At 65.0% G+C, this 42290-nt stretch carries 39 protein-coding genes; 6 read left to right on the top strand and 33 right to left on the bottom strand.

Going from position 1 to position 42290, the window contains the following annotated elements:
• A partial coding sequence (locus VMJ11_RS22830; RefSeq protein ID WP_325622023.1) for an HAD-IC family P-type ATPase occupies positions 1-993 on the top strand: 993 nt, incomplete at its 5' end.
• Between the two features lie 20 nt (positions 994-1013).
• On the opposite strand, the gene VMJ11_RS22825 is transcribed toward VMJ11_RS22830, so the two are convergent.
• The 17 genes from VMJ11_RS22825 to VMJ11_RS22745 all read right to left on the bottom strand — a co-directional run bounded on the left by VMJ11_RS22825 (position 1014) and on the right by VMJ11_RS22745 (position 19345).
• Positions 1014-2579 (bottom strand): ATP-binding cassette domain-containing protein, encoded by a 1566-nt coding sequence (locus tag VMJ11_RS22825; RefSeq protein WP_325622021.1) that lies wholly within the window; start codon positions 2577-2579, stop codon positions 1014-1016.
• Positions 2576-3502: a branched-chain amino acid ABC transporter permease gene (locus VMJ11_RS22820; RefSeq protein ID WP_325622019.1), complete on the bottom strand. Its 927-nt coding sequence runs from the start codon at positions 3500-3502 to the stop codon at positions 2576-2578. Before VMJ11_RS22820 ends, VMJ11_RS22825 begins: the two co-directional genes overlap by 4 nt.
• A 14-nt stretch (positions 3503-3516) precedes the next feature.
• Positions 3517-4392, bottom strand: coding sequence for a branched-chain amino acid ABC transporter permease (locus tag VMJ11_RS22815; protein ID WP_325622017.1), 876 nt, complete (start codon positions 4390-4392; stop codon positions 3517-3519).
• A gap of 99 nt (positions 4393-4491) precedes the next feature.
• The gene (locus VMJ11_RS22810; RefSeq protein WP_325622027.1) at positions 4492-5757 is read right to left on the bottom strand and encodes an ABC transporter substrate-binding protein; all 1266 of its coding nucleotides are present in this window, start codon (positions 5755-5757) and stop codon (positions 4492-4494) included.
• Positions 5758-6005: 248 nt separating this feature from the next.
• Positions 6006-6452: a lipocalin-like domain-containing protein gene (locus VMJ11_RS22805; protein WP_325622015.1), complete on the bottom strand. Its 447-nt coding sequence runs from the start codon at positions 6450-6452 to the stop codon at positions 6006-6008.
• 58 nt (positions 6453-6510) lie between these two features.
• On the bottom strand, positions 6511-6765 hold the full coding sequence (locus tag VMJ11_RS22800) for a hypothetical protein (protein WP_325622013.1): 255 nt from the start codon (positions 6763-6765) through the stop codon (positions 6511-6513).
• A gap of 124 nt (positions 6766-6889) precedes the next feature.
• Entirely contained in the window at positions 6890-7426 is a 537-nt protein-coding gene (locus VMJ11_RS22795) for a hypothetical protein (RefSeq protein ID WP_325622011.1), read from the bottom strand.
• Positions 7423-10884 carry a hypothetical protein gene (locus VMJ11_RS22790; RefSeq protein WP_325622009.1) on the bottom strand — a complete coding sequence of 1154 codons (3462 nt, stop codon included), beginning with the start codon at positions 10882-10884 and terminating at the stop codon, positions 7423-7425. Before VMJ11_RS22790 ends, VMJ11_RS22795 begins: the two co-directional genes overlap by 4 nt.
• Before the next feature lie 457 nt (positions 10885-11341).
• Entirely contained in the window at positions 11342-11740 is a 399-nt protein-coding gene (locus tag VMJ11_RS22785) for a VOC family protein (protein WP_325622007.1), read from the bottom strand.
• 90 nt (positions 11741-11830) lie between these two features.
• Entirely contained in the window at positions 11831-13396 is a 1566-nt protein-coding gene (locus VMJ11_RS22780; RefSeq protein WP_325622006.1) for a methyl-accepting chemotaxis protein, read from the bottom strand.
• A gap of 241 nt (positions 13397-13637) precedes the next feature.
• The gene (locus VMJ11_RS22775; RefSeq protein WP_325622004.1) at positions 13638-14081 is read right to left on the bottom strand and encodes a CBS domain-containing protein; all 444 of its coding nucleotides are present in this window, start codon (positions 14079-14081) and stop codon (positions 13638-13640) included.
• Between the two features lie 162 nt (positions 14082-14243).
• Complete coding sequence (locus tag VMJ11_RS22770) at positions 14244-15254, bottom strand: DUF2891 domain-containing protein (protein ID WP_325622002.1); 1011 nt, start codon at positions 15252-15254, stop codon at positions 14244-14246.
• A gap of 10 nt (positions 15255-15264) precedes the next feature.
• Complete coding sequence (locus VMJ11_RS22765) at positions 15265-16215, bottom strand: DUF979 domain-containing protein (RefSeq protein WP_325622000.1); 951 nt, start codon at positions 16213-16215, stop codon at positions 15265-15267.
• The gene (locus tag VMJ11_RS22760; RefSeq protein ID WP_325621999.1) at positions 16212-16913 is read right to left on the bottom strand and encodes a DUF969 domain-containing protein; all 702 of its coding nucleotides are present in this window, start codon (positions 16911-16913) and stop codon (positions 16212-16214) included. The genes VMJ11_RS22765 and VMJ11_RS22760 overlap by 4 nt, the downstream gene beginning before the upstream one ends.
• Before the next feature lie 338 nt (positions 16914-17251).
• A complete protein-coding gene (locus tag VMJ11_RS22755; protein WP_325621998.1) occupies positions 17252-17998 on the bottom strand; it encodes a 2OG-Fe(II) oxygenase in 747 nt (248 codons plus the stop codon).
• Positions 17999-18017: 19 nt separating this feature from the next.
• Positions 18018-18569 carry a methylated-DNA--[protein]-cysteine S-methyltransferase gene (locus VMJ11_RS22750; protein ID WP_325621996.1) on the bottom strand — a complete coding sequence of 184 codons (552 nt, stop codon included), beginning with the start codon at positions 18567-18569 and terminating at the stop codon, positions 18018-18020.
• 50 nt (positions 18570-18619) lie between these two features.
• Positions 18620-19345 (bottom strand): 2OG-Fe(II) oxygenase, encoded by a 726-nt coding sequence (locus VMJ11_RS22745; RefSeq protein ID WP_325621995.1) that lies wholly within the window; start codon positions 19343-19345, stop codon positions 18620-18622.
• 289 nt (positions 19346-19634) lie between these two features.
• On the opposite strand from VMJ11_RS22745, the gene VMJ11_RS22740 reads away from it, so the two are divergent.
• On the top strand, positions 19635-20084 hold the full coding sequence (locus VMJ11_RS22740) for an ester cyclase (RefSeq protein ID WP_325621994.1): 450 nt from the start codon (positions 19635-19637) through the stop codon (positions 20082-20084).
• A 108-nt stretch (positions 20085-20192) separates the two neighbouring features.
• Here the strand turns inward: VMJ11_RS22740 and VMJ11_RS22735 are convergent, their stop codons facing one another.
• The 13 genes from VMJ11_RS22735 to VMJ11_RS22675 form a co-directional block, all read right to left on the bottom strand.
• Complete coding sequence (locus VMJ11_RS22735; RefSeq protein ID WP_325621992.1) at positions 20193-20534, bottom strand: Rieske (2Fe-2S) protein; 342 nt, start codon at positions 20532-20534, stop codon at positions 20193-20195.
• Between the two features lie 3 nt (positions 20535-20537).
• Positions 20538-20849 (bottom strand): YciI family protein, encoded by a 312-nt coding sequence (locus VMJ11_RS22730; protein WP_325622025.1) that lies wholly within the window; start codon positions 20847-20849, stop codon positions 20538-20540.
• Between the two features lie 5 nt (positions 20850-20854).
• The gene (locus VMJ11_RS22725; RefSeq protein WP_325621990.1) at positions 20855-21727 is read right to left on the bottom strand and encodes an intradiol ring-cleavage dioxygenase; all 873 of its coding nucleotides are present in this window, start codon (positions 21725-21727) and stop codon (positions 20855-20857) included.
• 45 nt (positions 21728-21772) lie between these two features.
• The gene (locus VMJ11_RS22720) at positions 21773-22840 is read right to left on the bottom strand and encodes a maleylacetate reductase (protein ID WP_325621988.1); all 1068 of its coding nucleotides are present in this window, start codon (positions 22838-22840) and stop codon (positions 21773-21775) included.
• 7 nt (positions 22841-22847) lie between these two features.
• Positions 22848-24314, bottom strand: coding sequence for an aldehyde dehydrogenase family protein (locus VMJ11_RS22715; RefSeq protein ID WP_325621985.1), 1467 nt, complete (start codon positions 24312-24314; stop codon positions 22848-22850).
• Positions 24315-24353: 39 nt separating this feature from the next.
• Entirely contained in the window at positions 24354-25373 is a 1020-nt protein-coding gene (locus VMJ11_RS22710) for a hydroxyquinol 1,2-dioxygenase (protein WP_325621983.1), read from the bottom strand.
• 100 nt (positions 25374-25473) lie between these two features.
• Positions 25474-25968 (bottom strand): hydroxyquinol 1,2-dioxygenase, encoded by a 495-nt coding sequence (locus tag VMJ11_RS22705; protein ID WP_325621981.1) that lies wholly within the window; start codon positions 25966-25968, stop codon positions 25474-25476.
• A gap of 118 nt (positions 25969-26086) precedes the next feature.
• Positions 26087-27016, bottom strand: coding sequence for a LysR family transcriptional regulator (locus VMJ11_RS22700; RefSeq protein WP_325621979.1), 930 nt, complete (start codon positions 27014-27016; stop codon positions 26087-26089).
• A 117-nt stretch (positions 27017-27133) separates the two neighbouring features.
• A complete protein-coding gene (locus VMJ11_RS22695) occupies positions 27134-28408 on the bottom strand; it encodes an MFS transporter (RefSeq protein WP_325621977.1) in 1275 nt (424 codons plus the stop codon).
• A 369-nt stretch (positions 28409-28777) separates the two neighbouring features.
• Entirely contained in the window at positions 28778-30070 is a 1293-nt protein-coding gene (locus VMJ11_RS22690; RefSeq protein WP_325621975.1) for a TRAP transporter large permease subunit, read from the bottom strand.
• A complete protein-coding gene (locus VMJ11_RS22685; RefSeq protein ID WP_325621973.1) occupies positions 30067-30627 on the bottom strand; it encodes a TRAP transporter small permease in 561 nt (186 codons plus the stop codon). Before VMJ11_RS22685 ends, VMJ11_RS22690 begins: the two co-directional genes overlap by 4 nt.
• Positions 30624-31640: a TRAP transporter substrate-binding protein DctP gene (dctP, locus tag VMJ11_RS22680; protein ID WP_325621971.1), complete on the bottom strand. Its 1017-nt coding sequence runs from the start codon at positions 31638-31640 to the stop codon at positions 30624-30626. The genes VMJ11_RS22685 and dctP overlap by 4 nt, the downstream gene beginning before the upstream one ends.
• Before the next feature lie 70 nt (positions 31641-31710).
• On the bottom strand, positions 31711-33291 hold the full coding sequence (locus VMJ11_RS22675) for an alkaline phosphatase family protein (protein ID WP_325621969.1): 1581 nt from the start codon (positions 33289-33291) through the stop codon (positions 31711-31713).
• 99 nt (positions 33292-33390) lie between these two features.
• On the opposite strand from VMJ11_RS22675, the gene VMJ11_RS22670 reads away from it, so the two are divergent.
• On the top strand, positions 33391-34200 hold the full coding sequence (locus VMJ11_RS22670) for an IclR family transcriptional regulator domain-containing protein (RefSeq protein ID WP_325621967.1): 810 nt from the start codon (positions 33391-33393) through the stop codon (positions 34198-34200).
• A gap of 9 nt (positions 34201-34209) precedes the next feature.
• Here the strand turns inward: VMJ11_RS22670 and VMJ11_RS22665 are convergent, their stop codons facing one another.
• Positions 34210-35295 (bottom strand): FUSC family protein, encoded by a 1086-nt coding sequence (locus tag VMJ11_RS22665; protein WP_325621965.1) that lies wholly within the window; start codon positions 35293-35295, stop codon positions 34210-34212.
• A 53-nt stretch (positions 35296-35348) separates the two neighbouring features.
• A complete protein-coding gene (locus VMJ11_RS22660) occupies positions 35349-36665 on the bottom strand; it encodes a HAMP domain-containing sensor histidine kinase (protein ID WP_325621964.1) in 1317 nt (438 codons plus the stop codon).
• A gap of 279 nt (positions 36666-36944) precedes the next feature.
• Here VMJ11_RS22660 and VMJ11_RS22655 point away from each other — a divergent pair, with 279 nt between their 5' ends.
• Positions 36945-37664 (top strand): response regulator transcription factor, encoded by a 720-nt coding sequence (locus VMJ11_RS22655; protein WP_325621961.1) that lies wholly within the window; start codon positions 36945-36947, stop codon positions 37662-37664.
• 256 nt (positions 37665-37920) lie between these two features.
• Here VMJ11_RS22655 and VMJ11_RS22650 read toward each other — a convergent pair whose 3' ends face one another.
• A complete protein-coding gene (locus VMJ11_RS22650; protein WP_325621959.1) occupies positions 37921-38829 on the bottom strand; it encodes an amidohydrolase family protein in 909 nt (302 codons plus the stop codon).
• A gap of 834 nt (positions 38830-39663) precedes the next feature.
• On the opposite strand from VMJ11_RS22650, the gene VMJ11_RS22645 reads away from it, so the two are divergent.
• Together VMJ11_RS22645 and argG are read left to right on the top strand one after the other, a co-directional pair.
• Complete coding sequence (locus tag VMJ11_RS22645) at positions 39664-40347, top strand: GntR family transcriptional regulator (RefSeq protein ID WP_325621957.1); 684 nt, start codon at positions 39664-39666, stop codon at positions 40345-40347.
• Between the two features lie 176 nt (positions 40348-40523).
• A complete protein-coding gene (gene argG / locus VMJ11_RS22640; RefSeq protein WP_325621955.1) occupies positions 40524-41858 on the top strand; it encodes an argininosuccinate synthase in 1335 nt (444 codons plus the stop codon).
• The last annotated feature ends 432 nt before the right edge of the window (positions 41859-42290 follow it).

Raw genomic sequence — 42290 nt, 5'->3', positions numbered from 1 at the left:
GGCACCGAGATCGAGGCGATGAACGACGCGGAGCTGCAGGAATGCGTTCGCAGCGTGGATGTGTTCGCGCGCGCGAGCCCTGAGCACAAGCTGCGCCTCGTGAAGGCGATCCAGGCCAACCGGCAGGTCGTCGCGATGACGGGCGACGGTGTCAACGATGCGCCGGCGCTCAAGAAGGCCGACATCGGCGTGGCGATGGGCATCAAGGGCACGGAGGTAACGAAGGAGGCCGCGGGCATGATCCTCGCCGACGACAACTTCGCCTCGATCTCCGCAGCGGTGAAGGAGGGACGCACGGTCTACAACAACATCGAAAAGGCCATGCTCTTCCTGCTGCCAACGAATGTCGCCCAGGGCACGGTGATCGCGGTGGCGATCCTGTTCGCCTTCACGTTGCCCATCACCGCGCCGCAGGTCCTGTGGGTGAACATGGTCACCTCCGTTGCGCTCGGCCTCGTCATTTCGTTCGAGCCTCACGAAGCGGACGTGATGCAGCGGCCACCGCGCTCAGTCGACAGGCCGATCGTCACCCGCTTCGGGATCTGGCGCATCCTCTTCGTGGGCGCGGCGCTCGTCATCTATACGCTTGCGGCCTTCTTCTGGATGAAATCGCAGGGCGCCTCGGACCCGATGGCGCGCACGGCCGCCGTCAACGCGATCACGATGGGTCAGGTCTTCTATCTGCTCAACAGCCGGTCCCTGATCAACTCATCGCTCTCGGTGCGCGCCCACACGGGCAATCCGTACCTCTGGTATGGCATTGCCGGTGTCATCGTGCTGCAGCTCCTGTTCACCTACGCCGCGCCGTTCCATGTCATCTTCGCCACCGACGCCCTGCCCCTCTCGGCCTGGGTCTGGCTCATAGCCGGCGCGATCGTGTTCTTCCTCGTCGTGGAAATCGAGAAGCTCGTCATCCGGTCGATACCGTCGCTGAAAAGCGCGGTGGCCCCGCAGCAGCGGGGCGTGAGTACAGGGGCATACCACGACGCGTAAGCGCAATTCGCTCAGTAGTGCTACAGGCTTGCGTGGCGCTGCTGAGCCTTGTTCAGTTGACCCTTGACGCCTGTCTCGCCGGCGGTCGTTGTCTGCGCGTCGCATGAGGGCACGGCTTCAAGAAAGCCGCGCCCCATTTCCACTTCGAAGCGCGGCGCGCTGCCTTCCCAGATGATGCGGGCGTGCTCGAGCACATAGACGCGGTCCGCATGCGGCAGCGCGAATCTCACGTTCTGCTCGCCCAGCAGCACGGTGATGGGCGTAGACTTCTGCAGCGCATCCAGCGCCTTCGAAAGCTGCTCGAGGATGACGGGCGCAAGCCCGAGCGTGGGCTCGTCGAGAATCAGCAGCTTCGGCTTGGTCATCAACGCACGCGCGATGGCGAGCATCTGCTGCTCGCCGCCGGAGAGCGTGCGCGCGGTCTGGCGCTGGCGCGACTTGAGTATGGGAAAGAGGTCGAACAACCACGCAAGCTGTGTCGCGCGGAAGGTGTCGGCGAGATGATAGCCGCCCAGTTCGAGATTCTCGCGAACCGTCATGTCGCCGAATAGCTCGCGCGTTTCCGGGCATTGCACGAGACCCGCGCGCGCGATGGCCGCGCCGCTCATGCCTCGCAGATCCCGCCCGTCGAAGCGGATCGTGCCCTTGTAGGGCACGAGGCCCGAGAGCGCGTTGAAAAGCGTCGTTTTGCCCGCGCCATTGAGCCCGACAACCGAGACGAACTCGCCCTCGCGAACCTGCAGACTCACGCCGTCGAGCGCGCACGCCTTGTCATAGAGCACGCGTAAGTCGGCTACCTCGAGAATCGTCGGCTTCGCATTTCCGGCGCCGCCGGTGCGCTGGCGCAGTTCGAGCTTGCCGCCCAGATAGACGCGGCGCACCGTCTCGTTCTGCATCACCTCTTCTGCCGTGCCTTCCGCGACATGTTCGCCCAAGTACATTGCGAGCACGCGATCGGCGAGCGCGGAGAGACTCTTCACGTTGTGATCAACCAGCAGCACCGCGCGGCCCTCCGCGCGAAAGCCGCGAATCAGCTCGGAAAACGCCTCCGATTCCGCTACGGTCAGCCCCGCAAAGGGCTCGTCGACGAGCACCACCTTCGGGTCGCGCGCGATCGCCTTCGCCATTTCCATGCGCCGCAGGTCCGCGAACGGCAGCGTCGCCGGATGACGATGCATGACGGCAGCGAGCCCCACACGTGCCGCGATCTCCTGCGCGCGCTGGTGCACGTGCGGCTCGGCAGCGAGCTTGACGAGCGAATCCGGAAGCAGCGCAAGCTTGATGTGCTCCAGCACCGTTTGTCGATGCAGCGGCCGCGAATGCTGGAACACGATGCCCACGCCCGCACGCGCGATGCGGTGCGGCGCCCAGCCCGCCATCTCCACGCCGTCGACTTTTACCGACCCCGCGTTGGGCCGCTCGATGCCCATGATCAGCTTCATGACCGTCGACTTGCCGGACCCATTCGGTCCGATCAGGCCGAGAATCTCGCCGGGCCGGATATCGAAGCCAATGTCCTTCACGGCGACGAGACCACCAAAACGCTTGGTCAGCCCGCGTACCGACAGAAATGGCGTGTCGTTCATTGGCGCTCCCTCACGCGCAGCAGATTGCCGAGCAGACCGTCCGGAAAGAACAGGATCGCGGCAAGCGCAACGGCGGCGACGACGAACGTATTGAGCTGGCCTAGCGGGCGCAGGAATTCGCCGGCGACGATCAAGAAGATCGAACCGAGCACAGCGCCGAGTATCGTGCGGCGCCCGCCGAGCACGGCCGCGATGATGATTTGCACGCCTACGCTGATATCCACCACCGTGCTGACCGAAGCCGTGCCCTGATAGAACACCAGCATCGCCCCGGCCACGCCCGAGAAGACGGCGCTCACGCAGAAGGCCACGAGCTTGTGCCGCGTGACGTTGAAGCCCAGCGCCTGCGCGCCGATCGCGTCCTGGCCGCTCGCCTGCAGAATCAGGCCGATTGCCGAGCGCGACAGGCCGAACAGGAGGATCGCACAAACGATCAGGAACGCGAGCGCGATCCAGTAGTTGTGGCTCGCATCGACCGACATCACGTCGGGCACCATCATGCCGATCTCGCCGCCCGTCACACCCGCGAAAATCACGATGGCGTTCTGAAGCAGCAGCACGGCCACGAGCGTGACGAGACCGAAATAGGGACCGCGCAACCGCAGCGCCGGCACCGCGAGCAGCAGCCCGCCCAGCAGCGCGACGAGGCCGCCCGCGATCACGCAAACGGGTATGGGCAGGCCCCACCTGGCATCGAGTATCGCCGCCGAATAGGCGCCGAGTCCGATCAGGAACGTCGGCCCGAAGTTGACCTCACCCGCGAAGCCGAACAGCAAGTCCCACGACATGGCAAAGACGCCGAAGTAGTACGCAACCGTAAGCACTCCCAAGATGTAGCCCGACAGCCACCACGGCAACGTCGCCGCCGCTACGGCGAGCACGACGGCAACCCATACCGCACGCGAACGAAGAAGATTGGACATGGCATTTCGCTCCGCTAACGCCGTCCAAGGAAGCCCTGAGGCCGCACGTACACGACAAGCACCAGCAACAGCAGCGCGGGCAACGGCCGCAGGGTGGGCGCGACGAGATAGGCGGTGACGGTCTCCAGATAGCCCACGACATACGCGGCCATCAACGAGCCGGATACGCTGCCAAGGCCGCCCAGCACGACGATCGAGAACGCGCTCGCCGTGAGCTGGCCGGCGTTGTTCGTGCTCACGCCGAGAAACGAGGCGAGCAGCACGCCCGCGATACCCGCCAGCACGCCGTATAGGGTCCACGCGAGCAGATAGATGCGCGAGAGCTCGAAACCGAGCAGCGTAAGGCCGCGCGGGTTCATTGACGCCGCGAGCAGCGCCTTGCCTGCGCGCGTGCGGTTCACGAACAGCCACAGCAGGCCGATCACGGCCCAGCAGACCACGGCGATCATGATTTCGTTGAACGGCACGCGCACGCTGCCAACCGTCGCCACGCCGCTGATCAGCGGACGCATCGTCACCGGGTTGTCGGTGAAGAGCCACGCCATGCCCTGCTGGATCATGATGCCCCACAGCAGCGTGCCCGTGAGCACGAAGATTTCCTTCTCTTCGCGGGGAATGGCGGCGGAACGCTGGATGGGCCGCACCACCATCAGGTAGGTAACGAAGGCGGTCACGAGGCCGGCCACCACGCCGAGCAGCGTGCCGAGGTAGGTGCCGAGACCGGCTTCGCCAGCCAGCATCCAGCCGATCAGCGCGGCGACCAGCATCACGCCGCCGTGCGCGAGATTCAATATGCCGGAGACGCCAAAAATCAGCGTGAAGCCGATGGCGCCCAGCGCGTACAGGGAGCTGATAGCAAAGCCGTCGACGAGTATCTGCAGCAGCAGCATGTCCGGCCTTTCATGTGGGTTGGGGGATCGAGGTATGCGCGCTCCGGCCCTTCGCTACGCGAGGAGCCGGAGCGCGCAAGGCAACCAGGTGCCTGCCGGCTAGTTCGCGCTCGCCTGCTGCAGCTTGACGAAGGCCGGAAACTTCGCCGTGCCGTTTGCAATGGACTTGGGCCAGAGCGCGACCTGCTTGCCGTTTTGCCATTGCAGGTCGATGCCCGTGATATAGCCGGGCCCATATTTCAGCGCATGCGTGAACTGGTCGTTCTTGCCATAGAACGCCCAGCGTCCGATCGTGCCGACGTAGTCGGTCTTTTCGAGCGCGTCGACGAGCTGGTCGGGATCGGTCGAACCCCTGCTGCGTTTGATCGCGTCCGCGAGGATGTAGACGAGGTCGTAGCTCGTGAAGCCGCAATAGGCCGGCGAGACGCCGAACTTCTTCTGGTACGCATCCGTGAAGGGCACGGTCTTCGGCGTGATCGCCACGCCCGGCGCAGCAGCGGAAGCCGTGATCACACCTTCCGTCGCGCCGTTCGTATCCTTCCAGAAGCTCGTGGTCGTGGCCTGCGAGCTCTGACCGGACAAGGGGATCGGCACCTGCTGGTCGTGCCATTGCACCGTGGGCTGCACGCCGACATGGCTGATGCCCGTCGTGATCGTATCGGGATGCTTCGCCTCGATCTGATTGAAGATCGGCGTGAAGTCGGAGGTATCCGGATTGAAGCGGATATGGTCGAGCACCTGAAGGCCGGCCTTGGGCAGGCATTCCAGATAACGCTCGTCGAGCGGCTTGGTCCACGCCGCGTCCTCGCTCATCACGACCGTCGTCTTCATCTTGAACTGGCCGACAAGTATGTCGTGCGAAAAATCGCAGATCGACTGCGCGATGAACGCCGACGTCATCCAGCCATGAAACGTGTACTTGTAGTGGTCGTAGTCGTCGTGAACGTGCTTCGAAATGTCGTTGCTCGCCGCGCCGGGCGTGATGAAGGGCATCTTCAGCCGGGCCGACCACGGCTCCATCGCAAGCGCCACTTCGCTGATGTAGCTGCCGATCACGGCAACCACCTTGTCCTGCGTCGCGGCGCGCTGGAATGCGCGCACGCCGTCCGACGCGGACGAGTGATCGTCATACGCGATGATCTGGATGGGGCGCCCGTCCACGCCGCCGCTCGCGTTGATTTCGTCCGCGGCGAGTTGCGCCGCCTTGCTGATCGAGGCGCCCGCTACCGCCGACTCCTCGCTGATCACACCGATCTTGATCGGCTCCCCTGCCGCATGGGCGCCGGCCGCCAGCCCGAGCCCCGCTGCCGCCATCCCCGTCGCGAAGACGCGACTCAGGTTCCGCCACACTCTGTTCCTGGACATCATGCGTCTCCGATTCAGTATGATCGTTGAGCAGAATTTGCCCGCCACATTGCAGCATTTAAGGGTGCGGCGACAACAGTATCACTAGTTTTCAAACGCTCAATCGGTACAAACGATTACCGGAATCGCGGGGATTTCATGGTGCGCAGCGGCAAAATTCCAGCCGCCGTTTGCACGAGCCATGAAGCACCGCCGGAGTCGCCAGTCCGTGCAATGCGATGTCGTGCCCTGCGCGCCCGTGCGCCCGCCTATTCGACTTTCACCCATACCAGTTCGGAAATGCATGCCTTGCCCGTCACCGGGTTGCGGGCGGGCAGTGTCCTGATGTGCAGCGTCTTGCCGTCGATTCTGAATTGGCGCACCTGGGTCGTCCCCGTCCACGACTGGTTCCACGATGCGTCGACGTAATGGCTCACCTTGTCGCCCTCGATGCTGTAGGTCCCCGCGTATGCGCTGAATCCGTTGTAGAGGTCGATACGCTCGGCGTCGGTTGGAACCAGGTCGGCGGGCGCCTTGCGCCCTTCCTCCAGCAAAATCGCGTACATCCGGAAGTCGGGACCATAGCTGAGATAGCCGCTGGGGTGCGCGCCGAACAATTCGGACTTCTGACCAGTTGCGAGATCTTCGGTCGTGAAGGCTTGCAGCTTCCACGTGCCCAGCAGCGCAGCGCTGCAGTCCGGTTGCTCTTGTGCCATGACGTCCCCCTTTCAGGAAAAAGTGCGGCAGCACGCCACGATGGCGGGGGCAAAGCGTTCACCGGCGATCCTTGTCCCAGTGCCAGCGAGGCGGCTCGCCCTTGACCCAGCACACTGCCCAAAGTGCCAGCGTCAGGAGGGCCACCCGTACCGTGAAAACGAATGGATGCTGATGGGGTTCGAAAATCACCATGACCAGACAGAGCAGCACGACATACACGAGCAGCGCCACCCATCCTTGCCATGTGACGGGAAACCCCCAGCCCCAGCCAAAGCGCTTGGCTGGAAACCAGTATCGTTCAGGCCGTGACATTTCCTGGTCCCCCAAGTCGGATGCATCGTAGACTCCGGCGCCGATGAATAGCCGCAAACGGCAGAGTCATTCGACACAATAGACCCCTTTTGCGACGCTCGCTGCGGCACACATCTCGCGCGGGTTATTCGGTCGACGGCGGCAACGGCTTGGGACACGTCTGCCAGTTCTCCGGCAGCATGCTCGGCAACGCACTGGCAAAGTCGGAACGCACCGTGACGAATTCATCGACGACCACGTTGACGGAAACGGGCACAACGCAACGTGAGAGCATCGTGCCTTCGTCACCGTCGGGCGCGGGGCACGCCTGCGCCGAGGCCGGAGCACCCGCTGCGTGCTTGAATTGCTTCTCGGCGATCACCCGGAGCTGGCCCGGCTCCAGTGATTCGTTATCGGCGGAATAGACCCAGCTGCCCGTCGCGTCCGTGCGATTCACGACGACGCACCGCAATTTATGGGAAACGGTGCCGCGATTCAATACGGCGACGTACAGTTCGAGCGGGTTGGCATCATCGCCCGGCGTTGCAGCGCTCGCTGGGCTTTGCGCGGCTTGCCGAACCTCGGCCGGCCGCTGCAGGTACCAGCCGGACTGCAGATCCGGCGCCGAGGCACAGCCGGCCGCGCATAGCGCTGTGCACGCAATCCAGGCCCGGCGTTTCATGGCGTCGAACCCGCCGGAATGCCGCGGACGTTGCGTTGCGGGTTGATGGCATCGACACTGCGCGTCAACCTCTCGAGTTGCGCCTTGATCGCCTGGAGTTCGGCACCCGTCGAGACGACATTGCCGGCCTGATCGCGTGTATTCAAAGTGGTGCTGACGTTGTCGACATGCGCAATCAGTTGGGCAAGCGACTGCGAGATCGAGGTGACGTCCGTCTTCTGCCATGCCGGAGGCGGCAAACCCTCGATCGACTTCTTCAGGTCCTCCACGCTGGCCGCAAGCACGCCAATATGCGCCGATAGACTGGAATTCGTGCCGTCCGTTTGAGCCTGCAACGTGCTGGCCAACCGGTCGACCGAAGCAGACAGGTCATCGGCCGAACGCTTCAGCTCGTCGACCAGCGTCGGCAAACCCGATCGATCGAAATCGATTGTCACACCCTTGCTCAACAGCTCGCGGTCGGTGGCATCCAGCTGAATGCCCGCTTGCATGAGCTTCTTGTCCTCAGGGGCGATCTTGACGTCCTGCGTCACGATATGCAGCGTGATGCCCACCGCGCCGCCTATGGTGAGCGCGGAGGCGAGGACCGCGTTGTGGCCGATCGACTGCAGCCATTGCGCGAATGAACTGTCACGCGCCTCATCGGCTTTGTCCTCCCCGTCCGGTGCGGCCGGACGATCTTCCGCGCGCCCGGTGAGCGCTTGCTCGTTCCCGCTTGTCACGCGTTGCGCTCGTGGCCATTCTCCGAAGATCGGGAAGGACTCCAGAACAGTATGCTCGCCGAGCATGCGGTAGCTTTCGAACTGCGCCTCGGTGAAGAACTGATCCGCGGTGGATTCCTGCGGAAAAGCACCGCCCGGCAGCTTGCTCGTTGCGGCGTAGCGGCATACGTCCAGTGGTTCGTCGCCGCGCAGGACCGGTTTGATCAGGATGATTTCGCCGTCCGTCTGCCCGCGATCCACCGCGGAATAGCCTATCGTGCCGATGCGGATCCGGCTCGCAGCGGCGCGCGGCGCCACGAGCGGCACAGGAAGCGAAATCGAAATGCCGAAATCGATGCGAATCTTGCGAATCGCGTTTTCCAGGTCGCCGTACGCGTACTGCGGATCGGCCGCGGCGTCGACGACCACGATGCGCCGGCAACGGCGACGCACCATTTCGTAGAGGCCGAGATTTTCGAAGTGACCACCGTCGGAGAGGTAGACAAAAGGATTGTTGTCGCTCGAAGCGGCGAACGCCTCGCGCAGCAGCGGACCGATGCCGATGACGGGCCCACGACGCCCGAGGTTCTCCGAAGTGTCGAAGCGTGGGGAAGGCAGCCACCAGCCGAGCCGGACATTGAAGAGCGCCATCACGAACGCCACGAGCGTGGATGTGTGATAGCCCATGTTGGGCGAAGCGGCGGCGCCCGATATCGTCATCGCGCGGCCGAGCGTGATGTCGGCGTAGCGACTCGTCGGCACGTATCCGATCGTACTGCTGCCGGTATATCCGGGCGACACGATGAAGGATGTGGCCTTGCGCTGCTGCCACGCCAGACGCCGCTTCGAAGGCTTCGCGAGGTTCAGCGCCGTATTGACGACGTGGTAGAGCCGTGACGGCGGAGGCGATTCGGTCATCGGCCAGTTGTCTTTGTCGTCGAAATTGGTGAACCATTGCGGGTTGCGGTGCGGATTGGTGGCCCCCAGATAAGCGCGCACGAGCCGGTTTCCATAGAGGCCGTGCAGCGAAAATGTATTCGCCCCGATCGCGGTGGAAGCAAGGCACGCAAACGCCACGATGCCCACGCAACTGACGAAGAGAAGCACACAGGAACCCTGCGTGAGGTTCTCCAGATAGTCCAATTTCGTATTCCACGCCTGCGCGTTGGCAGCGCCCACTGCGGCATTCACCGCGTAGCTCAATACGATAAGCAGTACTACGATGAACGCCGCGGCCGCTATCTGAAGCACTCGCGTTCCCGCAACCGCGGCGAGCGAGGGCGCGCGCTTCTTGAGTGTCGCCGTCGTCTTGCTCCAGTATCCTGCGAGACTCACGGCAATGCCCATCAGCCCGCCGCCGATCCCGAGGTGGCGCAGCGTGCCGTGGCCCGATTCGTCGGCATTGGCTGCGCCGCCCCCTGCGAGCAACCAGGGGACAGCGTAGATCATGATCGAGAACATGCCGATCCAGACGAGCACGGCGAAGAGCGAATATGCGCTCGCGCGCGCCCACCATTCACGGTAAGCCTCCATGCCCGGTGGTTTGTCGTTGCCGGTACGATTGCGCCGCTCCTCGACGATGCCCCGGTTCAGGTGCCCTGTCACGCCCGCCTGCAGTGTCGTCGCGACCCACAGGCCAAGCATCACGACCGGAAACGACCAGGCTACGTAGTCGAGGACAACAGGCGGCTTCGGGTTGGCATGCGTTGCAAGGTGAGCGAAATAGATGACGAGCGCCAGGTAGCACGGCGCGAAGGCCACCCCGCTGCCCACTATGGCAAGCAGCACCCATGGCCGCGGCAGATGCCAGTACGGCGCGATCCCGCGCCAGCGCCGCCAGCAGTAGCTGAGCGCAATCGCGGCGATCTGCACGACGGCGCCCGCGAGCGCAAACCACAGCAAGCTGGCGACATTCAATGTCAGACCACTCGCGTGAATGGCCACCCGGCTTAACAGCACGGCGGCGAGCGCGAGCGGGGCGAAGCTGGCACCGAGGAACCAGTCTGGTATTTCCGATGCCGACCTGGCGGGCTCGCTGGTCATATCGGCGATCATGTAGCCGTGGCTGAGCGCGATGAGCGCCGCCGCGGCGATCAGGAGCGAGATCGTGCACGTATTCGTGCATGGTTGCAGCGCCCCGAGCAGCAGCAATCGCGGCACCATCACCGCCGCCACCAGCAGCGGCACGAATACGAGCCAGTTGAGCAACAGGTTGCGCGCGAAGGTCATGAGCAGCGTGAACAGGTCGGCCGAAACGCCCCACACCGGGCTCAGATAGTTGCTATACGCGCGCAGGTTGCGAATCGCAGCGGGCTCGGGCTCATGGGGCGCATTGGGCGGCCCGTTCGTGGGCGGCGGAGGATGGCCGAGAGCAATGAGCACGGTGTCGAGCGAGGTGCGCTGGATCCAGCTCGTGAGCCAGCTGCCGATATATCCGCCTCCCGACACCGTCGAGAGATAGTGGAACTTGCGCAGCATGCCGCGCTTCGCGAGCCCCTGCAGCACGCCGAGGCAGAACGTGGCGCTGCGAATGCCGCCGCCGGAGAAGCACAATGCCATGCGGCTTTCCTCGCCGTGTAGCTCGTGGATATGACGCCGCAACGCACGCTCGCGAGCCTCGATACTCGCCGCGCGATCGATCCACTCGGCGCCGGCCTCCGGATGCAGAAGCCGGAATTCTTCTTCGAGCATCGCGCATTCTTCTTTGCGGATCTTGTCGGTCAGCGCGTCATACGGCCCGTGATCGTCTGTGTCCAATGGTGCCTCCCTTGCTCACGCCCGGAACGACCCTTCACTCGCATGAACCTGTCTCGACGATGAAGACCAGCGGCAAGAACGCGTTGGACTCGCCCGCCCGGGTCGGGAGCTGCGCGATGAAGACGGACTCGATAGCGCTGAGTGCCGCAGCGGCAGTTCGACATTGCGCCCTGGAACTAGCTAATACCAGCCACTGCACGTTGTATGTGGGCGCGACCACATCGATGTGCGAATATTTATTGCGCATTGGGATTGACGGGCTCACGGCACTCGTGAGAACGGCCGGCCCGGAATTCGACGTGGACGAAGCGCGCTTCGCCTCCTCCGTCGAGAGAGAGGCCGCCGCGCAAGCGTGGGAAAGGCGCGCCGCTCGCCATGCGCGAGCACGGCGAGCGGCAACGCATCGACTACAGGGAGGACGGCGCGCAATGGCGCGCCGTGCGCTCGAAGCGAAGCTTCAGGCCGACGCCGAATGGCACACGGCCTCGACCCGATTGCCGGCTGGGTCGACGAGGAACGCGGCGTAATAGCTCGCGTGATAATGCGGCCGCAGGCCGGGATCGCCGTCCGAGCGCCCGCCAGCCGCAAGTCCGGCTGCATGGAACGCATCGACCTGCGCGTGCGAGGCCGCCTTGAAGCACCAGTGCCGCTTGTTCGATTCGATGGCGCTCGCATCGAGATAGACGGCGAGAAACGACGACTGCGTATCGGCAGCGCTGCAGCGCTCGCCATAGCCGAGCGCGTTGGGGCGGTCATAGACCTTGACCGCGCCCAGCGTGCTCATGATCGCATCGTAGAAAGGCCGCGCTGCGTCGATATCGGGAACGCCGATCGACACATGATCGAGAAGCTGCATCGTGTCTCCACTCGGGAATCGGGAAATCACGACTATAACCGGCAAACGGCAGCGAGCCGTTTGCGCCTTGCAGCATGCGCGTTGGCTGTGTTAGCCGGCCCGCCCGGTGCGGAACACCGAAACTGCGGCGCTCAGCCGGTGCGCTTCATTTTCGAGCGAGGAAGCCGCGGCCGAAGCCTGCTCCACCAGCGCGGCGTTCTGCTGCGTGACGAGGTCCATCTGGCCAACGGCGACGTTGACCTGATCGATGCCCGTGCTCTGCTCCGAAGCCGCCGAAGCGATCTCGTTCATGATCGCGCTCACGCGCGCGATGGCCTGGACGATCTCGCCCATGGTCGAACCCGAGCGCTCGACGAGGCTCGCGCCGGTTTCGACGCGCGAGGTCGACGACTCGATCAGCTCCTTGATCTCCTTCGCCGCCGCGGCGCTGCGCTGCGCGAGCGAGCGCACTTCGCTCGCGACCACGGCGAAGCCGCGCCCTTCCTCGCCCGCACGCGCCGCTTCCACTGCGGCGTTGAGCGCGAGGATGTTGGTCTGGAACGCGATGGCCTCGATCACGCCCACGATCTCGCCCACGCGGCGCGAATCGCCCACGATGTCCTGCATGGTGCCCACCACTTCGCGCGAGAGCGCGCCGCCCTGCGCCGCGAGGCCCGATGCGCCCTCGGCGAGCGTGCTGGCCTGGAGGGCGTTCTCGGCGGTCTGCTTGACGGTGGAGGTGAGTTCTTCGATGCTCGCGGCCGTTTCTTCGAGCGACGCAGCCTGCTGCTCGGTGCGTTGCGACAAATCCGTGTTGCCCGCGGCGATCTCGCTCACGCCCTTGTCGATCGACTCCGCGCCTTCGCGCACGGTGCTGACCATCTTGATGAGCGCGTCCTGCATCTGGCGCAGCGCCGCCTGCAGGCGGCCCATTTCGTTGTTGCTCGTCGCCGCGACCCTGCCGCTCAGGTCGCCGGCGGCGATGCGCTGGAACTGCGCGATGGCCGCATCGACGGGATGCACGATCGCCCGCATGAGCGCAACGCGGCCAATCCACGCGCACAAGAGCGACAGCGCCATGCCCACGGCCACCACGATGCTCACGACCTTGAAGCGGTCTTGCGCATCCTGGTAGCGCTGCGCGCCGAGATCGATCTGGCGCTTCTCGAGCACGAGCATCGCTTTTTCGTAGTTGTTGTAGAGCGCGGGCATCTTGTGGCCCTGCAGTTCCTGGAACGCCGCCTTGTCACCGGCCTTGAGCGCCGCGAGCGCCGGGTCGACGCCATCCTGCAGGAAGCTGTTGCGCTTGCCCTGCATGTCGGCGATGAGGTCCTGCTGCTCGCCTTCGCCGCCCGCGATCGACAGATAGTGATCCAGACGATCGTTCGAGGTCTTCAGATACTGGTCGAAGCGCTTGAGCACCGCGTTTGCGGCGTCCTGGTCGCCGAGCTCGGCAAGCGACGCATAGGTGGCGAGCGCGAGGCGCAGACGCAGCAGCTGGCCGGCGCTGCCTTCGAGGTCCGCGACGGCCGGCGTATCGACGGTGTACATGGTGCGCAGCGAGGCGTTGCCCGCCTGCATCGACAGGAGCCCGGTGGCAGCCCCGATAATCAGGACGATCCCGAAGAAGGCGATCATCAGGGTCAGGCTCGCGCGTATTGACAGCTTGTGAAACATTCCTGGTCTCTCTCCGTGGGACGCATGGCTCTGGAGGCGGTAGGCGTCCCGGTCTAGTTCCATCGTTGGTTCGGGTGCGTCTGCCTCGGTGCGACCGAGGCAATCAGGCTGATTAAGCGCCCAGTTCATAACAACGGCAGGAGAGGACGCGAACTTTATGGTTCGCGCAAAAGAAGTACGAGCGTTAGCAGCTGGCCGAATGCGCGTTGCATACGCGTGAGCCCGGCAGCGAAGTGGGCGCTTACACGCGGCCTTCCTGCTGTGTGCCGGCGGCGGCCTCGTCCGCTGGCGCGAGATAGCGCAGCACGTCGCGCCAGCTCACGATGCCGACCGGACGGAACTCGGCGTCGACGATCGGGATGCACGAAATGTTGTTGGAGAGAAAGAGGGCCACGGCCTCGGAAAGGCTCGAGTCGGGCCGCAGCGTGAGCGGCTTGCGGCTCATGATCTGGTGCGCGCGCTTGTTCAGCGTGCCCAGATCGCGCGCGGATTCGACCACGCTGTCGATGAACGGACTGATCGCGCGCAGCAGGTCGCGGTCCGAAACGACGCCTTGCAGCTTGCCCTCTTCCACCACGAGCAGATGGTGAAAGCCCGCCTTCTCGAAGATCTCGCGAACCGTCGCGAGCGTGTCGTCGAAACCGATGGTGACGACGCGGCTCGTCATGAATTTCTCGACTTGCATGGCCTTTCAGGAGTTGGGTTGATTCGAAGCCCCGCGCCGGCGTAGGCACACCGAATCGCGGCCGCGGCGCGGGCGCAAGTCCGTTATATCGACCGCTGGCGCGCAAATCTTCAGTCCGGATAGGAGGCCAGGGGCGCATGCAATGGCACGCGCCCCCACGTTTCAAGCTTCGAGTGCGAGCGTCGCGAAGCTCGCGAGCCAGTGCTCGCCCATATAGTCGCCTGCCACATGTTCGAGCGCGCCGGCCAGATGCGTTTGCGCGGCGTCGTTGAGCACCGCCACGCGCGCGTCTCCTGCCGGCAGTGCGCGCGCGAGCGTGCGCTGGCACCAGGCGCGGCTCAGATTGAGCCCGTCGAGGTGGGCGATCTTGCCGTCGCTGCGGTCGGTCACGGTGGCCGGCACAAACAGCGTGGCGGGCTCGCGCGCCGCGAGGTTGGGCAAGAAGCGCGTGAACCACGGCTCGAAATCCTGCGCCGGCAGCACGCGGCTCATCAGCAAGGCCACGCACAGCGCGGGCGAAAGGAACTCGTCGCCGCCTGGCTCCCACGCCTGGCAGCCTGCATCGTTCGCGTGCCAGCGCGTGGCGGTCTCCTCGATCAGCGTGACCAACGCCGGACGCGAGGTCGCTTTCGCGAAATCGTACGCAAGCGTGAGCGCGAAAGCCGTATTGAAGTGAGTGCCCACTCGCAGCGGATAGGTCGCCTTCGGCAGGAATTCCTCGAAGCGCTCGACGAACAATTCGGTCAGCGGCGCAAGCGCTGCCTTCCAGCGCGCGGCGTGCGGCAACTTCAGCGCGTCCACCTGTGCCGCCAGCGCGAGCAGCCACGCCCAGCCATAGGGCCGCTCGAAGCCGCGGTTGTGCGGCAGATCGAGGTAGGCCAGCTCGCCGGCCATCTTCGCCTCGGTGAAATGTTCTTCGACCACGGCGATGATTTGCCGCGCCTCGGGCAGGTCGGGAAAACGTTCCAGCAGATGCAGCACGAGCCAGTAGCCGTGCACGCACGAGTGCCAGTCGTAGCTGCCATAAAAGACCGGGTGCAGCGCGCGCGGACTCTGGACGTCCTGCGGACCTGCGAGCGAGTGAGTCAGCTTGTTCGGGTACTCGCGCGTGAGGTGGGCGAGCGCAAGCGTCGCGAACTTCGAGGCATGGGCGGCGGTGAGGTGTGTGGTCATCGTGAGCTCATCAGAACCGGAAAACGAAGCAATACATCAGCAGCGTGTTGACGATCAGCAGCAGCACGGCGGTAGGCCATTGCGCCTTGATCACGCCGTTCTTGTCGCTCAGTTCGAGCAGCGCTGCCGGGACGATGTTGAAGTTCGCGGCCATTGGCGTCATGAGCGTGCCGCAGAAACCCGAAAGCATGCCGATCGCACCGAGGATCGCCGGATTGCCGTGGAACTGATGCACGATCAACGGCAGGCCGATGCCCGCGGTCATCACCGGAAAGGCGGCGAACGCGTTGCCCATGATCATCGTGAACAGCGCCATGCCGAAAGTGTAGGCGGCCACGACGGCAAATGCCGAATTTTGCGGAATCCAGTTCGTCACGAGTTCGGACACGACATGGCCCACACCAGCAGCGGCGAATAGCGCGCCGAGCGCCGCGAGCATCTGCGGCAGGATCGCGGCCCAGCCGACGGCATCCATGGTGTGCCGCGCCCCTTTGAGCGCGTGCGTGGGCGAATCACGCAGCATCGCGAGCGCGACGGCGAATGCGACGAGCGTCGCGAGCACGAGCGAGATGAGCGTGACGTTCTTCGTTTCGATGAAGGGCACGTATTTGAGCGTGAGCGTGCCGACCAGCGTGACGGCGGGGATCAACAGCGCGGGAATGAAGAGCCGGTTGCCGAAGCGGCGCGCGCCCTGCTCGCGGCGCATCGCGGCCTCGCCGCTTTCGCCGGCCGACGGGCTGCGACCAAGCTTGCCGGTGCCCGCGATCAAGGCGAGCGCGATGGCGAGACAGCCCATGACGAAATGCGGCAGCACGCCGCCGAACAGGAACGTCACGGCATAGACGCCCCAAAACACGAAGTTGATGACGCGCCGCGGGTTCGCGCGATCGAGCAGATTGAAGACGGCAAACGACGCGAACATCAGGCCCGCGACGACATAAAGCGATTCGAGGCGGATCACGATGCAGCCCCCTGGCGGCGCGCCGTGCCCGGCACGTAGAGGCTGCGAGAGAGACGGTGATCGAGCAGCTTGAGGCGCACGCAATGGATGACGAGCGCCGCGAGGGCCGTGGGTATCGCCCAGACGGACACCTGCAACGGCTCGACGACGATGCCGTTCTGCTCGAGGAACCCCTTGATGAGCAGGATCGACTGGATCGCAATGAAGATGTCCTCGCCGAAGAAGACGGCGATGTTGTCGACGGCCGAAGCGTTGGCGCGAATCTGCTGGCGCACGGCGTCGGGCAGCTCGCCGTGGCGCTTCGTGGCGGCGGCTTCGGCCATCGGCGCGATCAGCGGGCGCACCATCTGCGCGTGGCCGCCGAGCGAAGTCAGCCCGAGCGCGGCCGTGATCTGGCGGATCACGAAGTAGAGCATCAGCACGCGGCCGGTGGTGGCGGCATGCACGCGCGAAATGAGTTGTTTCGCCTGTTCGCGCAGGCCGTTGCGCTCGAGCAGCGCGATCACGGGCAGCGTAAGCCAGACGAGGCCCATATAGCGGTTGTCGGCGAAAGCCTTGCCGAACGCGCTGACGATCTCGACCGTGTGCAGGCCGCCGGCCACGCCGGTCGCGATTCCCGCCGCGGTCACGACGAGCAGCGCGTTCAGGCGCAACGCGAAGCCGATCACGACGATCGGCACCCCTATCAGAACCAGCATTTCTCCTCCGCTTCGTTTGTTTCCTGTTGCTGCGTGTATGGCGTCGGACTCACGAGGCCGAACGTGCGTACCCGTCCTTCCCCATGGCGCTCGATGCAGCCCGGGAATCTATCACGAGAATTTATCGATAAATAGTTGATAAAGTGTTCTTAAGGGAAGTCCCTGGGCCGGGCTCCCGCTTCTGCAGGCCCGTTTGACACGAATTCAGCGCGCCGCGAAGCGGCGTTTGCCCGGGGTGGGCTGGATCGGCAGTTAGTTGCGTTAAGAGCGCGGGCTCGCGCAAGGGCGTTTCGACGCTCAGGCGTGAAGGCACGCAGCGTCCACGTAGTGGAAATTATTCAGGCATCCTGAGCGAATTTGTGCTGATTCCGGCTCGCTTCAGGCGCGTCGTGAAACGACAATTCCATGCCGATCCGTTCGCCTTCGCGCACTCGGCTGATCGCATGCCTGAGGTTCACCCGGTAGTAGCCGCTGCTTCCCTTGAACGGCCGCTGGCCCGTGGCGATGATGGCCGCGTCGCCGCGCGCGAGCGGCACGACCATCGGCCGCGATTGCATGCGCGGGCGCTGCTCGGTCAGCACCAGTTCGCCGCCCGTGAAGTCTTGCCCCGGCTCCGAGAGCAACGCGACGACCTGTAGCGGAAACACATGCTCGCCGTGGCTGCGTTGATGCAAGCCCAGATAGTCGTCGGCGCGCAGCCGGTTCAGATGTGACTGCGCCTGCGTTTGCCCTGCCTGCCGGTTGTGCTCCAGAAATTCATCCAGTTCCGCGGGGTAGCGATACGCAATGTTCAGCGTCTCGTTCCAGCGATTGGCGACATGCGCCAACCTGCGATAGAAGGCCGCGCGCCATTGCGGCAACGGCTGCGGCAGGCTGGCGCCGAAGTAGAACAGATCGCCGCGCCCGAGATCGACGGAATCCAGCGCGACACGGTGCAATGCGCCCGACGCACCGGCCTCGCGCGCAAGCGCACGGGCGTGGTCCGGCGCCACGGCGCGAGGCACCAGCGCGTAGCCTTCGCTGTCCAGTTGCGCGGCGATCGCGGTCCAGTCCAACGTGTCGAGCGGGGTGGCGGGTGAAGTCATGAGCGCAGATCCGTTCGCGTTAGAAGCCAGGCAACGTCGCCGTTTGCGGCACATCGGGGCTGGCCGCGATCGCCTTCTCGTGTTCGAGCAGCCAGCGCTTTCGATGCAAGCCCCAGGCGTAGCCCTTGAGCTCGCCGTTACGCGCAATCACGCGATGGCACGGCACGACGATGGCGATGGGATTCGCCCCGTTGGCCGCGCCGATGTCGATGGCCGCGCGCGGGTCGCCGAATCCGAGTTCCCTCGCAAGCTCGCCGTAGCTCGTGGTGCTGCCGGCAGGAATGCGCCGCAGCGCAGCCCAAACCTGCTGTTGAAGCTCGGAACCCGGCATGACGACGGCGAGACAATCGAGTGCATTCAGCTCGCCTGCAAAATAGCGAGCCAAAGCGCTGGCGATCGTGGCTGGCGCGGGGACCTCGGTCAGCGCGGTGCTGCCGTAGCGCTCGCGCAGGCCGCGATGCAGGCGAGCGCGATGATCGGAGAATTCGAGCGCGCGAATATTTTGCTGTGCGTCGCTCACGAGCGTGATGTCGCCCAGCGGCGACTCGATATGGCTTGAAAACAGTTGCATGATGCAGTCCTCCCTCGTCGAACCCGCCTGAATTGCGCGATGTTCGGGCACTAGCGCGAATCGTGAAAAATAAGGCCCACCGTGTGACGTTTCCCGCTGCGCACCACGCTGACGCCGTGCCGCATGGCCACCTTGCGCGTGCCCCCGCGCCGGTTCAGCGCAGGCCGCTGATTGACGGTGAACAGCACGGCGTCGCCCTGCTCCAGCGGAATCACTTCTGCGCGCTGGCCGTTCGGCGCGCTCTCCGTCATCACGAACTCGCCGCCTTCGAAGTCGGTGCCGGGTCGGGAAAGCAGAATCGCCACCTGTAGCGGAAACACATGCTCGCCGTAGAGGTCCTGATGCAGGCAGTTGTAGTCGCCCGGACCGTACTCGAGGATGAGCGGTGTCGGGCGCGTCTGCCCCGCCCGGCGGCATTGCTCGAGAAACGCGTCCAGTTCGTCCGGGTACTGCATGTCGACGCCCATTTGCCGGTTCCAGCGATTGGCGATCGGCGCGAGATACGGATACAGCGCATGCCGTAGCCGATGCAGCAACGGCGGCAGCGGATACGCGAAGTACTTGTATTCGCCACGCCCGAAATTGTGGCGCGCCATGACGATGCGCGAGCGGAAGCCGTCTTCTTTCGCATACAGGGCCGCGAGCTTTTCACATTGCTCGGGCCTAAGCACGCGAGGCAGCACGGCGTTGCCGCGCGCATCGAGCGATCGCTCGATCTCGGCCCAATCGTATGTTCCGGAATCCGCCTTCTCGGCCCTCATGGCTGCGGCTCTCATGGCATTTGCTCCTCCGTTGGCAACCCGCATTTTTGCTTGAATTGTGCCCGCAGCGCGCGCAAATCCCGCGCCACCAGCCGCGAGACAGCGTATCACCACCGCCTCGGCGACAACATTACGCTAGCGCGCGGCGCGTTCCGATCCGGATCTTGCTATCTAACTCGACGCACACTATTGCGCGAATTTCACGGCAAGAAACGGGTATCTGCCCGCAATGCCGATCGATATCGTGGGTTCGAGGCGGAGCAATCCTGCTTCACCGTCACCGACTATCAGCAAGGAGTCGAATATGTCGATGCAAGAGGGCAACAAGGCGATCGTTGGCCGCTGGTTCACGAGCTTCTGGGGCGAAACATGCGACCTCGGCGTCGTCGACGCAATCGCCGCGCCGGACATGCTGCTCAAATATTCGCTGCACGAACCGCGCCGCGGCCGCGAAGACATCGTGGCGTTCATGACGGATTTCCGCGCGGCGTTCCCCGATCTGAACTTCTGGGGCACCGCCGACCTCATCGCCGAAGGCGACTATGTCGTGGGTCAGTGGGAAGGCGGCGGCACCCATACCGGGCCGGCGTTCGGCGACCTTCTCGCCGGAACCTTGCCGGCCGCGAGCGGCCGCAAGATGCACTTCACCGGCACCACGGTGCTGCGATTGAAGGACGGAATGATCGTGGAAGAACTGGGACTCGACGATGGCGTGACGGCGCTCACGCAACTGGGGCTCATCAAGCGGGCTTGACCGCGGCGGCGGGCGCTGCGCGGCTCGCACGCGAACACGTGGACTCACACCGCACGCACGGGTCCACGTGCAGCACAACGCGCGTACGCGAGTTATTGATCAGGATGACTACGCACTGTCCCGATGCACCATGACATTCGCCTGCGCGTCGACCCATACGGGTACGGCGTCGAGCTTCGCGCCGGTGCACGGCCCGTCGATGCACTGCCCGTCTTCGAAGCGAAACAACGCGCTGTGATGCGCGCACATGATGACTTGCGCCCTGTACGTCGGCACACGGCCTGGCTCGTAGTCGAGTGGCACCGAGAAGTGCGGGCAGCGATTCTCATACGCCCACACCTGCCCCGCACGCCGCACGACGACGACGGGCCGCCCCGCCAGCGCGGCATCGATCACGCGCGCGCCGCCGTCGGGCACATCTGCGAGGCAACACAGGCTCACGATGTCCATGGTTCACACCCGTTGCTCAGGATTGCCAAGGTTCCAGTCCCAAGGACGAATCTCGACGCGCTCGAATACGCCCGCCAGCGTATACGGATCGTCGCGCACGAAGCGCATCACGTCGTCGTAGGCTTCCGCCTCGATCACGAGCAGCGTGCCGTTCAGCGCGTCGCAATGCGGCGCGAGCGTGGAGCCGCCCAGCCTCACGAACACGCCGCGCTGCGACGCCGAGCGCAGATAAGTGCGATGCACCGCCCGCACGCGATCACGCACTTCGCGCATGCCGGGCTTATCGGTGGCGAACACCGCGTAGTAGCGCGTCAAGGGTCTCATGCGCGCTCCAGCACGAAGTCGTAGCACGCCTCGCGAAAGCCGCCGTCGAAGCCGAACTGCTCAGCGAGCGCTGCGCCCGCCGCGTGCTCGCGATAGTCCACCATCAGCGAAGGCTTCACGCCGAACACGGCGTCCGAGTCGAGATACGGGTCGTTGTGGTTGAACAGATGCGTCACGAGCGTGCTGTGGCGAGGCGCCGTGATCATGAAGTGCAGATGCGCGGGCCGCCAGGGATGCCGCCCCGTCGCTTCGAGCATGCGGCCCACCGGCCCGTCGGTCGGAATCGGATAGCAAACGGGCACGATGGTTCGGATTGCGTAGCGACCTTCAGCGTCGGTGCGATAGCGCCCGCGCAGGTTGCCGTGCGGCTGCGCGGTGTCCTGCCCCGAGTACATGCCGTTGTCCGCCGTTTGCCACACGTCGAGCAGCGCGTTCGCCACGGGCTTGCCCTCTGTCGAGAGCACGCGGCCGTGCACGAGCGCAGGCGTGCCCGGCGTGAACGCCATGTTCTCGCCATAGGCGCGCTCGGGCATGCCTTCAATGTAGAACGGCCCGAACACGGTCGTATCGGTCGCGCCCGTTGCGTAGCGGTGATTGATCGCGTCGACGAGCATCGACACGCCCAGCGTGTCGGAAAGCAGGATGAACTCCTGCCGCACGACGTCGTCGCACATCTGGCCCGTCTCGGTGAGAAAGCGGATCGCAGCGAACCATTCCGCCTCGGTCGGCTCCACTTCGCGCACGAACGCATGCAGATGCCGCACGAGGCTTTGCATCAGCGTGCGCAAGCGCGCATCGGGCGTATTCGCGAAGCGCGCCACGACCTGTTCCGTCAAGGCCCGTTCGGCCTCGGTGCCATGCATCGACATGGTGTCTCCTTTCCTATGTCTTGTGTGTTGCCCGCACGGAGCAGACTAGCGCGGCGCGGCGCCTTCCCACGCTCGCTGCAGCAACGCGCGGATCGCCTCGCGCTCTAGCGGACGTGGATTGGGGTACGCATTCGTGCACGCAAGATCGGCCGCTTCGTCGAGGCCCGATTCGGGCATGCCGATTTCCTCGAGCGACAGCGGAATTCCGAGCGACTGGTTCAGCGCGTACAGCAGTGGCCCGGCCTCCTGCGCATGCTCGCCGCCGAGCGCACGCGCCACGCGTTCGAGCGCCTGCGGCGCGGCGGCGTGGTTGTAGTGCGCAGTATGCGCCAGCATGACCGCGTGCGTTTGCGCGTGCGGCAGGTTGAACGTGCCGCCCAGCGTGTGGCAAAGCTTGTGATGCAGCGCCATGCCCACCGCGCCGAGGCAGGTGCCGGCCAGCCACGCGCCGTAGAGCGCACGGCTGCGCATCGCCGCGTCGTCTGGACTACGAACGATGGCTGGGAGTGCCTCGCCCAACGCGCGAATCGATTCTTCGGCCATCAGGCTGATCACTGGATTTGCGTCTTCGGCATAGAGCGCCTCCACCGCGTGCGCCATCGCGTTGACACCCGAGGCCGCCGAAATGCCAGCGGGCAGCGAGACCGTGAGCGAAGGGTCGTAGATCACCGTGCGCGGCAGCACGCGCAAGTCGCGGCCGGTCTTCTTCAGGCGCCCTTCGGTGAGGCCGTAGATCGGCGTCATCTCCGAGCCCGCGTAAGTGGTGGGCACGGCGACGATCGGCAACGACGACTCGAGCGCGATCGCCTTACCGAGGCCGATGGTCGAGCCGCCGCCCACGGCCACGCAGCACTGCGCGTCGAGCGCCGCCGCCTTTTCGCGCGCGGCCCGCGCCACTTCCACGGGCACGTGCATGACCGCCTCCGCGTGAATGCCCGCGGCCCGTTCCCCGAGCAGGCGCGCCACCTCTTCGGCGAGCGCGCGCTGCTCGGGCGTCGAGAGGATCAACGCGCGGCGCGCGCCGAGACGGTCGACTTCCTCGGGCAGCCGTGCAAGCCCGCCCCACTCGAACACGACACGCGACGGCAAACCCTGATAGACGAAGCGATCCATGTTGGCCTCAGCGCTTGAAGTGCGGCGGCACCTGGGCGTCCACGTTGACCCACACCGAGCGGGCCTCCGTGTAGTCGTGCATCGCCTCGAAGCCCATCTCGCGCCCGTAGCCCGACTGCCCCACGCCGCCGAACGGGCTGCCCGGGTTCACGCGCTTGTAGCAGTTGACCCAGCACATGCCCGCGTGAATCTTCGCCGCCATGCTGTGGGCGCGTGACAGATCGCGCGTCCATAAGCCGCTGCCGAGACCGTAGGCCGTGCTGTTGGCAATCGCGAGCGCCTCTTCGTCGGTGCTGAAACGCAGCACTGTGACGAACGGGCCGAACACCTCTTCCTGCGCGATGCGGTCGTCTGGCGTCTTCGCCTCGACCACCGTGGGCCGCACGTAGTAGCCGTTCGCGAGCGCAGGGTCCTGCGGCGCGCTGCCGCCCGTGAGCACGCGGCCGCCCTGCTCGCGCGCCACGTCGACGTATGCCTTCACACGCTCCAGGTGCTGCAGCGACGTGAGCGGGCCCATTTCCGTTTCGGGGTCCAGCGGATTGCCCACGCGAATCGAAGCCGCGAGCGCGACGAAGCGCTCGAGAAATGCATCGGCAATGCGCTCGTGCAGCACGAGACGCGAACCCGCGATGCAGGCCTGCCCCTGGTTGTGGAAGATCGCCCAGGCCGCGCCGTTGATGGCGGCGTCGAGATTGGCGTCGTCGAATACGATATTGGCGCCCTTGCCGCCCAGTTCGAGTTGCACGCGCTTGAGGTTGCCCTGCGAGGCCTCCACGATGCGCCGCCCCGTTGCCGTCGATCCCGTGAACGCGATCTTGCCGACGCCCTGATGCTCCGCGAGGCGCTGCCCCGCCGTGTGCCCGTAGCCAGGCACGATGTTGACCACGCCTGCGGGAAAGCCCACTTCCGCCATCAGCTCGACGATGCGCAGCGTGGAAAGCGGCGTGATTTCCGAGGGCTTCAGCACGACCGTGTTGCCTGCCGCCAGCGCCGGACCCATTTTCCAGCTCGTGAACATGAGCGGGAAATTCCACGGCACGATCTGCCCGACCACGCCGATCGGCGCGCGCTGCACGTAATTCAGGAAGCCCGCCTCCACGGGAATGACCGAGCCCTGTAGCTTGTCGGCCATGCCGCCGAAATAGCGGAAGCATGCGGCCGTGCGCGGCACGTCGAGCGCGCGCGAATCGCGGATCGGGTGGCCCGTGTCGAGCGACTCCAGTTGCGCGAGTTCTTCTCCGTTCGCTTCGATGGCGTCGGCCAGACGCAGCAGCAGGCGCCCGCGCTCGGCGGCCGGCATCGCCGCCCACTGCGGGAACGCGCGCGTGGCGGCCGCAACGGCCAGGTCGACGTCGGCGGCGGTGGCCGCGGCGATCTTCGTGATCAGCGAGCCGTCGTGCGGATTGAGCACGTCGATCGTGCCGCCCTCGACGGCGTCGGTGAAACGGCCGTCGATGAACAATTGCGTTTGCATGTGTAATCCTCGGTTGATGCTCAGGAATGCTTGCCGCTATCAGAACTCGACCGGATAGGGCTTGAGATCGCCGCGCTCGTAGCGCTTGGGCAGATCGGGGGTCGCGTTCTCCCACACGAGCAGCATCGAGCGCTTGGTCGAATAGCCCTGGTGGCGGATATCGGCAGGCATTGCGCAAATGTCGCCCGCGCGCATCGTGATGCGTGCGCGTGGCGCACCGGTGTTCTTGTCGCCGATGTCCCAGACGATCTCGTCGGAGAGCTGCAGGAACCATTCGACGCGGTCATTGCCGTGGAAAACCGGCAGGATGTACTCCTCCGTGGTCGGACAGAACAGGCTCTGGCCGCATACCGAGGTGACCGAGGGGTTCCACGTCACGTCCGAACGCGAGAGGTACTTGAACAGGTTGAACGCGTGCAGCTCGCCTTCGAAGCCCGGCTCGGCGTGCACCTCGGGGTCGTCCTGGGGCACGTCGGCGAATGCGCGGTTCACGGGCAGGTCGTCGCGCAGCGGCGAGTCGCCTTCGAGGCCCGGCATGCGGCGCGTAGCGATGCGCGTGCGCTCGATCGCGGCGTCGTTCTCGCCATGCTTGCGGCCGAATGCGGTGCCCGTTTCCTCGGGCGCGGCGAACGGGTCGAAGCCTTCGTTGGTCCAGTCGTGCAGGATCGCCTTGAAGGTCGCCATGATGGCGGGCGTTTCGAAGGTTTCGATATAGTCCACGCCAGCTTCCTTCATGATGCCGTTGAACGAGCCCGCATACACGTCCACCTTGCCGTAGTGATTGCGCGTGCCGAACACGTGGTCGAAGTTCACCCAGCCGTAGAAGAAGCCCCACGCGACGTCGCGCATCATCGCGCGCAGGAATGCGTCGGCGGGAATGGCGTGCGTGCGGGTCTGGCCTTTCGCGGGCCACAGCACCTTGACGAAGTATTCGTCGCGCGTGAATTCGAAGGCGCCGAGCGTGAAGCGGCGATAGCCGGTCACGGCGTCGGGTTCGCTCGCGCGCACGGTGTCGGCGGCGAAGCCTGCGGAGTGATCGAGGGTTTCGAGGGTGGCCATGTGGTGTCTCCTGTCGACCGGAGTCAGTGCTTCAGCACTGACTCCGGTCCCATGCCCTTAAGGGCGAAATAGTCGGAATGAGCGGATCGGGCTTACGCGATCAGTGCAGGCAGATGTCTGCCCACTTCTGCACGGAAAGCTCGCCAATCATGGTCTGCACGAGCGCCACGCCGGCCTTTTGCGCGGTGAAGCGATACGCGCAGCCGGCCGGCAGCAACGCCTGGTGGCCCCGGCGCAGCACCACATGACCCATCGTCCGGCCCGCGGGTTGTGCGCCCGCGTCGACCGTGCCCGTGCTGCCCGTGGGCGGCGCATCGAGCTTGATGAAGTCGATGCGCACTTCGCCATCCATCAGGACTACGAACTCGTCGTGTGCGCAGGCGAGCCAGCGCGACTGCCCTTCGGTGCGCAGCACCTCGATCACGTATTCGAGGTTCTTGCCGACCACGACCTTCTCATAAGGCGCCGATTGTGCGGCAACTTCGAAAACGTTCGAGAAAACATAGTGGCGGGCGTCGCCGCTCGTGATTTCGATCTCGCCCTTGCGGTACTGCCCGAGCGAACCGAAGACGGTATGGAATGACGAATCGGTCATGGTTGTCTCCTTTTTTGGAAGGTGTCGTTGGATTCAACTTTAGGAGCGCCACGGGGCGGCTACAACCGGCGGTGACGCGACTACGGCATTCGCGTTTCGCAAACAATCGCGCCGAGCGCTAGCGCACCCAGCCGCGTTCGATCAGCGGCACGTCCCACGCGGGCTCTGGGCCCAGGTACTCGGCCAGAAACTCCACGAGCGCCTTCACCTTGAGGGCCTGGCGCTGCGTGGACGGATAAACGGCCGCAAAGCTCAATGACGAAAGCTCGTAATCGGTGAGGATCGGCACGAGCGAACCGTCGAGCAGCGCCGCACTCGCCACGAGCGTGGGCAGGCAAACCACGCCGCCGCCCGTGAGCGCGTAGTCGCGCAGCAAGTGGACCGAATTCGAGCGAATCATGCCGGGCAGCTCCATCTCGACGACTTCGTCGCCGCGCGTCATCACCCAGCGGTTGCGCGAGGGGTAGCCCGAATAAAGCGCCGTGGTGTGCTGCAGCAAATCGCGCGGATGCTGCGGCGCGCCATGCTGCTCCACGTAGGCAGGCGCTGCGCAAAAGAGCCGCCTCACCGAAAAGAGCCGCCGCTCGATCAGCGAGTCGGAGATGGGTGGAAATATCTGGAAGGCCACGTCAAAGCCTTCTTCGATCGGATCGACCACGCGGTCGTTGACGATCACATCGAGCTGGATGCCCGGATAGCGCCGGTTGAACTCGGCGAGCGGCGCGCCGAAATGGCCGAGCGCGAAGCCCGGCAGCATCTGGATGCGCAATCGTCCCGTGGGCGTGGCGCGCAGCTCGCGCATCTGGTCGGTCAGCTCGTTCACGCGGCCCACGACCTCCGCGCATTCGCGATAAAACGCCTCGCCGACTTCGGAAAGGCGCACGTGTCGCGTGCTGCGGTGAAAGAGCGGCGCGTTGACGAATTTTTCGAGCTGCTGGATGCGGTTCGTGACGACCGAGCTGGTCACATTGAGCTGCCGGGCCGCCTCCGCGAAACTGCTGGTCTCCGCCACGCGCACAAAGGCTTCGATACTCAAGAATCGGTCCATGCTCCTCTCTTCTTCATGGGTTCGGGCCATCCAAGTATATGGCTCGACTCTACGCCCCTGTACCGCTGAAGCACGGGCGGCATGGCAAGAGAGGACGACCTGGACAGCGCACGCTCCTTATTCGGGCTGCCCGGCTGCGGGCAATGGCGCGGCGGGGGCAGCCGCGTCGCGGCGCCGCAGCTTCGCAGGCGCGGTTTCCTTGAGCAGGACACTCACCAGCACGCCGAGCACGACGGCGCCGATCGGCAGCCACAGAATGTTCTGGATACCGAAGTGAGCGGCAACGAATCCGGCGAGCGCGGGCGCCACGCCACCGCCAAAGATTTCGCCCGCGCCCACCACGAGCCCGATGGAGGTCGAGACCATGCCGGCCGGCGCGGCCTCGGTCGCGACCGGTCCCGAGAGCAGCGAAACGAGGCCGAGTGTGAAGAACGACGCCGCGAACAGCACGGCGAAGAGTTCGAGCGGCTGCGCGCCCAGGCCGCGAAACACCAGCAGCATGACGGCGGTGCCCACGAAGCCGATGACGCTCGCCACGCGCCGGCCCAGCAGATCCGAGAGCCCCGGCAAGCCGAACTGTCCGACGAAACCACCGAAACCGATGGCAGACGCCACGATGCCCATGCGCTGCGTATCGAGTGCGAGATATTGCGTGAGGTAGAGCGGCAGCATGGCCCCGAGCACGAACACGCCGGTCATGGCGCAAAAGAGCGCCACCATCGCAACGGGAATATTGCGGCTGCGCAGCACGTCGCGCCAGTGGCCGCGTTCAGCCACGGCCGCGTGCGCGCCAACGTCGCGCGCGGCCACGTCCCGGGGCTCGCGAATCACGCGGTACATCAGCAAGCCGAGAATGAGCCCCGGCACCGAAACGAGCGCGAACACCCAGCGCCAGCTCATCACACCCAGCAGTTGCGTGGCGATGATCGGCGCGAGGGCGAGTCCGAACAGCGCGAACCCGCTTTGCTGGAGTCCGAGATTGAAGCCGCGGCGCTTCGGGTGCGAGGCATCGGCCGTGGCCGCGAAGCTCGTTGGGCAGAACGAGCCTTCGGCCACGCCCATCAGCGCGCGCACGGCGAGCAGGCTCGCGAAGCCGCCCGCGAGGCCGGAAAAGCCCGAGAGCAGCGAGAACGCGACGATCGCCGGAATCAGCACCTTGCGCCGGCCGACCTTGTCGGACATGCCGCCCATCACCGCCGCGAACACACCCCACGAAAGGCCCAATATGCCGATGCAGTTGCCCACATCCTGCGCGTTCAGGTTCAGGTCCTTCATGATGGATGGGAACAGCGGGGCGATCAGCCAGCGGTCGAGGCCCACGAGGCCGAAGCCCAGCGCCAGCAGTGCCACGGCCTTCCACTCGTAGGCCACGTCCCATGTGTTCGGTTTCATCTCTGTCTCCTTGGGCCAGTCGCCTGCCGCAGCGTTTGACGTTGCGGGCCGCCCGCCCTTTGCCGGCGCAAGTCGCGCCATCCTGTACGTTCGAAAGCGGTGTGCGACGCTGCGGATTCGCAGGACGCCATCGACATCGACGCCACCAGGATAGTCGCAAGCACCGCGTAATCGGAACCGGATAACGCCCGAATACGTCATTCGCGAATCGCAAACAATGGGCTTCGCGCCGCGGGCGGGCAATGCAGCCGGGACGCTGCGCCATGTGCGCCGCGCGCGCTTTGCCGCGCGCCGCCCATCCCAGGACAATTACCGGTAGACGCACTCACGCTCGCCGGGCGGTATGCCGGCACGGTGAATAGGCAAGGTTCAGCGCATGAGCTTGACCAGTTCGAGCGCGACGCCCGGCACGAGGACCACCACCACGAGCGCGACGATGTTCGCGCACAGGAACGGCACGGTCCCGCGGAAAATGGTGCGTATCGACAACTCGGGCAATATGGTCTTCACCATGAACACATTCATGCCGACGGGCGGATGAATCATGCCGATCTCCATCATCATCGCCACGTAGATGCCGAACCAGATCATGTCTGCGCCGAGAGGCTGCACGACCGCGGCAAACACGGGAATGGTGAGCAGCATCATCGCGAGTGCTTCCATGAGCGAGCCGAGCACGATGTAGATGCAGGTGATGACGGCGATCACGCCGAGCAGCGGCAAATGCAGCGCGTGAATCCAGGCAACCAGGGTGGCGGTCAGGCCGGAGAGCGTGATGAAGTTTGCGAACACCATGCCGCCGAAAGCAATCGCGAAGATCATTGCGGTCGTCTTGCCCGCCTCCACGAGCGACTCGAACAACAACGCCCAGGTCAGCTTGCGGCGCAGCCCCGCGAACAAGAGCGCGCCGGTCGCGCCGACGCTCGACGCCTCCGTCGCCGTGAAGACGCCGCCGTACAGGCCGCCCACCACGAGCAGGAACAAAGCGAGCACGCCCCAGATCTTGCCGAGCTTGCGAAAGCGGGTGGGCCAGTCCACCCGCTCGCCGCGCGGGCCTTTGGCGGGATCGCGCCGCACGGTCCACCAGATCGAGAGCAGGAACAGCGCGCCGAGCAACAGGCCCGGGCCAATGCCCGCGATGAAAAGCTTGCCGATGTCCTGATCAGTCAGGACTCCATATATGAGCAGTGGAAAGCTTGGTGGAATCAACGCGCCAAGCGTGCCGCCCGAGCTCACACAGCCGGCCGCGAGGCTGTCCGCATAGCGATGCCGGCGCATGGGTGGCATCGCGACCTTCGTCATCGTGGCAGCCGTGGCGATCGAACTGCCCGACATCGAGGCAAACCCCGCGCAGGCGAGCACCGTGGCGTGCGCGAGACCGCCCTTGAAGTGGCCAATCCAGGCGTTGGCCGCGTCGTAGAGCTCCTCGGCCAGATCGGCCTTGTAGATGAACGTGCCCATCAGGATGAACATCGGCAGCACGGAGAGATTCTCGTTGGCCGCGAGATCCGCGATCGTCATGCCGGCCATGGCGAGCGCGGGCTCCCAGCCGCGAATCAGCGCAAAGCAGCCCACGCCGATACCGAGCATCGCAAAGCCGAGCGGCACGCCGACGAATGCGAACAGCAGAACGGCGACGAAGCCGGAGAGTGCGAGCGTCATGGCGTCTCCTTGCGGCCGAGGGCAGCGAGATGATCGAAGGTGAGCGCGAGCAGTACGAGCAGCGTGACGCCCGACAGCGCGCTCATGGCGTAGCTGAGCGGCGCGAGCGGCCACTCCAGCACCGTCGTGGTGATGCGGTTGTGCGCGAGGTCCGCACCGTCGCTTGCGAGCTGCCACGTCATGATGCCTACGGCAACGAGGCTCACGAGCAGCACGAACAGGTGTTGCAGCCAGCGGCCGAGGCGCCCGAAGCGCCCCTGCAGCAGGTTCACGGTGATGTGCTGCTGGCCGAGCGTGACGAGCGGAAACGCCGAGAAAATGAGGATCGCCATGGCAAAACGCACGATCTCGGAAGCGCCGCGTATGGGCGCGGCGAACCAGTAGCGCATGAAGACGTCGCAGAAGGTAAGGCCCATGATCGAAAGCAGCACGAGCGCAACGACAGCGCCGAGTGCGCGCCTGAGCCAGCGCGAGACGGCGCTTTCTCGAGGAATGCTGGCACCATCGGCAAGGACGCCGGGTGGGTGCAATGCAGCCGAAGGACTTGCGTGGCTCATTTCGCCTCCTGTTTCGCTTCGTCGCGGTAGTACGCAAGGGCTGCCGCGCCATCCACATGCAATTGCTCCGCGCGCGCCAGCCATTGCGCGTCCATCGGTTTCGCCAGCGCGCGCAGTGCATCGACGAACGCGGGCGATGGATCGATGAGCTTGAGCCCCCTCGCCACGGCTTCTTCGCGTGCGTGCTCGTTTGCCGCGTCGATCACGGCCATGCGGTGCGCGAACGCTTCACCCGAAAGCGCGGTTATGGCCGCGCGATCGGCCGGTGCAATCGAGGCCCACACCTCTTTGTTCACGAAGAGCGAGAAGCTCGGGGCGGTGATGCCGCCCGGCACGCTGGTCTCGAAGCGCGCATAGCGGACCACGTTGAAGCGCGCGGCATCCATCTCGGGAATGCCGGCAAAACCGTCCACGGTGCCGCCCGCCACCAGCTCGCTCATCTTCGCGGCGGGCGTGGCGACCACGCCCGCGCCGCCACGGTCCATCAGCGTCGAGGCAACGCCGGGCAACGCCCAGTACTTCACGCCGCGTATGGCCTGAAGCGACGTGACAGGTTCCTTGAGGCTGTATATCTCGCCCGCCGGAAACACGACGAGCGCGAGCAGATGGACGTCGCGATATTCGTCGGCCTGCCTGAAGTACTTTTCATGGGTGCGCCAGAGCGCGACCGACATGCCCTCGGACGAAGCGGAGCCTAGCGGCAGATGCGCGAGCTGCTCGAGGCTCGCCTTGTTCTGGATAAGGCCGTTGAAGATGTACGCGCCGTCCACGATGCGCTTGCGCACCACATCCCACTGTTGCTGGGGCGAGCCGATGCTCGTGGGCGGAAAGACAATCTTGACGCGCCCCTGCGTGGCGCGCTCGACGTCCTCGGCCCACGGCTTCATGACCTCGACGTTGAAGATGTGCTGCGGCGGCAAGAAGGCGTTGACGACCAGCGTCGTGGCGGCGTGCGCCATGGCCGGTAACGCCATCCACAGCGCCGCAACGAGGGCTGTGATGAGGCGAACCATGTTGTCTCCTGCTTATAAGAATGAGTTGGGCCGGCGTAACCGCAGCGGGGGCCGGCGCCCCGTGCGGCCGCTACCAGTCGCCCAGCAGGATGCCGCCTTTCTCCGAGACCTCCGTCCAACGCTCGACGAAGCGCGCGGGCGCCGTCTGCCGCAAGGTGCGGTGGCGCAGCCAGTCGAACAGACGCTCGTGCAGCCCGGCACGCACGGCCGCGTGCGCGGCGTCGTGGCCAAGGTCGTGCAACTCGTCGGGGTCGGCCGCGAGATCGAACAGTTGCGGCGCGAAGCCGTCGTAATGGATGTATTTCCAGCGGCCGTCGAACACCATGAAGCAGCGGCAGCCGTCGAGCTCGCGGCCAAGCCGCGTGCGCGTGCGCGAGCGGAACGAATAGTCGAACTCGCTGAACACGGCGTCGCGCCACGCCACGCTGCTCGCGCCATGCAACAGCGGCTGCAGCGAGCGGCCCTCGACGATATGGCCGGGAATCTCCACGCCAGCGGCGTCGAGGAAGGTGGGCAACAGATCGATCGCCTCGACGAGCCGCCGCTCGACCGTGCCGCGCGTGGCATCGGCTTCGGCGCGCGGATCGACCACGATGAGGGGCACGCGCGCAGCGGCGTCGTGAAAGAGCTCCTTTTCGCCAAGCCAATGGTCGCCCAGATAGTCGCCGTGGTCGCTCGTGAACACGATCATTGTGTCCTGCTCGCGGCCCGTCTCGCGCAGGAAGGCGAACAACCGGCCCAGGTGATCGTCGATCTGCTTCACGAGCCCCATGTAGGTGGGGATGACCGTGTTGCGCACCTCGTCGCGCGAAAAGCTCACGCTCTCGTCGTGCTTCATGAACGCGCTATGGACGGGGTGCGGCCGCTCACGCTCATCGAGCGTGCGCACGGCGGGCTTCACGTCTTCGGCGCCATACATGTCGTTGTAGGGCGCGGGCGCCATGTACGGCCAGTGCGGCTTGATGAGGCTCAGGTGCAGGCACCAGGGCGCGTCGCCCTGCTCGCGAATGAACGCCATCGCGCGCTCGATCATGTACGGCGTTTCCGAGTGCTCCTCACTGACGCGCGCGGGCTTCGCCGCGTGGCGCATCTTCCAGCCGCTCAGGATTTCGCCGTTTGGCCCTTCTGCCGAATTTGCGTAGTCATGCCAGGGATTGTCGCCCTCGTAGCCCCGGCTCCTCAGGTAGTCGCAGTACGGCGTTTCCACGCGAGCGCCGAAGAGACCCGGGTGAATGCCGTCGTCGCGATCGAACGGCTCGAAGCCGCACTCCTCGACCAGCACCGCGCCCGGCGATTCGTGCGTCATGCCGAGGCGCTGCATGCCCGCCTTGTCCGCGACCATGTGCGTCTTGCCCGCTAGCGCGACGCGCATGCCGCGCGCGCGCAGATAGTCGCCGAGCGTGAGTTCGCCCACGGGCAGCGGCACGAAGTTCCAGTACGCGCGATGGCTCGCCACATAGCGGCCCGTGTAGTACGACATGCGCGATGGTCCGCAAACGGGACTCTGCACGTACGCGCGCTCGAAGCGCACGCCGCGACGCGCGAGCGCATCGATATGAGGCGTGTGCAGCGTGGGATGGCCATAGCAGGACAGGTAGTCCCAACGTAGCTGATCGCACATCACGAACAGAATATTCTTGACTGTCTCCATCTTTCTCTCCTTCGGATGAAGAGAGCGTAGTTCAGCCCAGATGCGTGCCCCAGCGATTTCTGAGAAGATTTCACCCAGTGAAACGCTACGGATCCCGCCATGTGGTCCCCCAAAGTCAAGACCATCGACGCCCTCGAACGGGGGCTCATCACGCTCAGGACGCTGCAGGAGCTTCAGGCCGCGAGCCTGCACGATCTGCATCTGCATACGGGCATTCCGAAGGCCACGCTGCTGCGCATTCTTCTGACGTTGGAGCGCCAGGGCTTGATCTGGCAGCGGCTGGCCGACGGACTCTTTCGACCGAGCTATACGCTGCAGGCACGCGCGCGGCGCCTCGATCGCGTGGACCATCTGATCGAATGCGCGGTGACGGAACTGGACCAGTTGCAGGGCCGCATCCTCTGGCCGTCGGATCTCGCCGTGCGGCGCGGCACGACGATGGCGCTGTGCGAGTCGAACCGCACGCGCTCGTACTTCGTCGTCAACCGCGACAAGCTCGGCTACGAGATCAACATGCTGCGCTCGGCGGTCGGACGCGCGTACCTGGCGTTCTGCCCCGACGACGAGCGCGAGGCGATACTCGAAGCCTTGCGCACCGGCGCGCGCCCGGGCGACGAGCGTGCGCACGATCGCCGCTACGTCCGGCAACTGCTGAACGAAACGCGGCGCCTCGGCTATGGCGCGCGCGAAAGGACCTTTGGCGGCGCGTACGATAAATCGCGTGCGCAGTACAACGACGGCTTGTCCGCGCTCGCGGTGCCGATCGCCGCGCCCGACGGCTCCGTTGCCGCGTGCATCAACATTGTGTGGATCGAGCGGCTCTTCAAGGTGGAGGAGATGGCCGCGCGCCATCTGGGCGATCTGCAGGCCGCTGCCGCCCGGATCGCCGGGAAGATACGCGAAGACTGAGCGCAGCGATCATGCTTTGCCGAGGTGCTCGGTGTGCATGTCGCTCAGGCGGCTGAGCAGGATGCCATAGCCCGTCAGGTGCCCGAGATACACGCTCGTGTACACGCCGGTTGCAGGCAACGCTTCGACGAGCGCGTGCAGTTCCTCTAGCGTGAGCGGCTTCGCGGCGAGGCCAGGGCGTTCGATCCGAAGGTCGGCTTGCGAAGCCAGTTGCCTGTGCACGTCGACGAGGCGCGCGAAGCCGCGCCGGTAGGCGTCCTTCCATTGCGCGTCGAGCGCTTCGAATTGGGCGTTGAAGGTATCGAGCGTTTCGAGGAATCCGACGATCGAATCGAAAAGCTCGTGATAGCACGAGAAAAGCGGCAGGCGGTCGCGATTGCGCTCCAGGTGGGGCGAGACCCAGGACTGCTCGAGATCCGACTTGAGCAGATCGTGGGCCTGCTTCAGATTGCTGCTCGACAGACGCAGTGCGGCAGTGGCCGACTTCAGCTTCGCGCGGTCCACCGTTTGCGTGGCGACCTCGTCGAGCAAAGCCGTGGCTTGTTCGTTGCCGTCGTTGACGAGCGTGTTCGCCCAAAAGCCGTGATCGGGCGGAAAGGCAATCTGCTGAATGATGAAGCCGAGCAGCATGCCGAGCACCACGCCGATCAACCGTTGCTCCAGCAACGGTATGTGCTCGCCCGTGTACAGCACGAGCGTCATCGGCACCGTGATGCTCGTCATCTGGAACACCGAAGGGCGGATGCGCACAATCGTGAAGATCACGAGCGGCAGCAGGATCACGCCCAGCCACAGGTGCGGCGCAGTCGCCCATATCAGCAGCGTGCCAATGGGCATCGCGACCAGATTCGACATCACGCGTTTGTAGAAGTACCCGCGCGCCGCCGAGATAGAGCTGCCGAGCGCAAGGGTAAGCATGGCCGAGCCGGAAAGCGCGACCGCCGCCTCGGGAAAGCCGCACGCGTAGGGAACGCCAAAGCCGATCCACAAGCCGAGCGTGAGCTTCGTATATTTCGCGAGTTCGGAAAGGGAAAACCGTGCCAGTGCGCGGCGAAACGGCGTGAGCGGTTTGTGAGCGTAGGAGATGGAAGCCATGAATGGACTTTGCGATAGGAACGACGAGGACCGCTGCGGATCATACCGGCAGATCAAATCAACGGAAACGTCACCTCGGCCCGCAGCCCCGACTGACCGTCGTCGCGGTTACGCAGCGTGACGGTCCCGCCATAGCGCGTAACGATGGCCCGCACGATCGCGAGACCCAGCCCGCTGCCCTCCGCACTCTGGCTCACGCGAAAGAAGCGGTCGAACACGCGCGGCAGCAGCGCCTCGGGAATGCCCGGCCCGGTGTCCTGCACCACGATGTGCGCGACGCCCTCGCCCGGGTGCACGCGCAGATCGACGGCGCCGCCTTCGGGCGTGTAGCGCAGCGCGTTGCCCACGATGTTCTTGACCACGGCACGCATGTCCGATTCCGTCGCGCGCACGCGGGCAGGCATCAATTCGTCCGCGCCGATGTCGATGCGCTTTTGCGTCGCGATGGGCAGCAGTTCGGAAACCACCGAAGTCACGACTTCTGTCACGTCGAGCTCGACCGGCTCCGAGGTCGAAACCTGCGCTTCGGCGCGCGCCATCTGCAGCAATTGCGAAACCATCGCGCTCGTGCGCTCGATGCCGCGATGCAGCGCGAGGAAGCGCTCGCGATTGCCCGGCGCGATGTCGGGCCGGAGATTGTCGGCCTGCAGCTTCAGCGCGGTCAGCGGCGTGCGCAGTTCGTGCGCGGCATCGGAAATGAAGTGGCGTTCGAGCTGCATCGATTCGTCGAGCCGCTCGATCATCCGGTTGATCGAGCTCACGAACGGGTCCAGCTCCACCGGCAAACCATCGGCCGGCAGCGGCGTGAGGTGCGCGGAGTCGATGGCCTGCGCGCGCCGGCCGAGCCGCTTCAGCGGGCCGAAGGCGCGCCGCACGCACAGGTAGACGGTGACCCAGACCGCCGGAATCAGCACGAAAATGGGCAACAGCGCCCGCACCGCGCTGCGCTCGGCAATGTGCTGGCGCACCGACACGCGCTGCGCGACCTGAATGACCTCGTCGTAGGTGACCAGCGTGTAGACGCGCCAGGCCTCGCGATTGACCACCTGGTCGGAAAAGCCGCCCGGCGAATCGCGGTTGAACACGACCGTGCTATCGGTCGTGCGCGTGGGCGTTTTGTGGTGATCGGTCCAGACCAGCACGACGAGATCGTCCGCGTTGCCCGAGCCAGACGAGCTGTGGGGAATGGCGGCTTCGAACACGTCGCGGATACGCACGGCGACATCGGAAAGGCGGTCGTCGAGCAGCGCGTTCACGCCGACGAGCGCGAGGCGATATGAACTCACGCCCTGCACGATGCCGAAGATCGAAAGCAGGATGCCGAGCGAGACGATCAGTTGCGTGCCGAGAGACCTGGCCTTGACGAGCATGATGGTCGACGTTGCGGTAGCGGTGGCGCTTTGGATCGGCGGCCGAGCCTGCGTAACGATAGCAGAATGCCCGCCGCGCGGCGCCCGCGGTCCCTGGCGCGGGCGTGGCCCGCTTGTGAGCTGCTTCTGGGCTGCTTCTGGGCTGCTTGTGGCCGGCAAGGGCCTGCGCGTGATCTATACTTTTTCGTTGGCGGCCGCCGGCCACAGGCGCTGCGAACGTTTCGGAACCCCAGGGGTTTCGCACTCCAGATTTGACCCCTTCTGAGTGGGCCCATCACCATGCGTATCCTCGTAGTCGAAGACGACATCGATATCGGCCAGGGCCTGCTGCGTGCGCTCAAGGACACCGGCTACAGCGTCGACTGGATCCGCGACGGCGCGAGCGCGAAGGAAGCCATGCTCGGCAACGCCTACTCCATCATCCTGCTCGATCTCGGCCTGCCCGGTTCCGACGGCATCGACGTGCTCTCCTGGACGCGCAGCCGGGGCTGTACCACGCCGGTGCTGATCGTGACGGCGCGCGACGACATCGACACGCGCATCCGCGGTCTCGACATCGGCGCCGACGACTACCTGCTCAAGCCGTTCAACACCTCGGAGCTGCTCGCGCGCATCCGGGCGATCGTGCGCCGCCATGCGGGCGCCGCCGTTTCCACGCTCGGCGACGAAACGCTGTGCCTGAACCTCGAAAAGCGCGAGCTTTCGTTTCGCGGCCATCGCGAAGTGCTGCCCGCGCGCGAGTTCGCGCTCGTGGCCGCGCTGCTCGAGCGCCCGGGTGTGATCCTCTCGCGCTCGCAGCTCGAAGACCGCCTCTACGGGTGGGGCGAGGAGGTCGAAAGCAACGCGGTCGCGGTGCTCATTCATGCGGTGCGCAAGAAGTTCGGGCACGAGGTGATCCGCAATATTCGGGGCTTTGGCTGGACCATCGACCTGCCTTCGCGCGATGGGGCGAATCCGCCGCCGGCCGCGGGCGACTCGGGCTGCCCGGCGGCGGGCTGACCCCTCGCGCATTCCGTCATACGGTGCGGCGCAACGCGGCCCGCACGGCACCATGCGCAGCAAGGGTGGCGCGGTCCGCCGGCGGCGCGGCAGACACGCTCAGGGCCGCCTGCGCGGGCTTCGCGTGCGAAGACAGCGCCGCCGGTGCCAGCATCCACGCCGCGATGCCGGCCAAGAGCGCGTCTGCCCGTTGCACACGGTCGTTGCCGGCGCAGCCGCGCCGGAGTCGCATTGAAATCACCACGCGGCCCGAATCTCATGCCGGCTTGAACCAGCGATTCGCGACGCCGAAAAAGAGCTCGTCGATTTCCGCGTCCGAACAGGTATCGATCAAGCGCCCGTAGCGCTCGTACAGTTCGGGAAACCCCGTGGCGAGCCCGCTGATCGGCATGTGGCTGCCGAACATGCAGCGCGACACGCCGACGGTCTCGAGCGTGGCCGCCACCCACGGATAGACCTGATCGACCGACCAGCGCATGCCGAAGATGCACTCCAGCGCCGAAATGTCCACGCAGATGTTTTCGCAGGCGGCGAGATCGGCGAGGCTGCGTTTCCAGTTCGCGTAGCCGTCGCGGCCCAGATCGAGCGGCCAGCCCATGAGCGCGACGGTGAAGCCCATGTCGGGATACGAGCGAATCACGCGGATCAAGTCGGGAAGCTGCGGCGCGAACACTTCGAGGCCGCACTTGAAGCGGTGGCCGTTCAACAGCCGGAGTTTGCTGCGCCACGCGGGGTCGCGCATCAGGTCGGGCCGCTTGGCGAAACGTCGCAGCGGGTTGGCCTGGTCCCACACGAGGTGCTCGCGCACGGCCGTCACGCGCGGCAGCGCGGCATAGCGCTCCAGCACCTGTTCGAGGTTGGGATCGAGGAAATCGACCTGAGCGACGAGCGCGTGACGCAGACCGCTCGCCGCCGCGAGGCGCTGGGCCCACTCCGCTTCGCGGCGCGGGTCCGATGACAGGAATTCGTGCCAGACGACCGCATCGACATTGTGGTCGCGGATATCGGCGAGATAGTCGTTCAGCAAATAGCGGCGCGGCAAGCGCTCGTCGTTGCCGATGAAGGCCTCGTAGCCGGGATCAGCCTGTTCGAGGAAGGCGTGCCGGTTCTGGCGGTAATCGTAGAGGTGTAAATGGGCGTCTACGATCCTGTGGGGAATCTTCATGGTCTCACTCTTTTCGTTGCGGCTGCGGACCCGTTTCGGGTGCCACTGCGTCCGTTCAATCGACGTTTGCGAACGCATGCGGCGCATGCGTAGCTGTACTCACGGCTCCTCGGCCAGTGCGTGGATCGAACGGGCGCGCCGGGTGGTTCGAGGTGATTTCGGAATCCGGCTTGCGCGCGACGCTCACCACGGCACGCATTCTCGGCGCGCAAAGTTAGGGGGGAATTAGCCGAATTCGCGGCGGCTTTTGTGGCGACCCCTGAATAGCGCGCGCCCCTGTTGCAACGACCGATCGGTCGGAATATGGGTATGAGCGATGGGCTACCCGATACATCGTTTGGTCACGAGATTACTTCGCATTCCTTCTTGTTTTGTCGCTTGGTGTGGCGTTGCGGTAGAGGCGCCACCACGATCGAGTGATTCAGGAACCCTCACGTCATCCATGATGGCCGCAGCTCTGCAACGTTTGCGACATGCTCGAACCCATGGTTGCGCGCAACGCCAGCGCGGCGAAGTGCACGTCGGTACGCCCGGCGCGGGCGGACACGCCGACCTCGCGACGCGCCACGCACGGACACACGCATGCATGCGCTGATCGTTGTGCCCGCAACGTCGATGAACAAGCGCCTCATCTCCTTCAAGATCCGGGCAGCCATGCTTTTAGTGTCGACAGTTATACCCCCGTGCATGAAGAATGCCGATCGCACTCCCGGAACGAATTGCCCTTGTGTATACACTCAAGCGAACTGCCTGCGCGCTCGAGGGCATAGCCAGTGAGCGATTTGTTACAATCGGCGGCGCTGCGCCCGGCTGCGGCGCCTCGGGGGAAAGCGTATGGATGAAGACGTCGGCGTGATGGCCGCTTCGGAAGCGGGCGAGCAAACGCCCGTGGCCGAGATCGTCGACTGGGTGGCGCGCGGCATCATCGAAGGGCGGCTGCATCCCGGCGACGACCTCAATTCGGTCGATCTCGCGAAACGCTTCGGCGTGAGCCGCACGCCGGTGCGCGAAGCGCTCTTCGCGCTCACGCGTGAGGGCCTTGTCGACTGGTCGCCGCGCCGCCGGCCGCGCGTGGCCACCATGAACCTCAAGGAAGTGCGCGAGATCTACGAGTTGCGCGCCCTGCTCTATGCCCAGGTATCGCTCGCGATCGTCGAGCACGCCACGGACGAAGACATCGAAGCGCTGTGGCGCGCGCATCGCAAGTTGGCCGAGGTGGCGGCGAAGGGCGACGTGGACGGCTACTTCTGGGCCAACGTCGCGTTTCGTGACGAGGAACTGCGCGTGAGCCACAACGGCATCTTCAAGGAGGTGCTGGACTCCATGCGCATGCGCACGAACCGGCTGCGCCACCTGAGCACCTCGCTGCCGGGGCGTTTGCAGCGTTCGTGCACGGATCACCAGCGGCTGTGCGAAGCGTACGCCGAGCGCGATGGCGTGCTGGCCGCCGCGCTGAACCGCTCGATCGTGATGGGCGCGCTGCACGCCATCGAGGCAGCCTGGGACAGCCAGCGCTGAGCAGGCGGCGAATCAGCTTGGGGGCAAGCGGCCCATGCCCCTTTTATGGGCGCGGATATCGCGTCGTATGAGGCGTCGAGCCCTGCCCGCCAAACTTGCCGAAAGGCCAGGGATGCCAGATACTTGACGATTCGACCGAATTCCCACCGCATTCTCGTTCTACCGGGTTCTTTCTCATGAGCACAATTCTCGAAAGCCTTCCGACCGGCCAAAAGGTCGGTATCGCGTTCTCCGGCGGTCTCGACACGAGCGCCGCGCTGCACTGGATGCGCCTGAAAGGCGCCGTGCCGTACGCCTACACAGCCAATCTCGGCCAGCCCGACGAAGACGATTACGATTCGATCCCGCGTCGCGCGACCGAATACGGCGCCGAAGGCGCGCGTCTGATCGACTGCCGCGCGCAGCTCGTGGCGGAAGGCATCGCGGCCCTGCAGTGCGGCGCGTTCCACATCTCTACAGCCGGCGTCACGTACTTCAATACGACCCCGATTGGCCGCGCCGTAACGGGCACCATGCTCGTGGCCGCAATGAAGGAAGATGGCGTCAACATCTGGGGCGACGGCAGCACCTACAAGGGCAACGACATCGAGCGCTTCTACCGCTATGGCCTGCTCGTCAATCCGGACCTGAAGATCTACAAGCCGTGGCTCGACCAGCAGTTCATCGACGAACTGGGCGGCCGCTCGGAAATGTCCGAGTTCATGCGCCAGTCGGGTTTCGAATACAAGATGTCGGCTGAGAAGGCCTATTCGACCGACTCGAACCTGCTCGGCGCGACGCACGAAGCGAAGGACCTCGAGAGCCTGGAAAGCGGCATCAAGATCGTGAACCCGATCATGGGCGTGGCGTTCTGGCGCGACGACGTCAAGATCGACAAGGAAGAAGTGACGATCCGCTTCGAAGAAGGCCAGCCGGTTGCCCTGAACGGCAAGACCTTCCCGAACGCCGTCGAGCTGATGCTCGAAGCGAACCGCATTGGCGGCCGTCACGGTCTTGGCATGAGCGACCAGATCGAGAACCGCATCATCGAGGCGAAGAGCCGCGGCATCTACGAAGCCCCGGGTCTGGCGCTGCTTCATATCGCGTATGAGCGCCTCGTGACGGGCATCCATAACGAAGACACGATCGAGCAGTACCGCGAGAACGGCCGTCGCCTTGGCCGCCTGCTCTATCAGGGCCGCTGGTTCGACCCGCAGGCGATCATGCTGCGCGAAACCGCCCAGCGCTGGGTCGCGCGCGCGATCACCGGCGAAGTGACGGTCGAGCTGCGCCGTGGCAACGACTACTCGATCCTCAGCACGAAGTCGGAGAACCTCACGTATCAGCCGGAGCGTCTCTCGATGGAGAAGGTCGCTTCGACGTTCTCGCCGCGCGACCGCATCGGCCAGCTGACGATGCGTAACCTCGACATCACCGACACGCGCGAGAAGCTGCGCGTGTACTCGAAGGTCGGTCTGCTCGCACCGGGCGAGGCTTACACGCTGCCGCAGCTGAACGACGGGAAGAAGTAACGCGTCATCGCCACGCTGCGAAGAAGGGGAAGGCTCCGGCCTTCCCCTTTTTTTATTGCTTCGCGAGTTGGCAAAGGGGCGTTGACGGTGTTGAAGTTCTCCACAGTTTTTGTTGGCAAGCTTGTGGAGAACACTGGAACGACTACCCCAACCCGTTGATCCAGCAGATCTTTTCTGGTGTGGGACGGCATGCGGCACAGCAGCAACGCGCACGCCATTCCGGGCACACGGTGAAGGTCATCGAATACGCCCACATCCTCTACAGCTGCCGAGCGTATTCACCGACGCTCACTGCACGGCAAGCTGCTTCATCTTCCCGTACACGAATTGCCCGAAGTACCACGACAAGTCGGAGTGGTTGAGGATGTTCGCATCGGATAGCGAGCCTGCCTCGAGCTTCAGACGGCGCAGCATGAGCTTGCCGGCCTGCGA

This window comes from Paraburkholderia sp. (assembly GCF_035501035.1).
GTDB lineage: Bacteria > Pseudomonadota > Gammaproteobacteria > Burkholderiales > Burkholderiaceae > Paraburkholderia.
This window is presented reverse-complemented; position numbering and strand designations above follow the sequence as displayed.

Coding starts and splice junctions, on each gene's coding strand:
- VMJ11_RS22825 (WP_325622021.1), bottom strand. CDS start 2,579: ATGAACGACACGCCATTTCTGTCGGTACGCGGGCTGACCAAGCGTTTT.
- VMJ11_RS22820 (WP_325622019.1), bottom strand. CDS start 3,502: ATGTCCAATCTTCTTCGTTCGCGTGCGGTATGGGTTGCCGTCGTGCTC.
- VMJ11_RS22815 (WP_325622017.1), bottom strand. CDS start 4,392: ATGCTGCTGCTGCAGATACTCGTCGACGGCTTTGCTATCAGCTCCCTG.
- VMJ11_RS22810 (WP_325622027.1), bottom strand. CDS start 5,757: ATGTCCAGGAACAGAGTGTGGCGGAACCTGAGTCGCGTCTTCGCGACG.
- VMJ11_RS22805 (WP_325622015.1), bottom strand. CDS start 6,452: ATGGCACAAGAGCAACCGGACTGCAGCGCTGCGCTGCTGGGCACGTGG.
- VMJ11_RS22800 (WP_325622013.1), bottom strand. CDS start 6,765: ATGTCACGGCCTGAACGATACTGGTTTCCAGCCAAGCGCTTTGGCTGG.
- VMJ11_RS22795 (WP_325622011.1), bottom strand. CDS start 7,426: ATGAAACGCCGGGCCTGGATTGCGTGCACAGCGCTATGCGCGGCCGGC.
- VMJ11_RS22785 (WP_325622007.1), bottom strand. CDS start 11,740: ATGCAGCTTCTCGATCATGTGTCGATCGGCGTTCCCGATATCGACGCA.
- VMJ11_RS22780 (WP_325622006.1), bottom strand. CDS start 13,396: ATGTTTCACAAGCTGTCAATACGCGCGAGCCTGACCCTGATGATCGCC.
- VMJ11_RS22775 (WP_325622004.1), bottom strand. CDS start 14,081: ATGCAAGTCGAGAAATTCATGACGAGCCGCGTCGTCACCATCGGTTTC.
- VMJ11_RS22770 (WP_325622002.1), bottom strand. CDS start 15,254: ATGACCACACACCTCACCGCCGCCCATGCCTCGAAGTTCGCGACGCTT.
- VMJ11_RS22760 (WP_325621999.1), bottom strand. CDS start 16,913: ATGCTGGTTCTGATAGGGGTGCCGATCGTCGTGATCGGCTTCGCGTTG.
- VMJ11_RS22755 (WP_325621998.1), bottom strand. CDS start 17,998: ATGACTTCACCCGCCACCCCGCTCGACACGTTGGACTGGACCGCGATC.
- VMJ11_RS22750 (WP_325621996.1), bottom strand. CDS start 18,569: ATGCAACTGTTTTCAAGCCATATCGAGTCGCCGCTGGGCGACATCACG.
- VMJ11_RS22745 (WP_325621995.1), bottom strand. CDS start 19,345: ATGAGAGCCGCAGCCATGAGGGCCGAGAAGGCGGATTCCGGAACATAC.
- VMJ11_RS22740 (WP_325621994.1), top strand. CDS start 19,635: ATGTCGATGCAAGAGGGCAACAAGGCGATCGTTGGCCGCTGGTTCACG.
- VMJ11_RS22735 (WP_325621992.1), bottom strand. CDS start 20,534: ATGGACATCGTGAGCCTGTGTTGCCTCGCAGATGTGCCCGACGGCGGC.
- VMJ11_RS22725 (WP_325621990.1), bottom strand. CDS start 21,727: ATGTCGATGCATGGCACCGAGGCCGAACGGGCCTTGACGGAACAGGTC.
- VMJ11_RS22720 (WP_325621988.1), bottom strand. CDS start 22,840: ATGGATCGCTTCGTCTATCAGGGTTTGCCGTCGCGTGTCGTGTTCGAG.
- VMJ11_RS22715 (WP_325621985.1), bottom strand. CDS start 24,314: ATGCAAACGCAATTGTTCATCGACGGCCGTTTCACCGACGCCGTCGAG.
- VMJ11_RS22710 (WP_325621983.1), bottom strand. CDS start 25,373: ATGGCCACCCTCGAAACCCTCGATCACTCCGCAGGCTTCGCCGCCGAC.
- VMJ11_RS22705 (WP_325621981.1), bottom strand. CDS start 25,968: ATGACCGATTCGTCATTCCATACCGTCTTCGGTTCGCTCGGGCAGTAC.
- VMJ11_RS22700 (WP_325621979.1), bottom strand. CDS start 27,016: ATGGACCGATTCTTGAGTATCGAAGCCTTTGTGCGCGTGGCGGAGACC.
- VMJ11_RS22695 (WP_325621977.1), bottom strand. CDS start 28,408: ATGAAACCGAACACATGGGACGTGGCCTACGAGTGGAAGGCCGTGGCA.
- VMJ11_RS22690 (WP_325621975.1), bottom strand. CDS start 30,070: ATGACGCTCGCACTCTCCGGCTTCGTCGCCGTTCTGCTGTTCGCATTC.
- VMJ11_RS22685 (WP_325621973.1), bottom strand. CDS start 30,627: ATGAGCCACGCAAGTCCTTCGGCTGCATTGCACCCACCCGGCGTCCTT.
- dctP (WP_325621971.1), bottom strand. CDS start 31,640: ATGGTTCGCCTCATCACAGCCCTCGTTGCGGCGCTGTGGATGGCGTTA.
- VMJ11_RS22675 (WP_325621969.1), bottom strand. CDS start 33,291: ATGGAGACAGTCAAGAATATTCTGTTCGTGATGTGCGATCAGCTACGT.
- VMJ11_RS22670 (WP_325621967.1), top strand. CDS start 33,391: ATGTGGTCCCCCAAAGTCAAGACCATCGACGCCCTCGAACGGGGGCTC.
- VMJ11_RS22665 (WP_325621965.1), bottom strand. CDS start 35,295: ATGGCTTCCATCTCCTACGCTCACAAACCGCTCACGCCGTTTCGCCGC.
- VMJ11_RS22660 (WP_325621964.1), bottom strand. CDS start 36,665: ATGCTCGTCAAGGCCAGGTCTCTCGGCACGCAACTGATCGTCTCGCTC.
- VMJ11_RS22655 (WP_325621961.1), top strand. CDS start 36,945: ATGCGTATCCTCGTAGTCGAAGACGACATCGATATCGGCCAGGGCCTG.
- VMJ11_RS22650 (WP_325621959.1), bottom strand. CDS start 38,829: ATGAAGATTCCCCACAGGATCGTAGACGCCCATTTACACCTCTACGAT.
- VMJ11_RS22645 (WP_325621957.1), top strand. CDS start 39,664: ATGGATGAAGACGTCGGCGTGATGGCCGCTTCGGAAGCGGGCGAGCAA.
- argG (WP_325621955.1), top strand. CDS start 40,524: ATGAGCACAATTCTCGAAAGCCTTCCGACCGGCCAAAAGGTCGGTATC.